This is a genomic window from Hymenobacter chitinivorans DSM 11115 (genome assembly GCF_002797555.1).
Taxonomy (GTDB): Bacteria; Bacteroidota; Bacteroidia; order Cytophagales; family Hymenobacteraceae; genus Hymenobacter; species Hymenobacter chitinivorans.
This window is the reverse complement of the sequence record NZ_PGFA01000001.1, coordinates 56,608-114,278: the sequence shown is the minus strand read 5'-3', so window position 1 is coordinate 114,278 and position 57,671 is coordinate 56,608. Positions and strand designations below refer to the sequence as shown.

Here is a 57,671-nt window from a genome sequence, read left to right as displayed (position 1 = left end):
CGCAGGTCGTATTCTGCCGTCAAAAGGGGGTGTGCTGCCGACTTTAGCGTAGCCCGTAGTCCGGTTCAGGCACCACAAGTGGACAACTTCTCGGCACCAACGGCCCGCAGCAGAAAGCCCCGCCCGCACCCTGTTATATTGTATACAGGTTACATTCTAAAAATGCATCGTATACCAAACGAGCCAGCAAACTGTATACACGTACTTGCTATTACCAAAATTGTATACCTAACTAAAGCGAAAATGGTATACATTTTTTGGCATTTAGTAATTATGCATACCTAGCAGACTAGGCGTATTCCGGCGCCGGGTTGGAGCGGCCGAAGGGCCACCATAAGCCCAGTAAGCTTGCCGCGGCCGTTAACCGTGACAACCCGGTCTGTTGCCGGAACAACTGCCGCGTTATCTAGGGCACCCGCACCCCGATTGGCTCACTGCGGGCCGCTTCCCGGCGCTGGGCGTCGAGTGAAGCCACGTAGTAGAAGTAAGTTCGGCGGGGCTGCACGGTGGCGTCGCGGTAGGTGGCGGGGCTGGCCGCCACGGTAGCCACGGCCTGGGGCTTGGCGCCGGGCTCGTAGCGGTACACCCGGTACTGCGGGGCGGCGGCCTCGGCGGCCCAGCGCAGTTCCACGGTTTTGCCCACGGCTGCCGCCGTCAGTGTGGCTGGCGCGGCAGCAGTTTCGGCGGCCCGCAAGCTCAGCCGCGCCGGGGTGCTGCGGCGGCCCTGCTCATCCAGGCTCACAATTTCGTACTCGTAGCTCTGGCCGGGGCGGGCCGTGGAGTCGCAAAAGCCGGCCTGGGCCAAGGGGCGCCGCTCGGTACGGGAACCGGGCATACGGGGGCCCAGCGGCAGGCGCTGAAACTGCGGCTGGCCCTCCACGCGGCGGCTCACTTCGTAGAAAGCCGCTTCCGGGGCGGCTTGCCAGCGCACCACGGGTCGGCCGTTTTCCCACTGGGCCTCGGCCCCGGCTACCGGCGCCAGGGCGTGAGCCGCAGTAGCCACGGGACGCTTCACGCCGGCCGTCGTTTCCACCGTATCGGAGTAAATGCTGGGGCGGTGGCTGGAATTCTCGGCCTGCACGGCGTAGCGGTAGCGCACGGCGGGCTGCAACGTGCGGCTGCTGTCGACGAAGACCTGCTCGGCGGCTTTTTCCTGGTGGGGCCGCAGGGCTCCGACGAGGGTGAGCTTGGCCGCCGGCCCGGCGGCCCGGTACACATAGTAGCCCTTGGTGAATTTGTCGCCGGGCAGCCAGCGCAGCCGGATGCCGCCGGGCACCGGGGCGGCGCGCACCTCGTGGGGCGGCAGCGGGGGGCGCTGGTCCTCAAACAAAGCAAAAGCCTTGCTGCTGGGCACACCCGGTTCCTGCAAAAGGCCGGTGGGCTGCACGTAGTAGTAGTACTTTTGCATGGGCGCGGCGGTGGCGTCAAAGTAGCCTGCTTCGGTGGGCGTCACTTCGGCCAGGAGCTTGAAATCCTTGTCGAGCAGGGTGCTGCGAAAGATGCGCACCGAGCGGAGCTTGTTAGCGTCGGGCAGGCGCCAGCTCAGCCGGATGCCGGGCTCGGTGGTGGGGCCGGCCTGCTGGGCCTGGGCCCGGAAGTCGCGCAGCACGGCCGCGTCGAGGAAGTTGTAGGCGGCGGCCAGCACGGTATCGGCGGCGGGACCGGGGTTTTCGTACTGGTCGAGGGTGCGCAGGGTGTAGCGGTAGGCGTGCACGGGCTGTACGTTTCGGTCGTAAGCCACCAGGGCCAGGGCCTTCTGGAACGACTCCAGGGTGAGTGGAGCAGCCGCCGTTTTCCACTCCCCACGGGCGTCGTCCTGGCGGCGGAGCTGCACGTACACAGCCCGCTGCGGCCCGTCGAGCTGGCGCCAGCGCGGAATAATCCGGTTGTCTTCGGTTACCGCAGGCAGCTTTTTCAGCTTGCCGCCGGTGGGCTTGCCCGGCCAGCTCACGGCCGCACTCTGGGCCGCCGCACCCACCGGGGCGCCGTTGCGCTGGGCCGTGACGCGGTACACGTACGAAGTGCCACGCTGGGCCGTGCTGTCGAGTAATACCAGGCCCACAGCCTGCTGCACTGGCATCAGCTGGCTGTAGGCGCGCAGGCTGTCGAGGCGGTGGGTTCGTTCCCAGATACGGGCCAGCTTCTGCACCAGCGGGCCTTCCAGGCCGGTCAACGGAATGGTCAGGCGGCGGTTGAAACTCAGCACCCGGGCCTCAAACTCGGCGGCCGTAGCCGGGGCCGAAAGCTGAGCTACCGGCGCAAACGCCGTGCCGCTGGCCACCCGCCGCTCCACCTGAATGCTGGTAGCGGCGGCCCCGGCCCAGGTGCCGGCCGCCTGGGGCTTGGGCGAGTACACGAAGATTCCCCGGCCTCCGCCCACGGCGGGAGCAGTTGGGTTCTGGGCCTGCGCGGCGGACATTACCAACGCCGCCAGCACCGCCAGCGGCCCGTTTTTTATTTGCTTCTGAAACAGATTCATGGCCGGGGTTATTTGAGGTAGACGGAATAGTCGGTGCCGGCATTGCTGACGCCGATTTTGGCGCCGACGGTCAGGTCCACGCTCTTTTCGTGTTTGTCGCAGGTAAACCAAGAGCAGTCGGAGTCGCAGACGCCGTAGCCGCCGTAGGCTGTGGCAGTAAGCTTCACTGAGGCGTCGCCGGCAATGCTCCAGTCGCCGCTGCTCACGTTCACCTTGCCATCGGCGCTGAGGTCGGCATGCACGCCGCCTTCCACGCCGCCGCAAACAATAATTGCAGTACCGCCCACGCCGGCCTTCACGTCGAGGAACACGCTTTGGCCGATGCCAAACTCGGTGCCGTTGCTGAAGTTCATGCCCATGCGCATGTCGCCGCCCATGACCGACTCCAGCTTGCCCGAAATGACAATCAGATCCACATCAAAGCTGGGAATGATGGGCACCGGCATCCCAATTTTACCCTCGAAGTAGAAGCCCTCGACGGTTTTGGGGAAGGAAGGCGGCATGGTGCCCTTGGTCTGGTAGAAGTAGGAAAATTTCTGGAACTGCTCCTGAATTTCGGGCTCCAGGGCGTGGCTGCCCACCATGAGCATGGCCGCACCCTGCAGGGCTGGGTTGCTTTTCTCCATTTCGCCGGCCGACAGCATCATCCAGCCGCTGGGGTCGGCCAGCAGGTTGGCCGAGCCGTGGACCTTGGTGCCCCCACCCATGTCTTTTTCAAACGGGAGGTAGCCTACGAGGCGCTTTTTCGGGATGTCGAAGGTGAGCTGCATGTCGCCGAAGGGCGTGGGCACGTTTTTCACCGTTATCTGCTGGTTTTCCGACATAATATCCCCGTGCACCGACAAGGACAGCACCCCGCTCAGGCCGTTGGCGTTTTTCACGTCGCCGCCGAAAGTGAGCAGGGGCCACTGGCCGCCGCTGGGCCGCATCCAGCCGCGCACGTTGTCGAGGTATCCACCCCCCTGGGCCAGCTCAAACTTCTGCTGGGGCTTGAGGCCAAGGGCCGTGGAATCGGGGGTGTGGTAGAGCTTCACGTTGAACTTGACCACCCCGGGCTCCTCGGCCGTGCCCTCGAAGCTGACGCCGCCCGTGGCCAGGCGCTGGTAGTTCAGCCCGGGCAGCTTCACGACCAAGGGGCCGGTCTGGAACTGCATGTCGGGCATGGTTACCAGGAGCTTAGGCTGCTGGTTTTCGCGCACGATGGTCAGCTTGCCGTCCTGCTCGCCCAGCTGCGGGATGTTGAGGTTGATGGTGCCCCCGAGCTGCAGGTTGTCCTGGCCCACCACCATCGTCACGGGTCGGAAGCTCACGACCTGGTTCAGGGTCAGGGCCGGGCTGTTGTCGATGAGCTGGGCAGCCTGGGTTTGGTTGGCAAAGAAGGTCAGCAGGCGCAAATCCACGCTGCCGGCCGCGTCGGGCAGGCCGCTGAGCGAAGCCACGGCCGCGCCGGTTTGGTCGGGGCGCAGCACGTCGAGGCTCCAGTGCTTCTGGCCCGCGTCGAAGGCCAGCAGGGCCTTGGCTTCCTTAACCACGGCCAGCGTACCGACGCCGCCGAGCTTGAGGCTGCTCAGGTTAAAACTGGCCTGGCTGAGGCTGGCGGGCAGAATGGTCAGCTCTTCGAAGGCCACGTCGTGGGCCGCGTCGGTTATGGCGCCGAGGTGGAGCGTGCCGCTGGCCAAATACAGGCCCTGGTTTTTGCTGAGCGTAAACTTGCTCGATTCCAGGGTCCAGCTTTCCAGGGGTAAGCTCAGTTTGGCCGTGCCCGACACGGGCAGCACTTTGGCGGGCAGGGCACTGATAACGCCCACGTTGACGCTGAGTGGCGTGGCCAGGCCGGCGGGCTGCGGGTGCAGGGTGGTAGCCAGCCGAAGCGTGTCGTGGCCCAGGGCCGAGGCCGCGGTGGCAGCCTCGGCGGGGAAATTGTAGAGCTTGTAGGTCAGGGCTTTGTTGTCGGCGGTAACCGGCTGCCAGCGCGGGGCCGGAGCGGCTTCGGTACCGGCCGGCACCAGGGCCGGGTAGAGCAGCCGGTCGGGGGCCGGGGCCGTGGGATGCGCCAGATAAACTTTGTCGGTAGCGCCGAAGCTGATGCTCTGGTCTTTGAACTGCGTCACGGGCAGATATACCGCCCCACGCACCGCGCCCGGCTGCCCATTGGCCCCGCCTACCACCCGCAGGCCGTCAGACTTCACCAAAAAGCCGGGGAGCTTGCCGTTCACTACTACTTCGGCCTTGGTCAGGCTGCTGGTCACGCTGTTGCCGGCGGCGGGCATCATGTAGGGAATGCCTTTGACGTTTTTCTCGGCGCCGCCTTTCACGGCTACCGTGCCGAAGGGCAGGCGCAGGGCCGTATCGGCCGGGGCCAGGCCGGCGGTGCCGCGCAGCCGCACGAAGGCCCCGGTGATGCTGACCACCCCGGCTTTGTCTTCCAGGGTTTCCACCTCGACCGGCACGCCCAGCAGGCGGCTCAAATCGAGCTTGTTGTACTGACTGATGAGCAAATCGACGCCGTCGGTAGCGGTGTTGAACGTACGTTTCAGCTCGGCGCCCACGTAGCTGCTGCCGGTGCGCGTGGCCCGCAGCGTGAGGGGCTGCTTGGCCGGCACGCCGCCCAGCTCGTAGTTGCCGTTGGCGTCGGAGAAGGTTTCCACCTTCAGGCCCGACCAATCGACGAACACCCGGGCGCCGGCAATGGGCTGCTTGCCCAGGCGCACCTGCCCGCGCACCACCAGGGCGGGTTCGAGGGCCAGGTGGTAGACGCTGTCCTGGCGGGAGAGGTTGTTGACCAGCGTTACTTCCCGGGCCTGGTAGCTGCCATCGAGGGGCGTGAGGCGCAGGGTAAACTTGGTGCCGCTGGAGGCAAAGCGCAGCGTGGCGCTGCCGCCCACGTCGGTGGTCGTTTCGGTAGGCTCACTCAACGCCAGCACTTCCACTTTCACGTTTTTGATGGCCGTGCCCCAACCGGGCAGAACACTGGCCGCCAGCTGATTGACGGTAGCCGAGTTGACGCCGGTGCCCAGAGCACTGTTCACATTGCCGGCGCCACCCTGGAAGTTGCCGCCCACCCCGCCGGCGGCACCGACCGTAGTCGTGGTGGTTGGAGCGGGGCCGCTGTTCTTGCTGCCCGAGCCGCTGGCCGGGGTGTAGGAAGTAGCGCTGGTTCCTGAAACGCCCGTCCCGGCCATGCTGCCGCCCTGCCCGATGGGCTGTACGCCGCCCACGGAAGTTACGGTGCCGCCTTTTTTGTCGGACTCATACACGATGATATGCAGGCGGTGGAGTTTGTGCACGAGGCGCACCCGGCCCACGTCGAACTTGTCGCCGGTGACGTTGATGAGGGTGTCGGTGGTGAAGTAGTTGGGGTCGTAGGGCTCCACGTGCAGCATCTGCTTGCCGGTGGGCGCCGCCACGTCGAAGCTGCGGGGGCCGCCGCTTTCCGCTTTGGGCTTGTTGAGCACCTGCTCCAGCCCCTCGCCTACCCATACCCGGGCCGGCGGCGTGAGCACGGCGCCTTTCGAGGTGGTTACCTGGATGTTCTGGCCTTTCTTTTTGCCTTTGCCGGGCGCTTCGACCCCGCTGATGGTCACTGATTCGAGCACCACGTCGCCCACGATTTCGCCTTTGACCCGGCCCAGGGGCTGCAAGAGCATTTTACCCAAATCGAGCTGCTGCCCGAAGGCCAGGGGCTTGCCGTTGTTGAGCATGGGCGTCACCAGAGTCGCGTAGCCGTCTTTTTGGAGCGTCACCCACCGCTTGCTGGGGCCCGTAATCTTGCCGGCGGCATTCACGTCGGGGTGTACTTTGGTAAAGACGAAGAAGCCGTCCTTTTCGCGGGAGTACCCGTACCGCTCGGCGGTGCCGCCGGTCCAGTCGTCGTTGATGCGCATAAGCAGGGCCGTGACGCCGGGCAGGGCCTTGCTGGCGTTTTCACCGCGGTAGGTGTTGCCCACCACCCGCGGGGCCTGGGGCTCCAGGCTCAGGTTGGCCACGTCCACGGCATGGCTCAGGTTCCACTGCCCGTTGCCCACCAGCCAGGGGTTCTGCAGGTTGTACAGGTCGCGCTGCTTGCCCTCCACTTTCTTGCCGTAGTACGAGCCCGGGGTATGGTCGGGGCTGGGCTCGTTGCCGATGCTCCAGGGCAGGACCGGGCAGGTGTAGGCCACCGCGCGGTTGTCACCCATAGCCTCACTTCGCACGTCGGCGTAGAGGTAGTAGGGCGTGCTGGGGTTGAGGCCCGGCAGCAGCATGTTGAACGTAGCCGTGGCGTATTTCACCCCGTCAATGGTCGTCAGCTGGCTGGCGGCGGCCTTGGACACTACCACGTAACCGGCCAGCGGCGAGGCCATATCGGGGGCGTTGCCTTCGGGCGGGAAGGCCGTAGGTTTCCACTTGCGCAGCACGTACACCGGCACGTTCAGCAGCGGGTCCTGCTTGGCCTGCCCGTTTTCCTGGACTTCGGCCTGGCTGAACTGCCGGGGCTGCAGGCGCACGTTCAAGCTCACGGACCGCACGCCGGCCCGCTGCTGTTGCAGCGTAAAGGCCACGTTGGCGCCCGTGGGGGGCCGGAATATCTGGTCGGGGCTGGTGTAGTACTGGCTGTTGACCAAAATGCGCAGCCCGCGTTGCAGCCGGCCGTGAAACATGGTCGGCACTTCAGTATTATCGGCGGCGAAGGTGGTGTCTGCCGTGGTCCGGTAATTAATCTGGGTCAGGTAGGCCAGCTGCAGGTTGCCGCTGCCGTCGGTGGTGCCGGTGGCCAGCACCTTGTGGTAGTCGGGCATGCGGTGGGCGGCATATTCGTTGCTGGACCGGGAGCCGTCGGAATAAATGGCCTCGTAGTCGATGACCAGCTTGACCGACTTATTGGCAAACAGGTGAGTTTTCTGCGCGGGGTCGTCGGGAAAAAAGCCGACTATCTGGGTGGTAATCTGGGTCGTGTAGAACACGGGCTGGTACGCGGCCGGATTCACGGCCGGCCCGGTGGCCTTCACCGGCGGCGCGGCCACTTTAACGGGGCCTTTGTCGAGGCCGGGCACTTTCACCGGCGGGGTTACTACCACACCCGAGTTAGAGTCGGAATACTTGGTGGCGGCCCCGTACACGAAGGTGCTGACCTCGGAGCGGCCATTGTTGCGGAACACCGCGCGGCCTTGCGGGTCGCGGGCCGTGACGGCAAAGGCGTAGCGCCGGCCCGGAATCAGGGCCGGGTCGGCGGGGCCGTAGAGCAAGGTGGTGGCCGGGCTTACCGTGCGCTCAAACAGGGCTGGTGTGGTGCCGGCCAGAAAGGCGTCGTTGGGGTTGCGCTTGGGGTCCGACATTTCCACGATGCGCAGCTCGTACTCGGTGCTGATGGGGGCGCCGGCCGGCCGGGTCCAGGTAAAGAGGATGTTCTGCGGGCTCTGGGTTTTCACGATTTCCTCGGCGGCGGGCCGCACGATAATTGGCGGTTCCAGGCTGCGCAGCAAAAAGGAGCGGCTGCAACCCAGCGGGTTTTCGGCCGAGCGGGGCTGCAAGGTGGCGTAGTCAAGGGCCCGGACGCAGAGCGTGTAGCTGCCTTCGGGCAGGCCATTGCCGCGCACCATTTGCTGCACCGTCACGCCGCTGTAGGTCAGCTGGTTTTCGTCGAACAATTGCCCCAGCTCGTCCCGGTCCAGCTGGCGGGTTTGCAGCCCCGTCAGCTGAACCGGGCGCGGCGAGCGGGCCTGGGCGCTGGTTTGCACCCGTACCCCATTGTCGCCGGTGAGCGTGCCGGCCAGCTGTAGGCTCACCGGCGTGCGGGTCAGGTTGGTGAGCGTGACGACGAGCCGGTTGGGCTGGTCCACGTAGTCGGATAAGTGGGTCGAGTAGGGCGGCAACACCAGCACGGTCACCCGCACGTCGTTGGCCGACTGGGCCCGGGCCGCGCCGCTCACACCGAGCAGACCGAGGCTGAGCGCCAAGGCAAGTAGCAGCACCGCGGGGCGACGCCGAAGCAAGAAAAATGGTAGCGGAAAGTTCATAGCAGGGGGTTCCGGGGAAAGAAGAGGTCAGTGGAGTTAGGACAAGGGCGAATCAGAGCGAGAAGGTGTAGCCCACTTCCCCCCGCGACTCGGAGTAGCGGCGGAGTTGGGGCGTTTCGGAGTCGGGGTAGTTGCCGGTAAAGGCCACGTCGGTGCGGAAGGTGTGGTGCTTGCCGGCGCGGTACGAGAGGCGCAGCCCGCCGCCGAGCAGCTTGCTTTCCTGCCCTACCCGCAGCCCCCGCAGCCAGGAGCCGCGCAAGCCCACCCGGAAGTCGCCCTTGGGCCCGAAGCTCTGGTCGGCGGTGAGTTGCAGGCCGCGGTTGCCGTCGTTGCCCTGGGCCAGCTCCAGGCGGGTGAAGTTGTAGGTGGCGCCCACCGTGAAGCGGCGTGGCACCCAGGTCAGCTGGTAAGTCAGAAAAGCGTTGAGGGAAGTGAAGTCGCCGAGGCGGCCCAGCCCGCCGGGGCCCTGGTCGCGCAGGGTGGCGCGGTCCACGCTCAGCAGCACAGTGTGGCCCCAGGTTTCGCCGGCGTAGGTGTAGCGCGGGGCCACTGACACGCTCTGCTGGGTTTGGGCCAGCCGAAACGTGTCGGACACCTGCACGGCCCCGGGCTGCTGGTCGGTGCTGAAGTTGGAGTAGCCCACGTCCACGCCCAGCCGTTCGGTGAAGTCGATGGTGGCCGTGGCCGAGGCAATGAAGCGCCGACTGGTCAGCTGCTTTTGCCGGCGCAGGTTGTCCTGCTGCACGCCCAGACTGCCGTTGAAGCGCAGATGCTGCTTAAAGAGCGCGAAGCTGGGCACCAGGGTCAGGTTTTCCACGTCGTCCTGGAAGTAGTAGGCGCCCATGCTCTGGTAGCCCGGGGCCACGCGGCGGTAGCGCACTTTCAGGCCGGTGCTGTTTTTCTGGTAGCCCGCCGCCGCCTGCCAGGCGGTATAGGTTTCCGTCGAGCCGTTCAGGGTAATGAGCTTGCCCAGGGAATTGGAAACGGCGGCTGGCAGGGCATCGACTTGCAATTTGCTGCCCTGGTTGCGGGTGTACACGCTTAGGCCCCCGTCGCCTTCCACCAGCCAGTTTTTGGCGAAGGTCAGCTTGCCGCTCAGGCCCAGTACCACGTTTTCGGCGGGCAGCACGGCGTTGTTCACCGCCCCGGTTTTGGCCGCTTCCTGGCGGGTGGCCCGGCTTACGCTGCTGCTGTCGTCGTGGGCCCGTACAAAGCTCAGGTCCACGAAGCTTTTCTCGGAGCCCACCCCAATGTGACCCGCTACGCCCCGGCGCGAGAAGGAAAACGGCGCCAGCGCCCCGCTCACCGGGTCCACGGTGGTGGCCCGGCTGAGGCGGCCGGTGATGAAGCCGAAGCGGAACTTGCCCGGCGTCAGCTCCAGGCCCGCCCCCAGCACGGTGTGGCCGGCCAGGGTAAAGGGCGAGTAGGTCAGGTTGCGGTAGCCGCCGTGCAAGGTTACCCACTTGTAGGTGGGGCTCAGGCCAAACTGGTTGAAGGGCTGGCGAAACTGCCGGTCCTGCTCACTCAGCGTAAAGCTCAGGGGCACGGCCAGCCCGTAGATATTCAGCGTGGGCGAGCCGCTGAGCACGTAGGAAAACGGTTGGCGGCGGGCCGAAATGCCCCGGGCCTGGTAGAAAATGGTGCGCACGTCTACCGCGCCGGTTACCGTGAAGGGCTTCTGCTGGGGCAGCGCCGCCAGGTCCTGGCCCCGGGCGGCGAGGCTGACCAATAGGCATAGCCCCCCCAAACCCCAACCCGCGGGGTGGCAAAAACGACAGGAATTTTTCATCCGAAAAGGCGACTAGCCGGGCGGCCTAGTATTTAACCAGCGACTTAAAGCTGAACGTGCCGCTGGTCACGTCCTGGTCGGAGCCGTACACGCCGCTGGAAATGCGCACCCGGGCGTTAAAGCTGAAGGTGCCTTTCAGGATCGACTTGGCAGCATCAAACTCAGTTACCACAAACTGCCCCGCCGGCGCCTTGGCCGACCACATGGAGCTGTAGGTCAGCTTCGAGCCGTCCATGAGGGTAAAGCCGCCGTTGGTACCGCCCGCCGAGGTCATGGTGTAGGTGCCCACGCCGGTGAAGTTGGTCATGAGCAGCGTCAGCTGGTAGTTTTTGCCGTCGTTGGCAATGATGACCATATCCTTGGCCGTGGCGGGCAGGTTGTCGGCGGTAGTGGGCCGGTAATGGGCCTGGGCCTGGGCAATGTCGCGGGCCACGTATTCGGTGCCACTGATTTTCCAGTGCACCTCGTTCGTAGCCGCGGTGGCCGCAGGGTCTGGCGTGGGGTCTTCACTGTCTTTGCTGCCGCAGGCGGCTAATCCGACCAGGGAGCTCAGCAGCAGAATGCGGAGCAAGGCAACGGGAGTAAGTAATGTTTTCATGTTTTGCAGAAAGGGTTGGCGTGGTATAATTAGAAGAAGTTGTGGCACTAGAAAGAGCCTCAAAGGACGGGCAGACCGGGCCGGCAGGCATTCACGCAGGTTGCAAAGACGTGCGTGCAGGTCGCAAAAAAGGCCGTTAACGGCTTTTTATAAGGGTTTGCGACGAAATCAAATGGCGGCGGCCGGCCGCACCATGGCCCAGCTCGGTACCAGCAGCCGGTCCAGCGCATTCAGGGCCGGCTGTTCGGCGAAGGCGGCCACTTCGAAGCCCAGGCGCTGGCCCAGGTACACTCCCGCCAAGCCCGTGGCCAGCCCGTAGCACGGCAGGTACCGCCCGCCCACGGCGGCCACCGACGCCCGCAGCAGGTTGCGAGCCTCGCCCCGCCCCTGCCCGGCGGGCCGTACCCCGAGGGCCAGCAGGTAGTGGTGGGCCACGGGCAACGTTTGGTGGCGCCAGGCATCCTGGGTGCGGTGCCAGCGCAACAGCTGCTGCAGCGGCAGGCCGCCCAGCCGGAGCAACAGGGCCAGCTGCCCACCCCGCAGCAGCTGCCCCCAGGATAGCGGGGCGGCCTTGTCGGGCAGCCACAAAGCCACGGCCTGCTCGCCGGGGCTGGTATAGAGGCAGCCTTCGCGCAGACCGTAGCGCACCAGTAGCTGCATCCAGCCCAGCAGGGGCTCAAAAACGTCGGGGCCCCAGAGAGTTTGGTAGGCGGGGTCGGCCGCATAGGCCTCCGTGAGCAGCACGGCGGCCCATTCTTCATCGGGCGGCCCCAGACGGCGGGCGGGCAGAGCCAAGGTTTGCATAGCACGAGCAGTTAAGGTCAATAGGTGCTGCAAAGGAGGCCGAATGCCGCGCCAAAGGCTTTCACGCAGGTCGCAAACTCTTTTTAATGTGCTAATGATTCATGTGCTGATGTGCTAATTGGCTGTCATTGCCACGGCTGCGCCTCGCCATGACACGCCTTTTCATACCCCACATTTCTCCCATTCTCCCCATTCAACCATTAGCACCCGCGCACATTCCAACACATTAGCACATTAACCCCGCTACTTCGCTGGGGGCGTAGCCGAACTGCTTGCTGAAGCTGGTGCTGAAGTGGGCGGGCGAGTTGAAGCCGACCTGGTAAGCAATTTCGGACACGGAGCCGGCGCGGGCGGCCAGCAGCACGTGGGCCCGGCGCAGGCGCAGGTTGCGGATAAAGTCGCTGGGCGCCTGGCCGGTGAGGGCCTTAAGCTTGCGGTGGAGCTGGGCCCGGCTCAGGGCGACTGCCTCACTGAGCATTTCCACGCTGAACTCGCCGTTGTCCAGGTTTTGCTCCACGGCTTCTTCCACTTTGGTCAGGAAGGTCTGGTCCAGGGAGGGCAGGGCGGCCACGGCGGCCGCGTAGGACCGGAACGATTCAGGGGCGCTGGGCTCGGGCTCGGCCAGCTCCTGGCTTACGCGGCGGCGCAGAGCCAGCAGGTTGCGCACCTGAGCCCGCAGCTCCCGCGGGGCAAAGGGCTTGGTCAGGTAGGCATCGGCTCCGGTTTCGAGGCCCTCAATCCGGTCGGTGGCCGTGGCTCGGGCCGTGAGCAGCACCACGGGAATGTGGCTGGTGCTCACGGCGGTTTTGAGTTGGCGGCAGAGCTCAAACCCGTCGAAGCTCGGCGGCATCATTACATCCGATACCACCAGGCTCGGCACCAGCTCGGCGGCCAGCTGCGCGGCTTCCGGCCCCGAGGCTGCCGTGACAATCCGGTAGCCTTCCGTGGCCAGCGCGGCCCGCACAAATTCCCGCACCTCCAGGCTGTCGTCCACCACCAGCACCACTTCGGCCTCTGCGTCAGCCGCCGTTTCCGGCGCCTCAGCCGCTTTTTCCGGCTCCGCCAGCGGTTCCCCGGCGGTACCTGCCCACGCCTTGAGCCCCGCTTCCGGCGCCGGCGCAAGGGGCTGACTGGTCAGCTCGGGCGTGAGCTGCCGGGGCAGACGCACCACGAAGGTGGTACCCGCGCCGGGCGTGCTCAGCACCTGCACCGTGCCGCCGTGCCGTTCGGTCAGCTCTTTGACCAGGGCCAGGCCCACGCCCGAGCCGGTAGAAGCGGCTGCAGTGCCGGGCACCTGGTAAAACCGGTCGAACAGGTGGGGCACGTGCTCGGGCCGAATGCCCACCCCGGTGTCCTGCACGCTCAGAACTACCGCCCCGCCGGGCGCCCCGGCTGAGGCGGGCTCGTCGCGCACGGCCAGGGTTACGTGGCCGCCAACGGGCGTAAAGCGCAGGGCATTGGCCAGCAGGTTGGTTACCACTTCCTCCAGTCGGGCCGCGTCGAATACCAGGGGGACGACGGTGGCGGGCAGGGCCAGGTGCAAGCCCACCTGCCGGGCGGTGGCCAGTTCTTCAAAGGCGGCCAGCCAGGTGCGGGCGGCGGCGGCCACGTCGCCGGGCTGGGGGTGCAGGGCCAGGCCGCCGGCCTCCAGGCGGCTCAAATCCAGGAGCTGGTTGATGAGGTGGAGCAGCTTGCGGGCGTTGCCCAAGATCCGCTGCCCGTGCTGGCGTACGGGCTCCGCGGGGTCCTGGGCCAGCTCCTCGGCCGGGCCCAGAATGAGGGTCAGCGGGGTGCGTAGCTCGTGGCTGATATTGGTAAAAAAGTCGGTTTTGACCCGGTCCATTTCCTGCAGATGGGTCAGGGCCTGGTACTCGAGCTGCTGGCGGGCCCGCTCCCGCTCCCGGCGCTGGGTCTGGCGGCGCACGGCGTAGAAAGAGCCAGCCAGAACCAGCAGATACAGCCCGTACGCCCCCCAGCTGCGCCACCACGGCGCCCCGATGGTGAAGCGCAGCCGGGTCGGCTCCGGATTCCATACTCCGTCGTTGTTGGCCGCCTTGACCTCAAACGTGTAGTGGCCGGGCGGCAGGTTGGTGTAGGTGGCAAAGGTGGTGGCGCCCGGCCGGCTCCAGTGCGCATCGAAGCCCGCCAGCCGGTACTGGTAGCGCACCTTGGCGGGGTTGGTAAGGCTTACGCCCACGAAGTCGAAGGTCAGGTGATTCAGCGCGTAGGGCAGCGTAAAGCCGTTGGCCAGCACGGTGTCCTGCATAAAGACCCGGGTGCCGCTGATGCGGGTGCGGGGCGGCACCCGGTTGGGGCGGGCCCCGGCGGGGTTGTAGCGCATCAGCCCGTTGATGGTGCCGGCCCACACCTGCCCGTCGGGTTCGATGAGCACCGCGCCCTGGTTGGTTTCCTGGCCCAGAAAGCCTTCGGCCAGGCCGTAGTGCGTGGTGCGGCGGGTAGCCGGGTCAAATACTTCCAGGCCTTGCTCGGTACCCAGCCAAATCCGGCCCTGGGCATCGGCTTCCGCGAAATATGGGTTGTTGGAATGCAACCCAACTTCGGGGCCGTAGCTATGCAGGCGCTGCCCGTCGTAGCGCAGCAGCCCGCTGCCAATGCTGCCCAGCCACAGCTGCCCGCGGCCGTCTTCCGTAATATGGCCAATGCTGAGGCGGGCCGGCTGCCCGGGCGCCCGTTGGAACTCATCCGCTCCAGCAGCCCGCGGCTCCACCCGAATCAGGCCCCGGTCGTCGGAGCCCAGCCAGAGCGTGCCCTGCCGGTCCTGGAAGGCGGTCCAAAACTCGTTGGAACCTAAGCCGGAACTCGCGCCGTAGGTGCGCGCCTCCCCCGTACGTGGGTTCAGAATAACGGTGGCCCCGCCCCCGCCCGTCACGGCCCACACCCGCCCGAGGCGGTCCTGAGCAAAGTGCCGCACGTTTTGCCCGACCAGCCCGGCCACGTTGCTCAGTTCCCGCCATTGCCCGGTAGCGGGGTCGTAATACGCGGCGCCGGCCCCGCGGCTGCCCAGCCACACCCGGCCCTGCCGGTCCCGGAACAAGGCCCGGATAAAGTTGGCCTCGGCCCCGCCCGGCCGCTGGTGCCCGGGCCGCAGCCGCTGCCCGGCCGGGGCGGTGGGCCGCAGCTCCCACAGACCGTTGCGGGTAGCCACCCAGTAGAGGCCGGAGCCCATCGGAATAATAGCCTGCACGTCGGTACCGCCGCTCATGCCTTCCTCAGTCCCGTATAAGGTAAACCGCTCGTCGGCAATGTGCTGCAGAATTCCGTCGTCGAGGGCGGCCCAGAGGTTGCCTTCCCGGTCTTCGAGCAGGCTGTTGCCGGTCTGGTCGCTGAGCAAATGGGTTTGGGGAAACGACACGGCCCGGCCGGTGCGGGGCTCGTAGCGCGAAATGCCGGCCGCCGCCAAGGTCCAGATTCGGCCCTGGTGGTCGGCCAATACCCGCAGCACCGGCCCCGGGCAAAGGCCCTGACTGGTGCCGATAGGGCGCAGCTGCCAGCCGGCCGCGGTTTGCGTCAGCTCCCCCAGCCCATTGGCCAGGCCCACCCAGTACGCCTTATCCGACACCCGATAGATAGAATAGAGCCGCTGCCGGGCCAGTACCGCCGGGGCGGGCACCGCGCGCCCGGCCACCGTATCGAGTACGCCCAGCCCGTCGGGGGTAGCCAGCCAGAGCTGCCCGCGGGGGCCGGCCGCTACCTGGCTAATTGTGTCGCAGGGCAAGCCTTGGGCTTTAGTAAAATGCTGTACTGGGCCACCCGAATAGCCCGGCAGGCGGTAAAGCCCGGCCCCGGACGTGACGGCCCACAAGCCGCCCTTGGCGGCGGGCAGCAGCTGATGAATGGGCGCCTTGGCCCGCCATTGCCGGGGCCCAATCAGCCGGACTTTGCCCGCCGAGTCGATTTCCGACAACGCCCCGTAGTAGTGCCCCAGCCGCATGCGGTGGCCCGGGCCGGGCAGCAGGGCCGTTACGTGGTTGTCGGGCAGGCCCTGGTGGGTATCAAGGCTCTGAAAACGGTGGCCGTCGAACCAGCCGACCCCACCCTGGGTGCCGGCCCAGAGCTGGCCCCGGTCGTCCTGCGCCAGGGCGTACACGGTGCTTTGCGGCAGTCCGTCGGCCAGGGTATACACCCGCGTGGCCAGGGTTTGGGCCCGGGCCGCACCGGCGCCGCCCAGCAGCACGAGCAAAGCCAGTAAGCGAAGTAGCACAAGTGGGTGGCAGTGGCGCATACAAGCAGAAAAAGTGGGGCAACGGCCAGCAAAAGCGCCAGCCAGATTTGCCCCGCCAAGTTTACCCCCAAAGCCTATCTACTTCAATCACATGATGATGTGTGTTGCCAAGTTACTTTCGGGGGCTTCCGCAAGCTACGCGCCGCCGAGTCGGGATAAATGAGTAATATTACCTAGTCACTATATCTTCCAATTGGCAGCTTCCTCCGTACATAGCCTAGCGGCCCCCGTGCTTTGCTTGCTTTACTTGCCGCTGTTCTGATGGCTCTTACCCGCACCTATCTGCGCCCCGCCGAGCTGCAGCGCCTGCAGCAGGCCACCTTGCTGGTGTACGCCACCGAGGCCGGGCCCGTGTTTGCGCGACTGGCCCAGGCGGCCGCCACCGCTCTCAGCGCCGAAATTGTTAGTCTCGACGGGTTCGACCAATCCAGCGGCATGGTGAACCTGGGCTACTACCCGGCCCAGCGGTTTTCGGCGGCCGACTTCGAAACCCTGCGCCAGCTGTTGCCCGAGCACCCGCTTTTCGTCAGCCTCATCGTGGAGCGGCGTCCCGAAGCCCTGCGGACCAGCGACTTTCGTCCGAGCCGGCAGTTTCGCAATTCGGCACTCTACCAGGAATTTTACCAGCCCACCGGCCTGCCCCTGCGGGAGCTGATTGTGGGGTTGCCCGTGGTGGAATACGGCTGGATTACCTGCACCCTCAACCGCGCCGGCCGCGACTTCACCGAGGCCGACCGCTACCTGCTAACCCTGCTGGTGCCCCACTTTCAGCAGGCCGTGCGGCAGGCCCATCTTGCCGCCGCCGTGCCGGGGCTGAGCCCCAACAATTTCCTGCTGCACGACCATTTTACGCCCCGCGAAGCCGAGCTGCTGGGCTGCCTGCGCCAGGGCCTGAGCGACAAGGAAATCAGCCAGCGCCTGCGCATCAGCCCGCGCACCGTGCAGAATCATTTGCAGAACATCTATGTTAAGCTGGCAGTGGATAACCGAACGGCAGCCTTGTGCAAGGTGCTGGGCGTGGCCGGCTGAAATGGTCTTTGCAACCCTTCCAAAGCCCGTCTTTTCGGGGTATCTTTGCAGGAAGGAGTATGGAAAATTTCGTCGTTTCGGCCCGTAAATATCGTCCTGCCACGTTCAGAAGCGTGGTGGGCCAGCAGCACGTGACTACCACGCTGCAGAATGCCATTACCAGCAAGCACCTGGCCCAGGCCTTCCTGTTTTGCGGCCCCCGGGGCGTGGGCAAAACCACCTGCGCCCGGATTCTGGCCAAGACCATCAACTGCGAGTTTGTGGAACAGCACGTGCGCCAGGGCCGGCCGGTATCGGAGTTGCTGCGCACCCAGCCCGAGCTGGTGCCGGCCGCCTTGCAGAAGGCTGCCGACCCGGACAACACCCCGTTTGAGCTCGAAGCCTGCGGGCAGTGCCCCTCCTGCCGGGCCTTCCAGGAAAATGCCTCCTTCAACGTGCACGAGCTCGATGCCGCTTCCAACAACTCAGTGGAAGACATCCGCAGCCTGGTGGAGCAGGTGCGCTACGCCCCGCAGCAGGGCCGCTTTAAGGTGTACATCATCGACGAGGTGCACATGCTCTCCAATGCGGCCTTCAACGCCTTTCTGAAGACCCTGGAAGAGCCGCCGTCCTACGCCATTTTCATTTTGGCTACCACCGAGCGGCACAAGATTATCCCCACGATTCTCTCCCGCTGCCAGATTTTCGACTTCAACCGGATTCGGGTCGACGACATTCGCGGGCATTTGCGGCACGTGGCCACGCAGGAGAAAATCCAGGCCGAAGACGACGCCCTGCACCTGCTGGCCCAGAAAGCCGACGGCGGCCTGCGCGACGCGCTGAGCATGTTCGACCAGATGGTGACCTTCTCGGGCCACAATCTGACTTATAAGGATGTGGTCCAGAACCTGCACATCCTCGACTACGAGTACTACTTCCGCCTCATCGATGCCCTGCTGCGGGAAGATTTGTCCCAGACCCTGCTGCTGCTCGACGAGGTAATGCAGAACGGCTTCGATTTGCACAACTTCGTGGTGGGCGCCGCCGAGCATTTGCGCGGCTTGCTCGTGTGCAAAGACCAGGTGACGGTGCAGCTGCTGGAAGTGTCGGAAGGCATTCGGGCCCGCTACGTGCAGCAGGCCCAGGCCGCCCCGCTGGCCTTTTTGCTCTCGGCCCTGAACCTGGTGAGCCAGTGCGACCGGGAATTCAAGCAGGCCAAAAACCAGCGCCTGCACGTGGAGCTCATGCTCATGAAGCTGGCCTACCTGAACGGGGCGGTACAGTTCGCCCGCGAAATGAGCCCTTCGTCCTCCAACGGCGAGGCTAAAAAAAAAACTAGTGTAGCGCCCGTTGCCCCGGCTTCGAACGGCGCGGCCATTCCGGCTCCGGCCGTAAACGGTGCTGGTGCCGCTGCCGCCCCGGCCGTGAATGGCGCCCCACGGGCCGTAGCGGCAGCTATTACCCAAGCTACGCCCCCGCCGCCGGTTTCGGCCGCGGCAGCCCGGCCCGTCGTAACGGCCCCCGCCGACCCGGAGCCCATTGTGCCCATCGAAAGCGGCATCGAGGAGCTGCACGACACCCCCAGCATCGAGGACGACGGGGACGTGGTGGAGCCCGTGCAGCAGTTCCGCGACACGAGTCCGCACGTGGAAATCGGGGCGCCGAGCTTCGAAGGCCACGAGCCCGAGGGGCCGCGCCGCATTGCGCCCATGCTCAAGCCCCTGAGCCCCGCGGCCAAGCTTATTCCCAGCCTCAAAGACCTTAAAGCCCAGGTGGCCCAGCAGGTTTCGGCCAGTCAGGCCGGTCCGGCGGTGGTGGAAGACGAGCCCACGGGTCCCGTCACGGGCCTGCCGCCCATCGATGAGGAAAAGCTGCTTCAGGTCTGGAATGAAATCAAGGAGTCGAGACGGGCGGAGCGGATGACCGAGTACGTGCTGCTCAACCGGCCCATTCTCGTGGATGAGCAGCACGTGGTGCACCTCACCGTGGACAACCCCGTGCAGCTCGACCAGTTCAATGACTTCCGCGCCGAACTGCTCACCGAGCTGCGCCGCCGCACCGGCTACCGCCACCTCAACGTGCAGGTGGTACTGGCCGAAAAAGCGCCCACCGGCCGCATGCTCTACACCTCGGCCGATAAATTCGAGTACCTCTCCGAGAAATTCCCGGTGCTGCTCACCATGAAGCAACGCCTGGGCCTGGATACCGACTAATATCTTACCGCCAGTAGGTAGTAGCGCGAACTTTGTAGTTCGCGTGCCCCGCGCCGTTTCCACGGTTGTCGTTCGGGCACGCGAACCACAAAGTTCGCGCTACTAGCGTTTTACCCCTTCCCAATCCGACCCACTGGCTTCGGCGCCGCCGCGTCGGCCGGGCCCTGCACGCGGCCAGTCTCCGACTTGCCACCAAGCACCCAAAACCAGCCGGCCTTACATACTAATTATTCCGGACTTTGCGCCCAACTTAAAATCCGCTCATAATCAATCCAATAGCGCATTGGGTTTTTAATTGCAATACCGGCCGCCTATCTTTGAAACCTTGTCCTTACGCCTCGCTTTCTGCCCTGGGAATTTCGTGAAAAAACCCTTTCTGCTTCTTTTTCCAGCCATTGCGGCGCTTGGGCTCACCACCCAGTGCCAGACGAGCAAGCCCGCCACCACCGCGGCGGCGACTACCGCTCCGACCCCAACGGCCCCGGCGCAGCAGAAAGAGTACAAGTACGAAACCGTGGCTGGCGACCCGCTCAAGGCCCGCATCTATACCCTCGACAACGGCCTGACCGTGTACCTGTCGGACTACGACGACGCCCCACGCATTCAGACCTACCTGGCCGTGCGCGCCGGCTCCAAGAACGACCCGCACACCGCCACCGGCCTGGCCCACTACCTCGAGCACATGGTGTTCAAGGGCACTTCCCGCCTGGGCACCCAGAACTGGGCCGCCGAAAAGCCGGAATTGGACAAGATTGAGGCCCTCTACGAGGTCTACCGCTCCAAAACCGACCCGGCGGAGCGCAAGAAGCTCTACCACCAGATTGACTCCGTTTCGAGCGTGGCGGCCAAGTACGCCGTGGCCAACGAGTACGACAAGGTGATGGGCGCCATCGGCTCGAAGGGTTCCAATGCCTACACGTCCGTCGAGCAGACGGTGTACCAGGAGGATATTCCCTCCAACCAGATTGAGAAGTGGGCCGCCATCCAGAGTGAGCGGCTGGGCGAAATGGTGCCCCGCCTGTTTCACACCGAGCTGGAGGCTGTGTACGAGGAGAAAAACCGCGGGCTAGATAACGACTTCAGCAAGGAATACGAGGCGCTGAACGCCAGCCTGTACCGCAAGCACGAGTACGGCACCCAAACCACCATTGGGACGATTCAGCACCTGCAAAACCCCTCCATCACCGAAATCAAGAAGTATTTCGGCCAGTACTACGTGCCCAACAACGTAGCCTTGTGCCTCTCGGGCGACCTGGACTACGACCAGACCATCCGCCTCATCGACCAGTACTTCGGCAAGCTCCAAAGCAAGCCGGTACCCACCTTCACCCCTGCTAAGGAAGACGCTATTGCCGCGCCCGTAGTAAAGGAAGTAGTGGGCCCCGACGCGGAAAACGTGATGCTCGGCTTCCGCTTCCCCGGCGCCGCCACCCACGACGCGCTGGTGCTGCGCATGATCGACAAGATCCTGACCAACGGCCAGGCCGGCCTGATTGACCTGAACCTGAACCAGCAGCAGCGGGTACTGCAGGCCGCCTCGTTCACCGATATCAACAACGACTACTCGTCCCACGTCCTCTACGCCACCCCCCGCCAGGGCCAGACCCTGCCCCAGGTGCGCGACCTGCTGCTAAGTCAGCTGGAGCTGGTGAAAAAGGGCAGCTTCCCCGACTGGCTGATTCCGGCCATCATCAACAACGAGAAGCTGCAGCGCACCAAGAGCTACGAGAGCAACGAGGCCCGCGCCGGCGCCTTCGTGGCCGCCTTCGTCTCGCGCCAGAGCTGGCAGGATGTGCTCCAGCAGTACGAGGACTTCGGCAAAATCACGAAAGCGAAAGTACTGCGCGTGGCCAACCAGTACTACGGCCAGAACTACGCGCTGATTTACAAGAAAACCGGCAAGGACACGAGCACGCCCAAAGTGGTAAAGCCCGCCATTACGCCGGTGCCCGTGAATCGCGAAGTGGCCTCCAGCTTCTACAAGGAAGTGGTGAGCAAGCCCAGCCCCGAGCTCCAGCCGGTGTTCGTGGATTACAAAAAGGACATTCAGGAGCTCAAGCTGACTTCGGGCGTGCCGGTGTACTACACCCGCAACACCGAAAACGAGCTGTTCAACCTGTACTACATCCTGGACCTGGGCACCAACAACGACCCCAAGCTGGGCCTGGCCGCCGACTACCTCCAGTACCTGGGTACCGACAAGTTCTCGGCCGCCCAGCTCCAGCAGGAGTTCTACAAGCTGGGCTGCTCCTTCGGGGTATCCAGCGGGCAGGACCGCGTTTACGTCAGCCTCGGCGGCCTCAACAGCAACTTCGAGCCGGCCCTGCAACTCTTCGAAAGCCTGCTGGCCAACCCCAAGCCCGACGCCAAAGCCCTCAAGGACATGGTGGATGGGGTGCTCAAGGCCCGCAAGGATGCCAAGCTCAACAAGCAGGTTATCCTGACCCAGGCCATGCTGAGCTTCGCCAAGTACGGCCCCAAAAACCCCTTCACCAGCCAGCTGAGCGAGAAAGAGCTCAAGGCCCTGAAGCCCGCCGACCTCACCGCCCTGACCAAGAAGCTGACCAGCTACCAGCACCGGGTGTTGTATTATGGGCCGCGCCGCACGGAAGGCCTGCAAACCGTTACAGTAAAGAGTGACGGCACTGATGCTGGGCAGACGGAGAATCAGGCCGGCGTGGTAACCGTCCTGAATGCTTTCCATAAAACACCCGCCAAGCTCACGCCCGTACCGGCCAACAAGGACTTTGCCGAGCAGCCGCTCAAAGACCGCAAGGTGTACTGGGTCGACTACAACATGGTGCAGGCCGAAATCCTGTTCCTGACCCGCGGCGACGTGTACGATAAAGCCCTGGTGCCCACCGTGAGCCTCTACAACGAGTACTTCGGCGGCGGCATGGGCAGCATCGTGTTTCAGGAGCTGCGCGAGTCCAAGGCCTTGGCTTACTCCGCCTCCTCCCGCTACGCCAACGCCGACAAGCTGGGCCGCTCCAACTACAACCTGAGCTACATCGGCACCCAGAGCGACAAGCTCGGCGAGGCCATGGCCGGCATGGAGACCCTGCTCAACGACCTGCCCGTGGCTGAAGCCAACCTGCAAATCGCCAAGCAAAGCATCCGCAACAGCATCGCCACCGAGCGCATCACCAAGTCCGACATCCTCTTCAGCTACGAGCGCGCCAAGCGCCTGGGCCTCGATTACGACCTGCGCCGCGACGTGTACGAGCAAACCCAGAACATGAGCTTCGACGATCTGAAGAAGTTTCAGCAAGCCAAGGTCAAGGGCCAAAGCCAGACCATCCTGGTCATCGGCTCCAAAGACCGCCTCAACTTCAAGGAGCTGGCCAAGTACGGTCAGGTCCAGCAACTCACGCTGAAAGAGATTTTCGGCTATTAACCAAATATGCGCCCCAGCAGAACGTCATATCGAACGCAGTGAGATATCTCGCGTGCAATGGTAATCAGATAGCATTGCAACATCAGCACGCGAGATGTCTCACCCTGTTCGACATGACGGCCAACGTTGCCAAGGAACATAGACGGATTTGTTACCTCTTAAAAACAACTTAAACACCCTAAATAACTGTCAATTCGCAACTGACAACTTTTAACAATGGCAGAGAACAAAATCACCATCAAAGGCGGTAAGCTGAGCGTACCCGACCAACCCGTAATTCCTTTCATTGAGGGCGATGGTACCGGTCCCGACATTTGGGCCGCTTCCGTGCGCGTATTCGACGCCGCAGTAGAAAAGGCCTACGGCGGCTCGCGCAAGCTGATGTGGAAAGAAGTGCTGGCGGGCGAGAAGTCGTTCAAGCAAACCGGCAACTGGCTGCCCAACGAAACCCTGGATGCCTTCCGCGACTACCTCGTGGGCATCAAAGGCCCCCTGACCACCCCCGTCGGCGGTGGTATCCGCTCCCTGAACGTGGCCCTGCGCCAGGAGCTCGACCTCTACGCCTGCCTGCGCCCCGTGCGCTGGTTTGAAGGCGTGCCTTCCCCCGTGAAGCGCCCCGAGCTGACCGACATGGTGATCTTCCGCGAAAACACCGAGGACATCTACGCCGGCATCGAGTACATGAACGGTACGCCCCAGGCCCAGAAAATGCTGGAATTCCTGCAGGACGAGATGGGCGTGAAGAAAATCCGCTTCCCCGAGTCGTCCTCGTTCGGCATCAAGCCCGTGTCCAAGGAAGGCACCGAGCGCCTCGTACGCGCCGCCATCGAGTACGCCATTAGCCACAACAAGCCTTCGGTGACCATCGTGCACAAGGGCAACATCATGAAGTTCACCGAGGGTGCCTTCAAAACCTGGGGCTACGAGCTGGCCGAGCGCGAGTTCGGCGACAAAGTATTCACCTGGGCCCAGTACGACAAAATCGTGGCCAAGCAGGGCCAGGACGTAGCCGATGCCCAGCAGAAGGCTGCCCTGGAAAGCGGCAAGATCCTGATTAAGGACAGCATCGCCGATGCCTTCCTGCAGCAGATCCTGCTCCGCCCCTCCGAGTACTCGGTCGTTGCTACCCTGAACCTGAACGGCGACTATATCTCCGACGCCCTGGCCGCCATCGTGGGGGGTATTGGCATTGCGCCCGGTGCCAACATCAACTACATGACCGGCCACGCCATCTTCGAAGCAACCCACGGCACCGCCCCCAAGTATGCCGGCCTCGATAAGGTAAACCCCGGCTCGGTGATTCTCTCCGGCGCCATGATGCTCGAGCACCTGGGCTGGCAGGAAGCCGCCGACCTAATCTACAAAGGTCTGGAAGCTGCCATTGCCTCGAAGCGCGTAACCTACGACTTCGAACGCCTCATGGAAGGCGCTACTCTGCTGAAATGCTCGGAGTTCGGCGACGAGATTATCGCCCGGATGTAGTAGCTTGGCCGTAGCCAATTAAATAACCCCGCGTTGGCTTAGGCTGGCGCGGGGTTTTTGCTTTAAACTACGATCTGTATGAAACAACCAGTAGCTTTTGCAGACGAATATGGGAATACTTCCTTTGATTTCGGAAGACAGAGCACACATTTCATTGTTGCTAGTATCATCGTGGATAAACATGATCTTGGCTTACTTGAAATTCAAGCAGAAGCAATAAGAAAAAGACACTTTCAAACTGGAGAGATAAAGTCTAAGAATGTTGCTACAAACTATAAACGCCGACTTCTAATCCTTGAAGAGATAGGAAAAATGAATATTCAGATATTCGCTGTCACTGTTGATAAAAGGGCGTTATACAGTGAAGGCTTCAAGCACAAAGCATCATTTCACAAGTTTATAAACGGCCTTGTATATAAAGAGTTATATAGAACATTACCAAATTTGACTTTGGTTGTAGATGAGCACGGGTCAAATGATTACATGAGAGAGTTCAAAGAATATGTTAAAAAGAACCATATAAGAGATTTATTTCATGGATCATATTTTGATCTTGAAAACAGCGAGAAAAATATATTAATACAAATAGCTGACTTCATAGCTGGAACCATAGGCCACCACTATGATGAAAATCAAAGAAAAAAATATAGCGAAAAAGGCTTTGATACAGTGAACTTTCTAAATTTAATACGCCATCAAATAGCAAGTATCAATGAATTTCCACCTAATTATAAAGATGTAAACTATTATCCTATCGAAGACGAGAAGCGTGAATTCGATGAGAATATAGCTAAATTAAGCCTTAGATACGCTATTGACTTTATTGATAATAAAAAAATTAATAACCCAGGCGATATTGAGCAAGTTTCTTTTTTAAAGCTTTTACTCTTTTATCAAAGATCTTATCAGAAGCAAGGCTTCGTACCGACACAAGAACTTATCAATCATCTTAACGCTGGAAGAGAAACAAGATTAACACCGCTCTACTTCAGGACTTCAATTGTTGGTAAACTACGTGACGCAGGAGTATTAATAGCTAGTAGCAGCAGCGGTGACAAGGGTTACAAGCTTCCCACAAGTGTATCAGACATATATCAGTTTATCAACCATAGCAATAGCATAATTATTCCTATGATAAATAGAGTCAGAAAATGTCGAGACCTCATAAAACTATCAACAAGCAACACCCTCGATATTTTAGACAGGTCTGAATATAGCGAACTTCAGAAACTTATTGATAACACAAACTAACGACAAGCCATGTACAAATTACAAACCAACATCGAAAATTTTAAATACAACGTCAGCAGAAATACAACTGGCTATACTGCAACTTGGTTTATCTTGGATGAAGATGAGGAAGCCAGATGCATGACTTATGAAGAGTTAAATATATTTCAGAATTTCACACTTGCTAACCCACTTAACTTCCCTGGAGAAAAAAACTATTCGATTTGCGACGAAAGCGAATGCCCATACATAGGGATATATGGAACAAATAGAACGATGCCTAAATATATAATCATAAGAAAAGAGCCATACATATCAACGAGCGGCATGATAACAGAAGCCATGGATATTGTATTAGTTGACACGAACGGCTATAGAACACACAACTATAATTTACCCTTCGACGTTATTGGGCAATTATATTGATCAATGGTGCGCCTAGTTGCGCCGCAGTCGCTCGGCTATTGCCGAGTGACCACTACGCCCGAGGGGCTCCGCCCCGAGCATCCCGCGCCGTATAGTTCTAGCGGCGCGACCCAATTCGCAGCACAGCTGCTCAAGCGTAGTCGTCACTCGGCATAGCCGAGCGACTGCACCCTCCACAAAAAAGGGCACCCCAACGGGTGCCCTTTTCCTTTTCCACTAACACTCCTTACGCCTCACTCTCCCCACCCCGCTCCGTGCGCACCCGCTTCAGCAGCTGCCGCAGCGTGTAGCTACTGCGGGCCTTCACCTTATCCGAGCGGCCGTAGAGGCTTTTGCCGTCGGCCAGCACCTCCTGCATCAGCGCGTAGAGGTGGTTCAGGGTCGCCATGTTGTCGGCCGTGAGCGTGGGCTGCGTGCTTTGGTGCAAATCCTGCAGGGTCGTGTCCTGGGTCAGGTCGGCGTAGAGGGTGCGCAGGGCCTGGGTGTCCGCGGCCGGGTGGCCCTTGGCTTGCAGCGCCGCCTGGTTGGCATCCAGGTTCTGGAGCAAACTTTTGAGCTTACTCTCCAGGCGCTCCACGTCGCCCGAGCTGCGGGCCTGCCGCACTGCTTTGGTGCCAAACGAACCGGCCGGCACCGTCAGGCCCTGGGCCCGCCGCACCCGGGCGTCGAGGTGGTCGAGCAGCAGGGGCAGCTTCTCCGTCGTGCTCTTAATACGCTGGGTAATCACCTCCCCCTGGGCCCGGGTCGTCGTGGGGCTGACCAGCACTTCGGCCGCGGCTAGGCGGGCGGCGTAGTCGGGCAAAAACTGCGGCCCGTACTCCTGGGGCAGCAAGGCCTTAAACTCGGCCAGGTCCCGCGTGACGTGGCCGTGCAGCAGCCGGGCCAGGGGCAGTAATTCTTCCTGGCGGAAATGGAAATTAGGTACGGGCTTACTCATACAACATAATAAGATTAGAAGGTGTAACTCAACCGTAAGCTAGGATTAATTACCCCGCAGTGTACTCGTAGTCAACGCTTTTCTTTTTTCTACCCTTCGACACCGCACTTCAGGCGTTCGACACCGCACTTCAGGTGTTCGACACCGCACTTCAGGTGTTCGACATCGTACTTCAGGTGTTCGACACCGCACTTCAGGTGTTCGACATCGTACTTTGGGCCTTCGACAACACACTTCAGGTGTTCGAGGCCGTACTTCAGGTGTTAGGAACCCCACTTGAGCCGCTCGGAGCACTTCCCCGGCCTGCGCCCGTCCTCCCGGCTCCGCTGGCCGGCCACCCGCCGCAGATTTTCGACCGGAGCTGCTCCCCCTGCTCCCCATCGCCCCGAATTCTTCCATCCCCTTTCCATTGCCGCTATTCTGCTTAGCTTTAAGCAGTTCCTCCTATCTATTCTTACCCCCCTTCATCCGCATGCAACACCTATTCTCCCGCCTCACGATGCTGGCCCTGCTGGGCCTGGCCGCCACTCCGGCCGCCCGGGCCCAAGCGCCCTGGGCCCCGGCCCCCGTTCTGCCCTGGGATGCCTACTACGGCGCCACCGGCGGCAGCACCGTCGAAACCCTGCAGCTGGCCGGCCCGGCGCTCTGGGCCACGTCCACCTTTAGCGGCTCCCTGGGCGTGGTGCAAAGCACCGTCCACACCTCCACCGACCAGGGCCAGACCTGGCAAACCAAGGTCCTGGCCTCCTACAACGGCCCCGCCGGCACGGTCCTGGAAGACTGCTGGACCCTGGACGGCCAAACGGCCTGGGCCGTAGTCAGCACCCGCAGCGGGGGCGTGCGCGACGGAATGCAGCTATTCAAGTCGACCACGGGCCTAGCCGGTAAGAGCTTCGAGCAGGTTACCAACCCGGTGGCCGGCACCCGCCTCAAGGCTGTGCGCTCCTTCTCCGCTACCCGCGCTGTGGCCCTCACCTACCCCGACGAAGCCACCCCCACTACCTGGCCCTTCCTGCTCACCACCGATGGTGGCCAAACCTGGGCGCCCGTGGCTCAGCCCCTGCCCCGCCTCCCCAACGACCAACTGGGCAGTATCACCGTGCTGGGCTCCCACCTGTGGGTCACCACCCGCAGCGGGCAGGTACTCCACACCCCCGACCAGGGCCAAACCTGGCAGAGCAGTACCACCGGGCTACAGCTTGAACTGCAGGGCACCGCCTTCCACGACGCCCTGCACGGCCTGGCCTATAGCTCCAACCAGCTGCTGCGCACCACCGACGGCGGCCAGACCTGGACCCCGGTGCCCTACGCCAAGCCCCAGCTGCTGACCACCCTGGTGGCCGTGCCCGGCGCCCCCCGCCACTACCTCAGCGCCGGCGCCTCCTACCAATCTACTGCCAACGCCCAGGACGGCACCTCCCTCTCCACCGACGACGGCGCCACCTGGACCACTATCGACGCCAAGGCCCACAGCCTGCTAGCCGCCGGTAGCCCCACCCAGGCCTGGGCCAGCCAGTTTGAGAATGGCGTCCGTTCCAACCCTGCCCTGGTGAAATACGCCGGCGTGGCCCTGCCCACCCAGCGCGCTACGGCCGCCGAAGTGACGCTGTATCCGAACCCGACCACCAACACCGTGACCCTGCCCGCCGCCGGCCGCTACCAGCGCGCCACCGTCGTGGATGCCCTGGGCCGGTCGCGCCAGGTAGTAGCCCTCACGGCCGCCCCCCTGGGCCTGGCCCTGGCCCCGTTCGGCGCGGGCCTCTATACCATCGTGCTGGAAGGCGCCCAAGTCCGGCAGAGCACCGCCGTGGTAGTGCTGCCCTAGCCGCCTCCTCTTCCGCCCAGCCCCTTTCGAAGCCTTTGGGCTACCCCACTTGCCTAGCTGGCGGGGTAGCCCAAAGGCTTCCGCCATTGGGGGCCGCCGCCGCCAGCACGTTGCTAGCCGCACCGCACTCTATGGCCCCGATGTGGATGCCATAAGCAATGGCACCAACCCAATACGTAATAGTATTTATAGTATTTTCAATCAATTAGGTTGTTTATTGGTAGTTATTCCAAAATAAAAGGCCATTATTTGTTAAATTCATAATTACTTCACTTCCTTCTCCCTATGAAAACAACCCGCTTTTCTCTCCTGATGCTCGGCTTAGGTCTCGGAATGACGGCCTTCTCCAGCTGCTCCAAAGAACAAGATGCCGCCGCCCCCGCCAGCACGGCCGCCGTGCAGGCCGCCAAAGTGGAAGAAGCCTACCCCAGCCAGACGGGCCCGGCCCAGGTCAGCAAGCTGGGCGTGTACCAGCAAATCAACGGGGAGAACATCCTCGAAGGCGACATTATCCTGACGGCCAGCCAGGTAAACCCCACCGGCCCGCAGACCGAAAGCGCCGGCCGCAACACCGGCAAGTGGCCCAGCGCCGTGGTCTACTACACCATTGATGCCGCCCTGCCCAGCCAGAACCGCGTAACCGACGCCATTACCCACTGGCAGACCTATACCGCCGTGCGCTTCGTGCCGCGCACCACCCAGGCCAACTACGTGACCTTCCGCGTGGGCTCGGGCTGCTCCTCCAACATCGGCATGATTGGCGGCCGGCAGTACATCAACCTGGCCTCGGGCTGCACAACGGGTAATACCATTCACGAAATCGGCCACGCCCTGGGCCTGTTCCACGAGCAAACCCGCAACGACCGGGACACCTACGTCAACATCCTGACCCAGAACATTCAGTCGGGCTACGAAAATAACTTCGTCAAGTACAGCACCTCCGGCTACAGCGGCACCGACTTCGGCGCCCTCGACTTCGGCTCCATCATGATGTACGGCTCGTTCTCCTTCTCCTCCAACGGCCAGCCCACCATCACCAAGAAAGACGGCTCCACCTTCAACATCCAACGCTCAGCCCTCTCCGCCGGCGACCGGGCCGGCATCGACATTATGTACTAAAGCGGAGTAGCGCGCTGGCCGGTCCAGCGCCGTTACGCCACTAAAAAAGGGCACCCAGCAGTGGGTGCCCTTTTTTAGTGGTGCTCAACCTAAGCAACTACTCCTGCTTGTTTTCCATGTTTTTGAGGCGGTTGTACGTCTGCTTCGACTGCTGGCACTGGCGCTCCACGGCCTGGCGCACCGGGCCGCGCAGGGTATTGTCGCTCAGGGCATCCTCGTAGGCTTTGATGGCCCACTCTTCGCCGTAGATGTTGGAGCCCAGAATGGCTTTTTCGTCGGCGCCGGTCAGGGCCGCTTTGGCATCCATCCAGGCGCGGTAGAACTTGCCTTTCACCGTGGTGCTGTCCTGGCGGCCGCCGCCCTGCTGGCGTAGGTAGCCGTTGAGCTCATTGGCAAACTGCTGGCTCTGGCTGACCAGCTGCTTGTAGTAGCCACTGAGTTGGGGGTCCTGGCTTTCGTCCACGGCGCGCTGGTAGCCCTCTATCCGGTCGTTAACGAAATAGAGCAGTTCGTTGAGCGTGTCGGTTTGGGCATCGGAACCAGCGCTGGCACCGGCTGAGGCTTTGCGGGTCTTGCCCTTGTTGCCGCGCAGCAGGGCCGCGGCACCCACGGCCAGCAGGGCCCCGCCCACTACTTTCTGGGTGGTCGTCATGCGGCCGAGCATGTCGCCCATGCTGCCTTTATTAAGCCACTTGCCGGCCTGGCTCAATAAGGAGTCGTCGGCGTTGGAGGAGCCCAGGGAGGCCGAGTTATACGAGGATGCGCTGCCGCTGCGAGTAGGTTGGTTAGACTGGGTCATGACAAGAGAATAGGTTGGTGAATTCAGCCTAGGCTTACGGCGCGCGTTATCAATGAGTTAGGCCGAGCTTACTACAGCAGCCCCAACCGGTGCCGCCCGCCGGCCCCGGCCGCGTCGTATCTTGCGGCTTCATCAGTAGCTGCTTGTATGCTTTCTTCTTGGTGGCGGACGCCCTTGGGCCGCCTGCGCGTGGTTGGATTTCTGGAAGGCGTATCGTTTCTGGTGCTGCTGGGCATTGCCATGCCGCTCAAGTACCTGGCTGGCCAACCCGAGGCAGTAAAGGCGGTGGGCATGGCCCACGGGGTACTCTTTGTGCTCTACGTGCTGCTGGTGCTGCAGGTGAGCCTGCTGCGGAGCTGGTCGGGGGGCAAGGCCCTGCTGGCCCTGGCCGTGTCGGTAGTGCCGTTTGGTACTTTCTGGGCCGAGAAGAAGCTGTTTCAGGAGTAAGCTGGGCGGGAGTTAAGGCAATTTTGCGGACCTTGGCCGCGGGCAGAAACGGCTGCCCACCGCCCGTTTGTTTTGCTTTCCAACTCCCTCGCCCGATGTCGACCCGCCTGACTGCCCTGACTCTGCCCCTGGCCTCCGTGCGCGTGGGCCGGCCCGCCACCTTTGCCGCCCCCAGCGCTGCAGCAGTTTCCCGGCCCTGGACCTCGGCCATCCGCAAAGCCGAAATTACCGGGCCCGTGTGGCTGGACGGCCTGAACCTGGCCGGCGACCTGCAGGCCGACCAGAAAAACCACGGCGGCCCCGACCAGGCTTTGTGCGTGTATCCCGGGGCGCATTACGCGTATTGGAGTCAGCAGCTGGGCCGCCCCATGCTGCCCGGCAGCTTCGGCGAAAACCTGACCCTGGCCGGCCCCGCCACCGAGCACGACGTCTGCCTGGGCGACATTTTCCGGCTCGGTGAGGCCGTCGTGCAGGTTTCCCAGCCCCGCTCCCCCTGCTACAAGCTGGGCCTGCGCTGGCAAACGCCTATGCTGCCCAAGTGGCTGCAGGACTCGGGCCGCACCGGCTGGTACCTGCGGGTGCTGCAGCCCGGCCACGTGGCCCCCACCGACGCCCTGGAGCTGCTGGAGCGCCCCTACCCCGCCTGGCCCCTGACCCTGGTCAACAGCGTGAAGTACGAGCAGCGCGAAAACCTGGCTTTGGCCGCCGAACTGCTGAATTGCCCGGCGTTGGGCGGGCAGTGGCGGCGCAAAATGCAGGGCCGGGTAGCTGGTACGGCCCCGCTCTACGACGATGCCAGCCGCCTGCAAGGACCCGTCGCCGGCTAAGTCCGGAACTTGGGGCCTAGCTTGGCTGTATCCTTTTAGCAGCAACTACGCGGCGACTCCTGTATATTTGGTAGATGTTCTGCGCCGAGTGGGCCGCGGGCATCCCTCCGGCCTTGAATCGACTTGTCTTCTCTTTTTTGCGTTACCTGTGGCCGGCCCTGGCGCTGCTGAGCGGCTGTGCCCAGCCCAGTAAGCAGCCCGCCTACCGCATCGGGTTTTCGCAGTGCAGCACGGCCGGGCCCTGGCGGCAGGCCATGCTGGCCGGGATGGAGCGGGAGCTGAGCTTCCACCCCGAGGTAGAGCTACGCATGCTCAACGCCCACGACAACAGCCAGGTGCAGCAGCAGCAAATCCGGGAGCTGATGCGTGGGGGTATTGATTTGCTCATCGTGTCACCCTACGAGGCGGGTCCGGTGACGCCGGCCGTGGAGGAAGCCTACCGCCGCGGCATTCCGGTGGTGCTGCTCGACCGGCGCACGGCCTCCCGGCAGTATACGGCCTACGTGGGCGGCGACAACCTGGAGGTGGGCCAGACGGCGGCCCGCTACGCCGCCCGCCTGCTCAATCACCACGGCCGCATCATCGAGGTGCTGGGCACGCCCGGCTCCTCGGCCACTTCCGACCGGCACCAGGGCTTTGCCCAAACCCTGGCGGCCTACCCCGACCTGCAAGTAGTTAGCCAGGTAACCGGCGACTGGACCGAGAAAAAGCTGCCCGCCCTGGCCACGGCCCTGCAGGCCCACCCCGAGGTGTCGCTCATCTTTGCCCACAACGACGGCATGGGCCGCGGGGCCGCCGAAATCTGCCGGCAGCTGGGTTTGGGAAAAAAGGTGAAAATCATTGGCGTGGATGGGCTGGCGGGTAAGAACGAAGGCCTGGACCTGGTGCAGCGGGGCATCGAAACGGCCTCGGTGCTGTACTCGCCCGGCGGTGAGGACGCCATTCGCACGGCCCTGAGCATTCTCAGCAAGCAGCCCTACAAGCACGAAAACACGCTCGGCACTATTGTCATCGACTCGACCAACGTGCGGACGATGCAGCAGCAGACCGACAAGATGATAACTCAGCAGCAGGACATCGAGCGGCAGCAAAGTCTGCTTCAGCGCCTGCAAGCCACCTACGCCAGTCAGCAAACCATTCTGTACGGACTGCTGGCCACGTTGCTGGGCGCCACGGTGCTGGGGATGATAGCCTGGAACTCGGCCCGCAAAAACCGGCTCATCAACCACCAGCTGGCTTTGCAAAACGCCGAAAACGACAAAATTAACCGCCAGCTGGTCAGTCAGAACGAAGAAATCCGCAAGCAGCGCAACCAGCTTGAAGCCCTGGCCGAACAGGCCCGCGCCGATACCGAGGCCAAGCTGCGCTTCTTCACCAACTTTAGTCACGAGCTGCGCACCCCGCTCACCCTCATCCTGGGCCCGGTGGAAGAGCTGCTCACCAGCAGCCCCGATCTGAGTGCGGCCCAGCGCCAGGACCTGGCCCTGGTGCGCCGCAACACCCAACGCCTGCTGCAGCTGGTGAATCAGCTGCTGGACTTCCGTAAAATCGAGGTGGGCAAAATGGCGGTGCGGGCCACGGAAAGCAACCTGGTGGCTTTCGTGCGCGAAATTGTGGACGCCTTCGAGAAGCCGGCCCGCCTGCGCGGCGTGACGCTGCGCTTTTTGGCCGCCGAGCCCGTGCTGCCGGCCTGGTTCGACGGCAACATCCTGGATAAGGTCTTTTTCAACCTGCTCTCCAACGCCCTGAAGTTTACCCCCGACCAGGGCCAGATTACTATCAGTCTGCAGCAAGGCGAAGGCCAGACCCTGCGCGTGAGCATCGCCGACACCGGCCGGGGCATCTCGGACCAGGACCGGGCCCATATCTTCGAGTGGTTTTATCAGGGTGACCAGGGCGCCGTGGCCAAAGGCTCGGGCATGGGCCTGGCGTTGGCTCAGGGCCTGGTGCGCCTGCACCAGGGCCAGCTCACGTTTAGCTCCCAGCCGGGCCAGGGCAGCACCTTCGTCGTGACCCTGCCGCGGGAGCTGCCCGCCGAACTGCGCTCCATCGAGCCGGCCGCGCCCACGCTGCTCACCCTCGACGAGCCCGAAGCCCTGGCCACCGACTTTGGCCCCGACGCCGAGGCCGCCACGGCCGACGCCCACAGCGAGACGCTGGTGCTGGTCATTGAGGACAACCCCGAGGTCAACGACTTCCTGGCCCGCAAGCTGCGCCACGACTTCCGGGTGCAGACGGCCACCGATGGGCACAGCGGCTTCCGCCTGGCCACCGACCTGATTCCGGACCTGATTGTGTGCGACGTCATGATGCCCGGCCTCAGCGGCCTGGAAGTGGTGACCCAGCTGCGCAACGACTGGCGCACCTCGCACATTCCGGTGGTGCTGCTCACGGCCCGCAACGCGCCCGAGCAGCAGGTGGAAGGCGTGCAGGCCGGCGCCGACCTGTACTTGACCAAGCCCTTCAACCCTACTTTCCTGCTGGAAAGCGTGCGGACGCTGCTGGCCAACCGCGCCCGGCAGCGGGAGCATTTCCGCCGCGAGCTGAGCGTAGACTCGGCCACGGTGACGACCACCAACCCCGACCAGAAATTCCTGCAGGACCTGACGGGCATCGTGGAAAGCAACCTGACCAAGACCGACCTCTCCGTGGAAGACATTGCCCGTAGCCTGGGCATCTCGCGCATGCAGCTCTACCGCAAAGTGAAGGCCGTACTCGGCACTGGCGTCACCGACTTCATTCAGAGCCTGCGCCTGACCAAGGCCCGGGAGTTGCTGCTCAACGAAGCGCTAACGATTTCGGAAGTGGCCTACGAGTTGGGCTTTTCCTCGCCCTCTTACTTCTCCACTTCCTTCAAGGCCCGCTACCAGATTTCCCCGTCCGAGTTTCGCAGCCTGCACATTGCCCCGCAGCACTGATATATTCTCAAAAGCCCTGTTATAAAACTGCAACCGGCCCCTTCCAGGGCCGGTTTTTTTTATTTTATATCTATCAGAAATTCAAGCAAATACCACTGTTTTAGCCGGTGAACGAATTTTGAAATAAATCAGCAAGCCCTTGCTGATGCGGGCCTGCAATTTTGTGCAACCCGGTAGCTCGGCCCTGCCCCGCAACTGCAAACGTTTGCACCGCTGCCCCAGGCCCGCCGGCTGGTCCACTCACCCCGAATTCTTCTCAATCCTCCGGACGCCTGCGTCACCCTGCTTTCCCGGCGGGCCCGTCGTCAGTCGTCTTTTCTGCCCCCTCTCCCTTCACTTAACCCACATTACTATGCCGTTTTTACTCCAATTCCCCCACGGCTCCCGCCCGCTCCGGCTGCTGCTAACGCCGGCCCTGGGTAGCATTCTGCTCACGAGCCTGGCGGCCGCCCACCCCCTGACGAGCCCGGCGACTCCCCACGTCTGGGCGGCCATTCCGGCCCGCACCGACGCGGTAAAGGATCTGTACTCGGCCTTCCTGGTAAATGCTCCCGTTTCGGGCCGCGTAGTGGATGCTGACGGCCAAGGTATGCCGGGCGTGACGGTGGTAGTGGCGGGCACCACCCTGGGCGGAGCCACCAACACCAACGGGGAATACCTGATTCCGGACGTACCGGCCGGGGCCCAAACCCTGGTTATTTCGTCGGTGGGTTACATCACTGCACGCATCCCCATTACGGTAGTGGACGGGCAGACGACGACCGTGGGCAGCACCACGCTGAATGAAGACGTGCAGGCCCTGAAAGAAGTCGTAGTTGTAGGCTACGGCACCCAGAGCCGGCAGGAGCTTACCACCGCAGTGTCGTCGGTAAGCGCTAAAGCTCTTGAGCGCCAGCCCGTAGCGGGCTTCGACCAGGCCCTGCAAGGCCAGACTCCCGGCGTGCAGGTGACTTCGCCGAGCGGGGCTCCGGGCGCGGGCATCAACGTGCGGATTCGGGGCAACAACTCGATTAGCATGAGCAACTCCCCGCTCTACGTTATCGACGGGGTGCCAGTGCTGCCGACGTATGACCGGGAGCTGAGCATCGGCAACCAGAAACCCAACCCGCTCAACACGCTCAACCCCAACGACATTGAAAGCATCGACGTGCTGAAGGACGGCGCCGCGGCGGCTATTTACGGCCTGCGCGCTTCCAACGGCGTCGTTGTCATCACCACCAAGCGCGGCAAAATCGGCAAGCCCCAGCTGGGCTTCAGCATGTTTTTCGGGCAGCAGCAGCTGCGCAAGAAGATTGACCTGCTCAACGCCCGCCAATTTGCCGAGTACTACAACGAAGCCCGGGCCAATGCCAGCACTCCGCTCGGGCCGGCTTATACCGACCTCAACAACCTGCCCGCCAACACCGACTGGCAGGACGAGATGTACCGCAAAGCGGCCATTCAGAGCTACCAGCTCAACGTGAGCGGCGGCACCGACAAAACCCGCTACTACGTGTCGGGCGGCTACTTCAAGCAGGACGGCATCATCCGCAATTCGGGCTTCGACCGCTACAACTTCAAGCTCAACCTGGACCAGCAGGCCGGCAACCGCTTCCGCTTTGGCACCAACCTGAACTTTAGCCGCACCAACAACAACGGCAGCGTCCGGAGCGAAATTGCGCTGGGCAGCTCGGGTACCGTGCTCGGCGCCCTGGCCCAGATTCCGACCGTGCCGGTCTACAACCCCGACGGCACCTACGGCCTGAACCCCTTCTCGCTGTCGGACAACCCCATCGGCAACCTGCTCGAAACCCACAACAACGCCATTATCTACCAAGCTATTGGCAACGTGTATGGGGAGGCCGACATCCGCGACAACCTCAAATTCCGGACCTCGCTCGGCCTGGACTTCCGGACCCAGCTCGAAAACCAGTACATCACCCGGGAATATCCCGGCACCTCGCGCTCCACGCCCGAGCAAAACCTGAAGGGCAGCGCCGCCACCGGCACCAACATTCAGAACATCTGGCTGTGGGAAAACACGCTGACCTACGACCCCAAGCTCGGTGACCGGCACCGCCTGACGCTGCTGGCCGGCCAGTCGGTGCAGGAGTCGAACCGCTTTACGTCCGGGGCCTCCTCGCAGGGTTTTGCTTCCAACGCCAGCCCCTACGTATCGGCCGGCGCTACCCGCACCGGCACCAACAGCTACGAGGACGAGTGGGGCCTGATGAGCTACTTCGGCCGGGCTATCTACAACTATGACGAGCGCTACCTGGCGACCGTCAGCCTGCGCGCCGACGCGACCAGCAAGTTCGAGCAGCACTGGGGTTACTTCCCCGCCGTATCGGTGGCCTGGCGCGTGGCCAAGGAGTCGTTCTTCCCGCAGAATGGCACCGTCTCCGACTTCAAAATCCGGGGCAGCTACGGCGTGAACGGCAACCAGGAAATCTATACCTATTCCCGGTTTAGCTCCTACGACACCGGCTCGAACTACGGGGGCGGCAGCGGTACCAACATCGTGGGCGGTATTCGGCCCGGCCGCATCGGCAACCGCGACCTGAAGTGGGAAACCACCAAGCAGGTCAACGTGGGGGTAGACCTGAACCTGCTGCAGGACCGCGCCCAGTTCACCTTCGACGCCTACCGCAAGCGCACCACCGACCTGCTCTACAACGTCCCGATTGCGCCCAGCACCGGCGCGCAGACGCTGGAAGTAACCCAGAACCTGGGCGAAATTGAGAACAAGGGCATCGAGTTGGGCCTGACTACCAACAACGTGCAGGGCAACGAAGGCAGCTTCAGCTGGACTACGAACCTGAACTTTACCCTCAACCGCAACCAGCTGGTAAACCTGGGCCAGCAAACCAACGAGCAGAACGTGCTGGTGGACCGCGAAGTAATCGGCAACAACAACATCCTGCGCAAAGGCCAGCCCCTGGGCTCCTTCTTCGGCTACGTGGCCACCGGCATCTTCCAGTCGGCCGACGAGATTAAGTCGGCTCCCAAGCAGGACAACGCCAAGCCCGGCGACGTGCGCTTTGCCGACGTCAACAACGACGGCGTGATTAACGACAAGGACCGCACCATCATCGGCAACCCCAACCCCAAGTCCATTGCGGGCGTGACCAACACGTTCACCTTCAAGGGCCTGGAGCTGTCGGTGTTCTTCCAGGGCAGCTTCGGCAATGATATTCAGAACCTGAACCGCCAGACGATTGAAAGTGCCGTGGGCCCGGTAAACCAGAGCACGGCCGTGCTCAACCGCTGGACGCCGACGAACACGAACACCAACATTCCGCGGGCTTCCACGGAGGATTTGAACCAGAACAACCGCTTCTCGACCCGCTTCGTGGAAGACGGCTCCTACGTGCGCCTCAAAAACCTGACCCTGGCCTACAACATCCCGACCACGCTGCTGCAGAAAGCCCACTTCAGTGGCCTGCGCCTCTACGTGACCGGCCAGAACCTGCTGACCTGGACCGACTACTCGGGCTACGACCCGGAAGTAAGCGCCGACCCGTTCTCCAGCACCACGTTTGGCCGCGACTTCGGCACCTATCCGCAGGCGCGCACCTACACCATCGGCCTGAACGCCAGCTTCTAACCGCACCTCCCTCTCCCGACGAATCCCATGAAAAAGATATTCATCCCCGTTTTCGCCCTGATGCTGCTGGGTGGCTGCAACGTGCTCGACAAAGAGCCGCTGCCCACGGTGTCGCCCAACACATTCTTCAAAACCGGTGACGACGCCGAAGCCGCCATTACGGCCGCCTACGATGCCCTGCAGGGCACCGGCCTCTGGAGCCAGGATTTGATTGTGGCCGGCGAAATGCCTTCCGACAACTGCACCAGCGCCAACGGCGACGTGGGCTCCATGGAGCGCATTGCCTGGACGCCCACCACCAGCCAGGTGACCAACATTTACCGCGACTCCTACATCGGCATCAACCGCGCCAACGCCGTGATTAAGTACGTGCCGGGCATTTCGATGCCGGCGCAGCGCCGCGATGAAATCCTGGGCGAAGCCTACTTCCTGCGGGGCCTGCACTACTTCAACCTGGTGAAGCTGTACGGGGGCGTACCGCTGCGCCTGGAGCCCACCGAAAGCGGCACGCCCGAGGCGGTGTCGCTGCCCCGGGCCTCGGCCGAAGCCGTGTACGCCCAGGTGGTGTCGGACCTGACCCAGGCCGCCGAAAAGGCCCCGGCCGCCAAAAACTTCCGGGCCAGCCGGGCGGCGGCCAGCGCCATTCTGGCCCGCGTGCAGCTCACCCAGCGCCAGTGGAGCGCGGCCCTGGCCGCCGCCAACGCGGTGCTCAGCAACAAGACGTACTCGCTCAACGGCAGCTTTAAGTCGCTGTTTCCGGCCAACAACACCGGGGAGTCCATCTTCGAAATCCAGAACTCGGGCGCGCTCGACGGCAACAACATCCTGCCCGACTTGCTGCTGCCCAACCCGCCGGCTACCTACTCTTTCCCCAAGTTCAACATTCCAACCCAGGAGCTGGTACAGCTGGGCTTGTCGGATAAGAACGACAAGCGCTGGGCGGCCATTGGGCCCGTGCCCGGCGGCATCGACCACGCCAGCTACGTGGACGGCGGGGCCGGTACCGGCAACGACAACGGCCCCTTCGTGTACAAGTGGCCCGGCAACCCCAACGCTTTCAACAGCCCCGACAACACGTATGTCATTCGCCTGGCCGAGGTATACCTGATTTATGCCGAGGCCGCCAACGAGCTGGGTAACCCCGCCTCCGACGTGCTCGACAAGCTTAACACCGTGCGCCGCCGGGCTGGCCTGGCCGATTTCCCCGCCGCCGGGGCTACCAAGGAAAGCCTGCGGGCCGAAATTGACAAGCAGCGCCGCCTGGAGCTGGCCTTCGAGGGCGAGCGGTGGTACGACCTGCTGCGCTACGCCCGCCACACCCAGGCCGACCCCTCGGCCAAGCACGCCAAGACGGCTTTGGATGTGATTGAGCAAATCCGCGGCAGCCGGGAGGAAAAGTACCTGCTCTTCCCGATTCCGCAGAACGAAATGAACAACAACGCCCAGTCGTCGCAAAACCCTGGGTTCTAAGCGTCGGGGGCGCTGCAACGCCCCCGATTTGTTTTGCGCGGCCGTGGGGAGGCCTGGTCGCGCGAAGCCGGGGCCGGTTTCGGTGTGGGAGAGAAACGAAACCGGCCCGCAGGCTTCACCTGCTGGTACTTCTCCTGGCCTTCGAGTGGCGCCGCTGGGGCGCCGCGCACTACTGCTCTCCGCTCAACTTCCCTTTCTAGCATGTTCCGCACTTTTTCCTTGTCCGCTTCCGCCCTGGCCCTGCTGCTCTCGCTCGGGGGGCTAACCACCAGCTGCCAGCGTACTCCGCAGGCCAGCTCGGCCGCGGCCCGCGGCGCGGCCTTCTGGCTGACCACCACGGATAAAACGGCGCTGTTTCAGAGCCAGGCCGCCCTGCCCTGGACCACGGCCCAGCCCTCGGGCGCCGTTATTGACATCAACGACCAACAGACGTTTCAGCCCATCGACGGGTTTGGCTACTGCCTCACCGGCGGCTCGGCCGAGCTGCTGCACCGCATGGGCGCCCCGGAGCGCAAGGCCCTGCTGCAGGAGCTCTTCGGTACCGACGGCAACAACATCGGCGTGAGCTACCTCCGCCTGAGCATCGGGGCTTCCGACCTCGATGCCCAGGTTTTCAGCTACGACGACCTGCCCGCCGGCCAAACTGACCCGGAGCTGACCAAGTTCAGCCTGGCCCCCGACCAGCCGCACCTGATTCCGGTGCTCAAGGAAATTCTGGCCATCAACCCCAAGATTAAAATCCTCGGTTCGCCCTGGTCGCCGCCCACCTGGATGAAAACCAACGGCAACTCCAAGGGCGGCTCACTCAAGCCCGAGTTCTACGACGCCTACGCCCGCTACTTCGTGAAGTATGTGCAGGGCATGAAGGCCCAGGGCGTGCGAATTGACGCCATTACGGTGCAGAACGAGCCCCTGCACCCGGGCAATAACCCCAGCCTGCTCATGCTGGCCGAGCAGCAGGCCGAGTTCGTGAAAAAGAACCTGGGCCCGGCCTTTCAGCAGGCCAAGATCGACACGAAAATCATCGTCTACGACCACAACTGCGACAAGCCCGAGTATCCGCTCACCATCCTCAACGACCCCGAGGCCAAGAAGTACGTGGATGGCTCGGCCTTCCACATGTACGCCGGGCAGATTGATGCCCTGAGCAAGGTGCACGACGCCCATCCCGACAAGAGCCTGTACTTCACCGAGCAGTGGGTGGGCTCGAAGAGCAAATTCGCCGAAAACCTGCCCTGGCACGTGCGCACCCTCATCATCGGGGCCACCCGCAACTGGGCCCGCACCGTGCTGGAGTGGAACCTGGCCGCCGACCCCCAGCAAAACCCGCACACGCCCGGCGGCTGCACCGAGTGCCGCGGCGCCCTGACTCTGGACGGCAACAACGTGACCCGCGAAGACGCCTACTACATCATTGCCCACGCCAGCAAGTTTGCCCGCCCCGGCTCGGTGCGCATCGGCTCTACCCTGCCCGAAAAGCTGCCCAACGTGGCCTTCAAAGCCCCCAACGGCGACAAGGTGCTGGTGGTGCAAAACGACAGTCCGGCGGCCCAGACCTTCAGCGTGCGGCACCAGGGCAAAGCCTTTGCCGCCACCCTACCCGCCGGCGGCGTGGGCACCTACGTGTGGTAGCCCCGCCTCCTTCCCTTCCCTTCCCTTCCCTTCCTGACCTCACTTAACTCACTCCTATTTCAAAATTCCCATGAAACAACTCTTTACTCTTGCTACTGTGGCTGCTCTGACGGCCGCTTCGCTCTCGGCTCAGGCCCAGATTACCGTGGACGGCACCCTGTCGGCCGCCGAAATCGGGACGGGGGCGGGTAAGTACCAGCTGGTGGGCACCTACACCAATGCCCACTCCGAAGCCGACCGGGGCCTGAAGGCGCTCTACATGGGCACCACGGCCACCACGCTCAACATTATGGTGGTGGCCTCGCCCGAGAAAGGCGACTACAACGCCCTGCTGCTGTACCTGGACGCGCCCAACAAAACCGGCGTGGCGGCCAATACCAAGCTGGCCGGCGGCTCCGACAACTCCTCGCAGTTTCGCAGCCAGCCCACCCTCGACATGCCCGTGGATTACGGCTTCCGCCTGACCGTGTCGCCGTTTTCCGCTACCGGCAGCGGCGACGTCTACCACAGCAAGATTGACTTTACGGCCAACCCGACCAGCGCCGGCAAATACCCCGACGTGTACCTGGGCTCGACCAACAAAACCGGTACGGCCTTCACGATTACGGATGCCAACAGCGGCGTGCTGGGCGGCAAGATTTCCTACAAAACCAGCGCCACCGGCAGCGTAGCCGCCAATACCACCACGGGCTGGGAAATCGAGTACCCGCTGTCGGCCCTGGGCGGAGCCTCTACCAACGACATTTTCCGGGTGATGGTGGCCTACGTGGGCGACAACGCCGAGTTCTATTCCGACGTGCTGCCCCAGATTTCGGGCCGGACCACAGCCCTGGGAGCCAACCCCGACTTTACCGCCATTGCCGGCACCCAGAGCTACTCCTACCGGGTGGGCACGGGCGTGCTGGCTAGCCGCGCGGCTTCGGAGGCTTTGCAGGTGGCTGCCTACCCCAACCCCGTGGCTGCCAACAGCCGCCTGAGCTACACCGTGCCCACCGCTACTGCCGTGGCCGTGAACGTATACAACAGCCTGGGCCAGAAAGTACTTAGCCTGCTGGACGCGGCTCAGCCGGCCGGAACTCATGACCTGGCCCTGGCCCCGCTGCGCCAGCTCCCGGCCGGTGCTTACCTGGTCACGCTGCGCGTGGGCTCCGAACTGAGCACCCGCCGCGTGGTGGTCGAATAACCGCTTGATTCTTACCGGCCAGTGCCCCCGGCGGGTGCTGGCCTTACCTTTTTTACTAGCTGCTATGCGTTTTTCTGCTTCTGCTTCCCGTCGTCTTCGTTTGGCCCTGAGCTGCGTGCTGCTGCCAGTGGCCTTGCTCACCCAGTGCACCTCGGAAAAGGAAGACACGCCAGCTCCCGGCGGCGGGGGCACCACCGGCGGCACGGGGGGCGGGGGCGGCAATCCGCCAACTACCGGCCCCTCCCAGGTGGCCCTGTGGCTGACCACGCCCGACCAGGCTTCGCTGTTTCAGAAAAGTGCGGCGGTGCTCAACTTCCAGGCACCCAGCAGCTCCAATCCGACCATTATCGTCGACACGACCAAGACCTACCAGTCGATTGACGGGTTTGGCTACACGCTCACCGGCGGCAGCGCCATGCTCATCAACCAGCTCAGCGCCCCTACCCGCACGGCGCTGCTGCAGGAGCTTTTCGCCACCGACAACACCAACATCGGCACCAGCTACCTGCGCATCAGCATCGGGGCTTCCGACTTGGATGCCCGCCCCTTTACCTACGACGATTTGCCGGCCGGGCAGACCGACCCCCAGCTCGAAAAGTTCAGCCTCGCCCCCGACAAAACCGACCTGATTCCGGTGCTCAAGAGCATTCTGGCGCTGAACCCCACGCTGAAGATTCTGGGCTCCCCATGGTCGGCGCCGGCCTGGATGAAAACCAACGGCAGCCTGAAGGGCGGCTCTTTGAAACCCGAATACTACGCGGCCTACGCCCAGTACTTCGTGAAGTACCTCAAAGCCATGCAGGCCGAGGGCATCACGCTCGACGCGGTGACGCTGCAAAACGAGCCCCTCAACGAGTACAACAACCCCAGCCTGGTGATGACGGCCGCCCAGCAGGCCGACTTCATCAAAAACCACGTGGGCCCGGCCCTGCGGGCGGCCGGCCTGAATACCAAGATTATCCTCTACGACCACAACCTTGACCGGACCGACTACCCGCTGGCAATCCTAGCCGACCCAGTGGCCAGTCAGTACGTGGATGGCTCGGCCTTTCACCTCTACGCGGGCAGCATCTCGGCCCTGACCGGCGTGCACAACGCCTACCCCACCAAGAACGTGTACTTCACCGAGCAGTGGGTGGGCGGCCCCGGCAACTTCGCCGGCGACTTTGGCTGGCACGTGAATAACCTCATCATCGGGGCCACCCGCAACTGGAGCAAGAACGTGCTGGAGTGGAACCTGGCCGCCGACCAGAACTACGGCCCCCACACCGACGGCGGCTGCTCCACCTGCCTGGGCGCCCTGACCATCAATGGCAACAGCGTGACCCGCAACCCGGCCTACTACACGGTGGCCCACGCCGCCAAATTCGTGCGCCCGGGCTCCGTCCGCATCGATACCAACGTGCCCAGCAGCCTGTCGAACGTGGCCTTCAAGAACCCCGACGGCAAGAAGGTCCTCATCGTGCAAAACGGCAGCAGCCAGTCGCAAAGCTTCGACATTCAGTACCGTGGCAAGGTCGTCACGAGCGTGCTGAGCGCCGGTGCCGTCGGCACCTACGTCTGGTAGGCCCGGCTTTTTTCTAGACCCGCTTTTCCTCCTTTTCCCCTTATCCCGCTCCGCTTTCCGCTCTTCCGCTTTCCGCCCCGCTCACACCTGTTCTCCGCTCTGTCTCTCCGTTTTTTTCCACCACCAAAATTCCCACAGAACATGAACAAGACTACCTTTTTAGCGGGTGCGGCGCGGCAGCTGCGCACGGCGCTGGTGCTGGCCACCGGCTTCCTGGTCCTGGGCCACGAGGCCACGGCCCAGAGCTTTTTGCGGGCCGACGGGCAGCGCATCGTTAATGCCAGCAACCAGGAAGTGATACTGAACGGCATGAACCTGGGCAACTGGGCCGTGCAGGAAGGTTACATGATGAAAGTGGGCTGGCCCGGCCTCGACGGCAAGCAGACCCAGGGCAAGGTCAAAAAGACCCTTTATAACGCGGGCATGAGCGACGCGGCCGTGGAAACCTTCTACCAGAACTACCGCGACAATTTCATCACCAAGCCCGATATCGACTACATCGCCAGCAAGGGCTTCAACTGCGTGCGCCTGCCGCTGCACTACGAGCTGTTTCTGACGCCCGCCCAGCGGGCCGTGCGCAACAGCGTGATGCGCGGCACCGTCTCGTACGACTCCTACGTGAGCCAGCTCACGGGCTGGTACAACAACAATCAGCTCTTCGTAGACCCGGCCAACATGGCGGCGCTGCGCATGATTGACAACACCCTGGCCTGGGCTCAGGCCAACAACATGTACGTGGTGCTCGACATGCACGCCGTGCCGGGTTCCCAGGGCACCGACGCCAACATTGCCGACCAGATTGTGGCCAACGACCTCTGGAACCGGCAGATCAACCAGGACGTGCTGGATCGGCTGTGGCGCTTCGTCTCGAACCGCTACAAGAACGACTCCCGGGTGGCCATGTACGACTTGATCAACGAGCCGAACAACTTCCCCAACAACCCCAAGATTCACGACGTGCTGCAGCGCCTGATTACCTCCATTCGGAGTCAGGGCGACAACCACCTGATTTTGGTCGAGGGCAACGGCTGGGGCAACGACTACAACTACATGGAGCCCTTTACCTTCTCCAACCGCACCAACCTGGTGTATAACTCCCACCGCTACAGCGGCGGCGGGTATGAGATGGACAACGGCGTGAACTCGACCGGCGGCGGGGCCAACGACCTGCGCTTTATCGGTAACCTGCGCAACTTCCGCTCGACCCACAACGTGCCGATTTGGGTGGGTGAAACCGGCGAAAACACCGACACCTGGATGCGCGACGCGGCCAAGAACCTGAACTCGGTGGGCATCGGCTGGTGCCACTGGACCTACAAGCGCTTCGAGGACCGCAGCAACCCGGCCTTTATGCACATCAACCCGCCCTACGTGGTGGACGGCCCGGCGGGCCTGAACCAGGTGCTGACCAACATTCAGTGGGCCAACTGCGTGCCTAACACGACCGTGGCGGCTGTGTCGCCAAACCAGAACGGCATTATTAACTACCCCGGCGGCGGCAACTACAACGGCACCACCGCCACGCCCAGCGGCCCCAGCATCGGGCGCATCTACGAAATCAGCTCCAAGAACGGGGGCAAGGCCATGGAAGTATCGGCCAACTCCCAGGTAAACGGCGGCCGGGTGCAGCAGTGGGGCTGGGTGGCCTCGGCCAGCCAGAAGTGGAAGCTCGTGGATGCCGGCGGCGGCTACGTACGCATCGTGAATTTGAACAGCAACAAGAGCCTCGACATTGCTGGCCCCAGCACTGCCGACGGCGCCGCCGTGCACCAGTGGGACTGGCTGAGCCAGGACAGCCAGTACTGGCAGATTCTGAGCAATGGCGACGGCACCTACCGCATCATCAGCAAGTACAGCGGTAAGGCCCTCGACGTGGAAAACAACTCCACCGCCGACGGCGCCGCTATTCACATGTGGACTTACGGCGGCGGCAACAACCAGCGCTGGTACTTCTCGGACCAGGGGGCGGCCCGCCCGGCCCTGGCGGCCACGGCCGGCTCGGCGGCCGATGCGCGCCTGCAGCTCTACCCCACCACCGTAACTACCACGCTAACTTTTGACTACACCGCCACCCAAGCCCAGCCGTTGCGCGTAGAGCTGGTGGATATGCTGGGCAAAACCGTGCTCCAACGCCCGGCCGCTCCGGCTACTACTGGTCTGAACACTTTTACCCTGAACGTGGCGGCGTTGCCGGCCGGCGTGTATGTGCTGCGCCTCGGCACCACCGAGGGCCAGCTGCAGCGCCGCCTGGTTATCAGCCGCTAGCCTGATTTTTTTACCCGCGGCCCGTCGGCGCCTCTCCGCCGACGGGCCGCTTAGGCGGTCCTCCCCGCGCATCCTTCCCTTATCATGCTCAACAAGTTTCTTTCTTCCCTGCTGCTCTCGACCCTGACCGTGGGTGGGGTGCTGGCGCAGAACGCGGCCAACCCCGCCCGCAACTTTAAAGCCTACTCCGTGGCCGGCAAAAAGGCCCAGGTGTACGCCACCGTAGCCGGTACCGACCAACGCCTGGCCGCCGGCTCCAGCCTGAGTTTTCAGCCCGCGCCCCAACCGCTGGAAACCCAGGTGTGCGTATTCGTGGACCCCACCAAGACGTTTCAGACGATGCTCGGCATCGGGGGAGCCCTGACCGACGCGGCGGCCGAAACCTACGCCAAGCTCAGCAAAGACCAGCAGCAGGAATTCATGCAGGCCTACTACAGCCCCACCAAGGGCATTGGCTACACCCTGGCCCGCACCACCATTGCCAGCTCCGACTTCAGCAGCGCCCCCTACGACTACGTGGCCGACAAGGACGAGAGCCTGAAGACCTTCAGCGTCAAGCACGACGAGCAGTACCGCATTCCGTTTATCAAGCAGGCCATTGCCGCCGCCGGGGGCAAGCTCACGATGTACGTGGCGCCCTGGAGCCCGCCGGCCTGGATGAAGGACAACAGCAACCGCCTCAAGGGCGGCAAGCTGCTGCCCCAGTACCGCCAGACCTGGGCCGACCACTACGTGAAGTTTATCCGGGAGTATGAGCGCCAGGGCATTCCGATTTGGGGCCTGAGCACCCAGAACGAGCCCATGGCCGTGCAGAAGTGGGAATCCTGCCTGTTTACGGCCACCGAGGAGCGCGACTTTATCAAGGAATACTTGGGGCCCACGCTGAAGAAGAGCGGCCTGGGCGACCGGAAGCTCATTGCCTGGGACCACAACCGGGACCAGGTCTACCAGCGCGCCAGCACCATTCTCGACGACCCCAAGGCGGCCCAGTACGTGTGGGGCGTGGGTTACCACTGGTACGAAACCTGGACCGGCAGCAGCATGATGTTCGACAACGTGCGCCGGGTGCACGAAACCTACCCCAATATGAACCTGCTGCTCACCGAGGCCTGCATCGAGAAGTTCGACTTCAGCAAGGTCAACGACTGGGCCCTGGGCGAGAAGTACGGCATGTCGATGATTAACGACTTCAACAACGGCAACGTGGGCTGGACCGACTGGAACGTGCTGCTCGACGAGCAGGGCGGCCCCAACCACGTCAAGAACTTCTGCTACGCCCCGCTTATCGGCGATACGCGCACGGGCAAGCTGGTGTATACCAACATTTACTACTACATCGGGCACTTCTCCAAGTTTATCCGCCCCGGCGCCAAGCGCATCGTCAGCTCCTCCAACCGGGACCACCTGAGCACCACCGCCTTCCTCAACACCGACGGCAAAGTAGCCGTGGTAGTAATGAACGACGGCGACCAAAAGCAGGACTTCCAGCTCTGGATGCAGGGCCAGGCCGCCGCTGTCAGCAGCCTGCCCCACTCCATCATGACGCTCGTTATCAACTAGCGGCTAACCGATGTGGAGCTGCGCTGCCTCTCAAAAAGCTGCCCCTAGCCGCCCCGAAGCCCTGGAAACAGCACCCGAAGCCGCAACTACAGCGTCCGAAGGTCTGCCCACAGCAAGCGAAGCTTCCCGCACACCGCCCGAAGTCTCGCACGTAGCCCCCGAAGCGCCAACTACAACGACCGAAGAGGCATCCCATAGCTAATTTGATGTTTCAGACACGGTAGCTGGGGCCTCGGGGCGGCGGGTGGCTATTGCGGCTACCAGCCCGCCGGTTGCCGGACTCTTTACTTCTCTTCTCAGCCCACTTTCGCTCCGGCCGCCGCCCCGCCGGCCGCTTGCGCGATTTTCCCGGTTTCATCAGGCATGATTACTCTCCCAAAACAGCTGGCTTTCCGTTGGCCACGAGTGCGCCGCCTGCTGCTGGCGGTGGCCCTGCTGGCGCCGGTAGCGGCCCGGGCCCAGCAGCAGCCCCCAGCCGACTACGCTAATCTGAAGCGCTACGCCGCGGCCAACGAGCGGCTGCCCGCCCCGCCGGCCAGTCCGGCCCGGGTGGTCATTATTGGCAACTCCATTACCGAAGGCTGGGTCAAGACTGACTCGGCCTTCTTTGCCGGCAAGCCCTACGGCTACATCGGGCGGGGCATCAGCGGGCAGCACACCGGCCAAACCCTGCTGCGCTTCCGCCAGGACGTCATCGACCTGCGGCCGGCCGTGGTGGTCATCATCGTGGGTACCAACGACGTGGCCGAGAATGGCGGCCCCTACGTGCCCGAGCACACCATGAGCAACATCAAGAGCATGGTGGAGCTGGCCCAGGCCCACCGCATTCGGGTGGTGCTGGCCTCGGTGCTGCCCGCCACCGACTTCTGGTGGCGCAAGGGCCTGAATCCGGCACCCAAAATTGTGGCCCTCAACCGGCAGTTCCGAGCCTACGCCGACCAGCAGCACCTAGTCTACCTCGACTTCCATACCCCGATGGCCGACGAGCAGCAGGGCCTGAAGAAAGTGTACGGCGAGGACGGCGTGCACCCCAACCTGGCCGGCTACCGGGTGATGGAGCCCCTGCTCAACCAGGCCGTGGCCCAGGCTCTCAAGCGCAAATAACCCGTTTACCCCTTCCGCTTTTTCTCTCCCTTTCCTCTTTTTTCCGCATGGCTGTAGTTGCTCCTTCCACCCTGGGTCCGCCCACCACCGACCACGACCAGAACACCCCGAGCTACACCTCGGCCTTGTCGTCGCTGACGGTGCTCTTCTTCATGATGGGCTTTATCACCTGCCTCAACGACATCCTGATTCCCTACCTCAAGTCCATTTTCCAGCTCAACTACACCCAGGCCAACCTGATTAACTTCTGCTTTTTTGGAGCCTACTTCGTGATGGGCATTCCGGCCGGCTGGCTGGTTAAGCGCCTGGGCTACAAGGGCGGTATGCTCACGGGCTTCGTGGTGGCGGCCCTGGGCTGCTTCCTGTTTTACCCGGCCGCGGCCAGCCGCAGCTACGGGCTGTTTCTGGCGGCGCTGTTTGTGCTGGCTACCGGGGTGGTGCTGCTGCAAGTGGCCGGCAACCCTTACGTAGCCATTCTGGGTCCGGCCCGCTCGGCCCCGGCCCGGCTCACGCTCACCCAGGCCTTCAACTCGCTGGGCACCACTGTGGCCCCGCTGCTGGGCACCTGGCTGATTTTGTCCCACCTGCCGGCCCTGGATACGCCCCAGGCCGCGGCGGCCATCGACGTGCGCGCCGTGCAGGTACCATACCTGGGCATCGGGGCCGTGCTGCTGGTCATCAGCGCCCTGCTGGCCCTGCTCAAGCTCCCGACTATTACGCACGCCCCGGCGGCCGGCTCCTCTTCCCAGAGCATCTTGCAGTACCGCCACCTGCTGCTGGGCATGGTGGGCATCTTCGCTTACGTGGGCGGGGAAGTAGCTATTGGCTCCCACATTGTGAGCTATTTGCATTTGCCCGAGGTAATGAATATGGCCCCGGCCGTGGCTGGCAAGCAGGTGTCGTACTACTGGGGCGGGGCCATGGTGGGCCGCTTTATTGGAGCTTACCTGCTCAATAAGTTTAACCCCGGCCGGTTGCTGGCCTTCAACGCTATTGGCGCCGTGCTGCTGCTCATCATCTCGGCCCTGACCCGGGGCGAAGTGGCCATGTGGAGCCTGCTGGCCGTGGGCCTGATGAACTCCATCATGTTTGCCACCATCTTCACCCTGGCCGTGGCCGGGCTGGGCCGGCACACCGAGCAGGCCTCGGGTTTGCTGAACGTGGCCATCGTGGGCGGTGCCATCGTGCCCCTGCTCTTCGCCGTGGTTGCCGATGCCAGCTCCCTGCGCTGGGCCTTCGTGCTGCCTGTGCTCTGCTACGCCTACATTTTCTGGTACGGGCTCAAGGGGCACGTGTTCCGTCTGCCCGCCGTCTAAGGCTGCTTCTTTTAGCCCTCTTATACTTTATCCTTTAGCAAGCTACGCTCATGGGCCGCCAGCGGCAAACTCTCCACCTCACTCTCCGGCAGCGCCAGCAGCTCGACGACTACCTGCGCCAGAACGACTTGCTGCCGGTGCAGCACAATCGGGCTCAGGTGCTGCTGTACTGGGCCGCGGGCCACTCGGCGGCGGCCTGCGCCCAGCGCCTGGGCACCACCGACGACCGGGTGTACGCTATGCGCCGCGCCTACCGCCGCCTGGGCCTCACGGCCTACCTGGCGGCCTCGGTGCAGGGCGGCGCACCCACCAAGCTCACCCCCGCCGCCGAAGCCGCCCTAACTCACCTGGTGGCCGACGAGCCGCAAGCCTCCTGGAGCCTGCGCCAGCTAGCCGAGTTCTTGGTGGGCGCCGGCTACACCCCCTCCATCAGCTACGTCACCGTGAGCAAAGCTCTGAAGCGGATCCGGCAGACCACGCCCGTGACTGGGGCCTGCCACTAACGGCGGCCCGGCTTTTTGCTCCGCGCCGAACCCGCACAAAAAAAGGCACCTTACTAGGTGCCTTTTTTTACTTCTCTTCCAAACCAATTGTATCCCTTCTCCACCATACGTACCCGGGTCGGGCCCTGACAAGTACTCTGGAGTTCAATTGATAGTGGAAAGGTAGTGGGCCGCGCTGGGCGGCGGAAGTTTATTACACCAACCCCGGCTTAGGCGGTATCAACCGGCCGTTGGGGGTAGGCAGCGCGGCTTTAGCGCCCAAACAAAGCGGCCAGCAGGGGCTCGTCCTGGCAGTACACGTCGGCATAAAACTGCAGCCGGCCGTTGTCGGCCTGGCAGGTGTAGTAGCGAATCTGCAGGGGCAGGCCCTGGGCCAGGTCGAAGCGGCACTTCTCGCGCTGGGCAATGCTGCGGCGCACACTGGTCAGGGCCGCCTGCTGGTTTTCGCGCCGCAGCAGGTAGGTAGCCAAGGCCAGCGGCTTCTCGACCCGCACGCAGCCGTGGCTCAGGGCGCGCTGGGGCCGCTGAAACAGGCTGCGCGCCGGCGTGTCGTGCAGAAAGACGCTGTGCTGGTTGGAGAAGTAAAACACGATGTTGCCCAGGGCATTGTGCCGCCCCGCCGTTTGCCGAATGGTGTAGGGAAACGTTTCGGGCGTGACCGTGCGCCAGGGCACGTGCCAGGGGTTCACCAGCCGGCCCCGGGCGTCGTAGAGACGGTAGTGGTTGTCGTAGAGGAAGCTGGGGTCGTCCTGGAGCTGGGGCAGTATTTCGCGCACGGCAATACTATAGGGCACCCGCCAGTCGGGCGCCGTCACGAAAACGATAAGCCGGCTGCTGAGCGTGGGCGTGGGCGTTTCGGGCTTGCCCACCACCACCCGGTGGCTTTGCACTACCCGCCCATTCTTGAGTATTTGCAGCCGAAACGCCGGAATATTGACCAGGGCCACCTCGCCGGTATCGGCCGCCGGGGTTTCCCAACGCAGCCGCTCCAGATTCACGGCCACCCGCCGGAAGTCGGCCTCGTTGCCGGTCAGTCCCAGCGAATCGGTGACGGCCAGCTGCTGGCTCCAGGCCTGCTGCACCTGCCGGTAAGTAAAGCTGCGGGGCTGGCCCTGCAGCAAGGCCGGCGCCAAGGTTGCCGCGGCCAGGGCCTGCTCCAGCGCGGCGGTGGCCTGCCGGGCTGCTTCGCCCCCGAGCGGGACGGGCTGCAGAGTGCGGGCGTCGAGCTGCCCGGCGCGCAGGTGGGCCGCGTAACGCAGCAGGGCATCGGTGAGGCGCAGCTCGAAGGTGGCCAGCTGCCGGCTGCGGGCGTCGGTGGTGGTGGCCGCCGCCAGCGAATCGGGCAGAGCAACCAGCAGGGAGTGGCCGTAGGTGGCCGGGCGCAGGCCAAACTCCCGGGCCCGGCCCAGCAGCTGCACCGCCTCCCGGGCCGGACTACTCCAGCCAGCGGAAGCATCCGTCCAGGCCGGTTCGAAACCCCGCTGCGCGTAGAAGGTCTGGACTACGGCCCCGGCCTGCAGGCCCAGGCGGGCGTAAGTAGCCGGGGCGCCCAGCGCGGCCGTGTCGAGAAGGGCGCGTAGGTAGAGCACCGCCGCCGAGCCGCGGCTCACGGCTGCGTCCGGCTTCTCGCCGCCGGCTACGGCTCCACTTGGAGGCCCTAGCAGCGCGCAGCAAACCAGAACAGCCCCTAAAAAGGCAGGCCGCACACTACTTCTTCGCCCGTGTATCATCGGATTGGCCAGAAGGGTGGAAAAAGCCGGGCAGGTATAGCTTACAGCATAGAAGCGCGGTTAAAAAATCGTCGTCACCAGCCCTCAGCAGACCGGTGGCCTTTTCCTAAGTTACGCAATAATCCCCTGGCAATCAAGCCTTATCCATGCTGCCCAAAACCCGCTGCCCGCAGCACCCGGGCCGTGACCAGCAGTTGGCCGAGGTGGCGCATGGTGTGCTCCGCTGCGTGCACCAGCAGGCCCAGCACCGTGGACGGCAGCTGGGCCCGGCCCACGCCCCGGACTTCGGTTAGGGTAGCTTCCGGCGTGGCCTTTAGCTGAACCAGGGCGGCATCTACTTGCGCGTTGAAGGCCGCTACCAGCTCCCCGACCGTGCCTCCCGCCGCCGGCGCCTGCCCTTCCTGCTGCAGGGCTTGCAACTGCACCGGGCTCAGGGCTTCGCCCCGGGCGTAGGTCAGCAGCCGGTCGAGTACCCCGCGCAGGTGCTGCAGGTGAAAGCCCACCGAGGCCACTCCGCCGGGTTGCTGCCAGAGCTGGTCGGCGGGAAAATCGAGGAGCTGGGCCTGCAGTTCCTCGCGGGCCTGCAGCAGGGCGTGGGCCACGGGCTGCAGCAGGGGCGGCACGCCGGGCAGCGGCCCGCGCAGCCATACTTCCGGAAGGTTGGGAGGGTGCATAAGTAGACTAACCGGCAAAGGATATTCTTGTTAGAACGCCTTTTTGTTTGCTTTTTGCTGATTCGAAATGCTTTTTCTCACCACCGCCCCGGTCGTTTCCGGTCGGTGTTACCCTTTTTCGGCCCATGTTAGAAGTCTCGCAGCGTGGCCACGCTATGCCGTTGTCGCCGTACCGCCGGCTCACGCCCTTCGCCGACGCCGCCAAGCAGCGCGGTGTGCACGTGCACCACCTCAACATCGGCCAGCCCGACATTGAAACCCCGCCCACCATGGTGGCGGCCGTGCAGCAGGCCGACATCCGGGTGCTGGAATACAGCCCCACGGCGGGCTACCTGAGCTACCGCCGCAAGCTGGCCGCCTACTACCAGCGGGTCGGCATTCCGGTCAGCGTCGACGATATTCTGGTGACGACGGGTGGCAGCGAGGCTATTTTCTTTGCCCTGATGTGCTGCCTCAACCCCGGCGACGAGCTCATCATTCCCGAGCCTTTTTACGGGGCCTACACCGCCTTTGCCGTGGCTACCGACGTGCGCATTGTGCCCGTCACGTCTTACCTGGCCGACGGCTTTGCCCTGCCGCCCATCGAGGAGTTTGAGCGCCGCATCACGCCCCGCACCAAGGCCTTGCTGCTGTGCACCCCCAACAACCCCACGGGCTACGTTTACAGCCGGCAGGAGCTCGAGCTGCTCAAGGACCTGTGCGTGCGCCACAACCTGTACCTGCTCTCGGATGAGGCCTACCGGGAGTTCTGCTACGACCGGGAATACGTCAGCGCCCTGCACCTGCAAGGAGCCGACGAGCACCTGGTAGTGCTCGACACGATTTCGAAGCGCTACAGTTCCTGCGGGGCCCGCATCGGGGCTTTTGTTACCAAGAACAAGGCCCTGCAGCTGGCCGCCTTCAAGTTTGCCCAGATGCGGATTAGTCCGCCCGGCTTGGCTCAGGTGCTGGCCGAAGCCGCTTCGGAGCTGCCCGAGAGCTACTTCGACCACACCAAGGCCGAATACCTGGCCCGGCGCGACCTGATGGTGCGCCGCCTGCAAGCCATCCCCGGCGTGCAGTGCCCCGTACCCGGGGGCGCGTTCTACGTCATGGCCCACCTGCCCGTCGACGACTGCGACCGGTTCTGTCAGTGGCTGCTCGAATCGTTTGCTTATGAAAATGAAACGGTGATGTTGTCGCCGGCCAGCGGCTTTTACGCCACCAAGGGCCTGGGCCGGCAGCAAATCCGGATGGCCTACGTGCTCAACTGCGCCGACCTGGACCGGGCCCTGACCTGCCTCGAACAGGCCCTGCTGGTGTATCCCGGCCGGGAAATTGCGGTGCCCGAGCCCGCCCTCGACCACAGCCACTAAGCTGTTTTTCGCCTACTTTCTCCACCGCTTTCCTCCATGCAAGTACAATCCGCCCCCGTTACGGCGCCGCCCGTTGCCAACCGCCATTCCCTGGGCCTACGGCTCTGGCACTGGGGCAGCGCGGCCGTTATTTCCGGCCTGCTCACCACCATTCTGTTCCTGTTCGTGATTCTAAAAATGAAGACCGTGGGGCCGCAGTTTCAGGAGGTGCTGCAAAAAGAGGGCGTCACGATGAGCAAGGAGCAGGTGCGGGGCCTGACGCGCATCATTTCCCACCGCATCTGGGACTGGCACATTTACCTGGGCGTGGCCTTGTCGTTTCTGCTGCTGTTCCGTATCGCGCTGGAATTTGTGCAGCCCCGGGCGCAACGGTTTGCCACCAAGCTCGGCGTGGCCCGGCAGTATGCCCAGCAGGTGGGCGCCGATGTGCGCGACACCCGCCACTCGGTGCTAGTCAAATACTCCTACCTGGCCTTCTACCTCATGCTCACGGTCATGGTCGGCACGGGCCTGGTGCTGATATTCGCCGACGACGTGGAATTTCTGCACAAAATCGAGCACACCGTTAAGGAAGTGCACAACGTGACGATGTACCTGGTCCTGGCCTTTATCGGGTTTCACCTCGGGGGCGTGATGTGGGCCGAACTGACCAAGAACCGGGGCATCGTGTCAGACATGATAAACGGCGGCAAATAGCCCCGTCGGCGGCCGGCCACTCGGCTGGGTTAGCAAAATAAAACCGCTTCTACCCGGGCTAGAAGCGGTTTTGTCGTTTTATAGTGTCAATTTCAGGGCTGATACCCTCCGGCCTGCTTTCTTCCGCTTTCGATTTCTGCTCCATGCTTCCTTTTCTTTCCCGCCTGACTGCCTTTTCCGCCCTGACGCTGAGCCTGCTGGCCGGCCCCGCCCCTACGGCCTGGGCCCAGAGCAAAGCGCCCAGCCGCTTCATGACCGACAGCTTGGACCGCTACATCGAGCGGGGCATGCGGCAGTGGCAGATTCCGGGCTTGTCGGTGGTGGTCATCAAAAACGGCAAGGTGGTCGTCAGCAAGGGCTACGGGGTGCGGGCCGTGGGCAAGTCTGAGCCCGTGGACGCCAACACGCTGTTTATGATTGCCTCCAACACCAAGCTCTTCACCGGTACGGCCCTGGCCAAGCTCGAAGACGACAAGAAACTGTCCCTCAACGACCGGGTCGACAAATACCTGCCCGGCTTCCGGCTCTACGACTCGGTGACGACGCGCCTGGTGACCGTGCGCGACCTGATGGGTCACCACTTCGGCACCAAAACCTTCCAGGGCGACTTCACCTTCTGGGACTCCGACCTGAGCCGCCAGGAAATTGTGCAGCGCATGCGCCTGCTCAAGCCCAGCGGGCAGTTTCGCAAAGACTACGGCTACTGCAACGCCGGTTTCGTGGCCGCGGGCCTGGTCATTCCGGCCGTTACCGGCGGCACTTCCTGGGACGACTACGTGCAGCAGAACTTCTTGCAGCCCCTGGGCATGAGCAATACCTACACCGGCACCGCGGGCTTCGAAAAGCGGGCTAACATTGCCCTGCCCTACTCCAACACCTTCGGCCCGCTCACGCCGATGCCCTTCGACCACATCGACAACATCGGGCCCTGCGGCAGCATGGTCTCCAGCGTGAATGACTTGGCCAAGTGGATGCAGTTCCAGCTCGACAGTGGCCGTTACCAGGGCAAGCAGGTGATGAGCTGGGCGGCCCTGCGCAAAACCCGGGACCCCAACACCCTGCTTTCCACCCGCAAGTCCAGCGCCCTGCCCACCCACTACATGACCTACGGGCTGGGCGTATTCTCGGCCGACTACGCCGGCAGCCAGGTATTCTGGCACACGGGCGGGGCCACGGGCTTCGTCAGCAACGTGTGCTTTGTGCCCGAGGAGCAGCTCGGCATTGCCATCCTGACCAACAACGACAACCAAAGCTTTTTCGAGGCCCTGCGCTACCAGATTCTGGACAGCTACCTGGGCGTGCCTTACACCAACCGTAGCGCCGCCTACCTGCCGGGAGCCCGCACCGGCGACCAGGAAACCTACGCCGCCGTGGCCAAGCTGCAGAAGCGCGTGGCGCAGAAAAAGAAGCTGCCCCTGGCCCTGGATGCCTACACCGGCCAGTTTTCCCACCCGCTGTTTGGGCCCATCAGCATTGCCAAGCAAGGCAAGCAGCTGCTGGTGAGCTTCTCGAACCATCCTAACCTGACGGCCACCCTGGACTACATGGACGGGCAGGAATTCCGGGCTACCTACTCCAACCCCACCTATGGCATCTTCCCGGCCGTATTCAAGGTGGAAGGTCAGCGCGTGGCCAGCGTGGAAATGCGCATTAACCCCTTCATCGAGTACGATTCCTACCTGTTCAGCCGTTTGTAGGAAGCGGCGGCTTTTCCGGCCGCCGGTAGTTCCTCTTTCACCTTCAGTACGCACTATGCGGTGGCGTTTATTTCTAGCGGCCTTGGGCCTGGGCAGTAGCCTGGCGCTGGCCCAGGGCCCGGCTCCCGCGGCGCCGGCCGGCTCCCGCACGAGCCTCACGCTCAAGTTTAACGGGGAGCCCGTGGCCATCGACACGGCCTTTTCGCGCCTCGAAGTCAGCACTGGCGTCAACAAAGTGCTTAGCCTGAACCTGGTGCGCACCGACAGCCCCGACGACCAGGGCCTGACCATTCTCATCGACCAGTTTCCGCTGACGGTGGGTCAGTACCGCTTCAAGGAAATTCTGAGCGGGCACGTGCGCGACGCCTCCTACCGGCAGGGCCGCACCACGGCTTATTCTACCGCCTGCGGCCTCAACGACGGGGTGGTACAGGTGCTGGCCCTCGATGCCCAGCGCCACCTGATTCGGGGTACCTACCGGGCGGTGCTCTGCGAGGCCGAAGCCCGCCCCGGCACCAAGCGCCGCCGCTTCACGGTGGAAGGCACTTTCCAGGGCCGCTATTTTAGTCAGTAGGCCATGCAACCCCGGCGCCGCCGGGCGGGTCATGCTCCCGGGCACCTTGGTGGAGCCTAGCTTTTTGCCGCTTGCCGCGTCCGGGGCAAGCCGTAGGAAAGCATTTTTTGAATTTTAATTCCGAGTTAAATACCAGAGCTATTTAGCCTTGCTATTAAATAGCAAGGTCAAACCGTTATTCATTTTTAGGATCAAGGCTGGAATAGAAAAACGTGGCATGAT

Annotated in this window: 35 protein-coding genes; 25 read left to right on the top strand and 10 right to left on the bottom strand. The window is 63.1% G+C overall.

All coding sequences use genetic code 11. The features are described 5' to 3' along the window. Positions 1 to 406: 406 nt before the first annotated feature. The 6 genes from CLV45_RS00445 to CLV45_RS00420 all read right to left on the bottom strand — a co-directional run bounded on the left by CLV45_RS00445 (position 407) and on the right by CLV45_RS00420 (position 15,888). Positions 407 to 2,479: a fibronectin type III domain-containing protein gene (locus CLV45_RS00445; protein WP_100334436.1), complete on the bottom strand. Its 2,073-nt coding sequence runs from the start codon at positions 2,477 to 2,479 to the stop codon at positions 407 to 409. 8 nt (positions 2,480 to 2,487) lie between these two features. Then, positions 2,488 to 8,451: a hypothetical protein gene (locus tag CLV45_RS00440; RefSeq protein ID WP_170061791.1), complete on the bottom strand. Its 5,964-nt coding sequence runs from the start codon at positions 8,449 to 8,451 to the stop codon at positions 2,488 to 2,490. A gap of 76 nt (positions 8,452 to 8,527) precedes the next feature. Further along, positions 8,528 to 10,204, bottom strand: coding sequence for a hypothetical protein (locus CLV45_RS00435; protein ID WP_100334434.1), 1,677 nt, complete (start codon positions 10,202 to 10,204; stop codon positions 8,528 to 8,530). Between the two features lie 85 nt (positions 10,205 to 10,289). Next, entirely contained in the window at positions 10,290 to 10,862 is a 573-nt protein-coding gene (locus tag CLV45_RS00430; protein WP_157807198.1) for a DUF6252 family protein, read from the bottom strand. 168 nt (positions 10,863 to 11,030) lie between these two features. Then, positions 11,031 to 11,666 (bottom strand): hypothetical protein, encoded by a 636-nt coding sequence (locus CLV45_RS00425; RefSeq protein ID WP_100334432.1) that lies wholly within the window; start codon positions 11,664 to 11,666, stop codon positions 11,031 to 11,033. A 226-nt stretch (positions 11,667 to 11,892) separates the two neighbouring features. Then, positions 11,893 to 15,888, bottom strand: a complete 3,996-nt coding sequence (locus CLV45_RS00420) for a two-component regulator propeller domain-containing protein (RefSeq protein WP_170061790.1) — start codon at positions 15,886 to 15,888, stop codon at positions 11,893 to 11,895. A 282-nt stretch (positions 15,889 to 16,170) separates the two neighbouring features. Here CLV45_RS00420 and CLV45_RS00415 point away from each other — a divergent pair, with 282 nt between their 5' ends. From CLV45_RS00415 to CLV45_RS24745, 6 genes are all read left to right on the top strand, one after another. Continuing rightward, on the top strand, positions 16,171 to 16,938 hold the full coding sequence (locus CLV45_RS00415) for a helix-turn-helix transcriptional regulator (RefSeq protein WP_100334430.1): 768 nt from the start codon (positions 16,171 to 16,173) through the stop codon (positions 16,936 to 16,938). A 59-nt stretch (positions 16,939 to 16,997) separates the two neighbouring features. After that, the gene (gene dnaX, locus CLV45_RS00410; protein ID WP_100334429.1) at positions 16,998 to 19,130 is read left to right on the top strand and encodes a DNA polymerase III subunit gamma/tau; all 2,133 of its coding nucleotides are present in this window, start codon (positions 16,998 to 17,000) and stop codon (positions 19,128 to 19,130) included. A gap of 361 nt (positions 19,131 to 19,491) precedes the next feature. Further along, positions 19,492 to 22,527, top strand: a complete 3,036-nt coding sequence (locus CLV45_RS00405; protein ID WP_245882498.1) for a M16 family metallopeptidase — start codon at positions 19,492 to 19,494, stop codon at positions 22,525 to 22,527. Positions 22,528 to 22,743: 216 nt separating this feature from the next. Next, positions 22,744 to 24,009, top strand: a complete 1,266-nt coding sequence (icd, locus tag CLV45_RS00400) for an NADP-dependent isocitrate dehydrogenase (RefSeq protein ID WP_100334428.1) — start codon at positions 22,744 to 22,746, stop codon at positions 24,007 to 24,009. Positions 24,010 to 24,087: 78 nt separating this feature from the next. Next, positions 24,088 to 25,260 (top strand): DUF3800 domain-containing protein, encoded by a 1,173-nt coding sequence (locus CLV45_RS00395; protein WP_100334427.1) that lies wholly within the window; start codon positions 24,088 to 24,090, stop codon positions 25,258 to 25,260. Positions 25,261 to 25,269: 9 nt separating this feature from the next. After that, entirely contained in the window at positions 25,270 to 25,665 is a 396-nt protein-coding gene (locus tag CLV45_RS24745; protein ID WP_157807196.1) for a hypothetical protein, read from the top strand. 226 nt (positions 25,666 to 25,891) lie between these two features. Here the strand turns inward: CLV45_RS24745 and CLV45_RS00390 are convergent, their stop codons facing one another. Further along, complete coding sequence (locus tag CLV45_RS00390; protein ID WP_100334426.1) at positions 25,892 to 26,602, bottom strand: hypothetical protein; 711 nt, start codon at positions 26,600 to 26,602, stop codon at positions 25,892 to 25,894. Between the two features lie 472 nt (positions 26,603 to 27,074). Between CLV45_RS00390 and CLV45_RS00385 the strand changes: the two genes are divergently transcribed. Beyond that, positions 27,075 to 28,427, top strand: coding sequence for a WD40/YVTN/BNR-like repeat-containing protein (locus tag CLV45_RS00385; protein WP_157807195.1), 1,353 nt, complete (start codon positions 27,075 to 27,077; stop codon positions 28,425 to 28,427). 285 nt (positions 28,428 to 28,712) lie between these two features. After that, entirely contained in the window at positions 28,713 to 29,546 is an 834-nt protein-coding gene (locus tag CLV45_RS00380; RefSeq protein WP_100334424.1) for a M12 family metallopeptidase, read from the top strand. Between the two features lie 97 nt (positions 29,547 to 29,643). On the opposite strand, the gene CLV45_RS00375 is transcribed toward CLV45_RS00380, so the two are convergent. Further along, on the bottom strand, positions 29,644 to 30,345 hold the full coding sequence (locus tag CLV45_RS00375) for a ferritin-like domain-containing protein (RefSeq protein ID WP_100334423.1): 702 nt from the start codon (positions 30,343 to 30,345) through the stop codon (positions 29,644 to 29,646). Positions 30,346 to 30,492: 147 nt separating this feature from the next. Between CLV45_RS00375 and CLV45_RS00370 the strand changes: the two genes are divergently transcribed. The 13 genes from CLV45_RS00370 (at position 30,493) to CLV45_RS00310 (ending at position 50,723) form a co-directional block, all read left to right on the top strand. Then, positions 30,493 to 30,792, top strand: a complete 300-nt coding sequence (locus CLV45_RS00370) for a DUF3817 domain-containing protein (RefSeq protein ID WP_100334422.1) — start codon at positions 30,493 to 30,495, stop codon at positions 30,790 to 30,792. A gap of 95 nt (positions 30,793 to 30,887) precedes the next feature. Continuing rightward, positions 30,888 to 31,619 (top strand): MOSC domain-containing protein, encoded by a 732-nt coding sequence (locus tag CLV45_RS00365; RefSeq protein ID WP_100334421.1) that lies wholly within the window; start codon positions 30,888 to 30,890, stop codon positions 31,617 to 31,619. Between the two features lie 113 nt (positions 31,620 to 31,732). Then, positions 31,733 to 34,537, top strand: coding sequence for a substrate-binding domain-containing protein (locus tag CLV45_RS00360; RefSeq protein ID WP_211289882.1), 2,805 nt, complete (start codon positions 31,733 to 31,735; stop codon positions 34,535 to 34,537). A 352-nt stretch (positions 34,538 to 34,889) separates the two neighbouring features. Continuing rightward, on the top strand, positions 34,890 to 38,123 hold the full coding sequence (locus CLV45_RS00355) for a SusC/RagA family TonB-linked outer membrane protein (RefSeq protein ID WP_157807194.1): 3,234 nt from the start codon (positions 34,890 to 34,892) through the stop codon (positions 38,121 to 38,123). A 27-nt stretch (positions 38,124 to 38,150) separates the two neighbouring features. Continuing rightward, positions 38,151 to 39,593 (top strand): RagB/SusD family nutrient uptake outer membrane protein, encoded by a 1,443-nt coding sequence (locus CLV45_RS00350; protein WP_100334418.1) that lies wholly within the window; start codon positions 38,151 to 38,153, stop codon positions 39,591 to 39,593. A gap of 201 nt (positions 39,594 to 39,794) precedes the next feature. After that, positions 39,795 to 41,225, top strand: a complete 1,431-nt coding sequence (locus CLV45_RS00345; protein ID WP_100334417.1) for a glycoside hydrolase family 30 protein — start codon at positions 39,795 to 39,797, stop codon at positions 41,223 to 41,225. 70 nt (positions 41,226 to 41,295) lie between these two features. Continuing rightward, the gene (locus tag CLV45_RS00340) at positions 41,296 to 42,408 is read left to right on the top strand and encodes a T9SS type A sorting domain-containing protein (RefSeq protein WP_100334416.1); all 1,113 of its coding nucleotides are present in this window, start codon (positions 41,296 to 41,298) and stop codon (positions 42,406 to 42,408) included. 64 nt (positions 42,409 to 42,472) lie between these two features. After that, on the top strand, positions 42,473 to 43,975 hold the full coding sequence (locus tag CLV45_RS00335) for a glycoside hydrolase family 30 protein (RefSeq protein ID WP_100334415.1): 1,503 nt from the start codon (positions 42,473 to 42,475) through the stop codon (positions 43,973 to 43,975). A gap of 141 nt (positions 43,976 to 44,116) precedes the next feature. Further along, positions 44,117 to 46,240, top strand: a complete 2,124-nt coding sequence (locus CLV45_RS00330) for an RICIN domain-containing protein (RefSeq protein WP_100334414.1) — start codon at positions 44,117 to 44,119, stop codon at positions 46,238 to 46,240. 84 nt (positions 46,241 to 46,324) lie between these two features. Further along, the gene (locus CLV45_RS00325) at positions 46,325 to 47,800 is read left to right on the top strand and encodes a glycoside hydrolase family 30 protein (RefSeq protein ID WP_100334413.1); all 1,476 of its coding nucleotides are present in this window, start codon (positions 46,325 to 46,327) and stop codon (positions 47,798 to 47,800) included. A 363-nt stretch (positions 47,801 to 48,163) separates the two neighbouring features. Continuing rightward, positions 48,164 to 48,904 (top strand): GDSL-type esterase/lipase family protein, encoded by a 741-nt coding sequence (locus CLV45_RS00320; protein ID WP_100334412.1) that lies wholly within the window; start codon positions 48,164 to 48,166, stop codon positions 48,902 to 48,904. 47 nt (positions 48,905 to 48,951) lie between these two features. Beyond that, entirely contained in the window at positions 48,952 to 50,220 is a 1,269-nt protein-coding gene (locus tag CLV45_RS00315) for a sugar MFS transporter (RefSeq protein ID WP_100334411.1), read from the top strand. A gap of 50 nt (positions 50,221 to 50,270) precedes the next feature. Further along, a complete protein-coding gene (locus tag CLV45_RS00310; protein WP_100334410.1) occupies positions 50,271 to 50,723 on the top strand; it encodes a helix-turn-helix domain-containing protein in 453 nt (150 codons plus the stop codon). Between the two features lie 251 nt (positions 50,724 to 50,974). Here the strand turns inward: CLV45_RS00310 and CLV45_RS00305 are convergent, their stop codons facing one another. Beyond that, a complete protein-coding gene (locus tag CLV45_RS00305; RefSeq protein WP_157807193.1) occupies positions 50,975 to 52,333 on the bottom strand; it encodes a L,D-transpeptidase scaffold domain-containing protein in 1,359 nt (452 codons plus the stop codon). A 260-nt stretch (positions 52,334 to 52,593) separates the two neighbouring features. Next, positions 52,594 to 53,127: a DinB family protein gene (locus CLV45_RS00295; RefSeq protein ID WP_100334408.1), complete on the bottom strand. Its 534-nt coding sequence runs from the start codon at positions 53,125 to 53,127 to the stop codon at positions 52,594 to 52,596. A gap of 125 nt (positions 53,128 to 53,252) precedes the next feature. Between CLV45_RS00295 and CLV45_RS00290 the strand changes: the two genes are divergently transcribed. From CLV45_RS00290 to CLV45_RS00275, 4 genes are all read left to right on the top strand, one after another. Continuing rightward, positions 53,253 to 54,482: a pyridoxal phosphate-dependent aminotransferase gene (locus tag CLV45_RS00290; protein ID WP_100334407.1), complete on the top strand. Its 1,230-nt coding sequence runs from the start codon at positions 53,253 to 53,255 to the stop codon at positions 54,480 to 54,482. A 36-nt stretch (positions 54,483 to 54,518) separates the two neighbouring features. Further along, positions 54,519 to 55,178 carry a cytochrome b/b6 domain-containing protein gene (locus CLV45_RS00285; RefSeq protein WP_100334406.1) on the top strand — a complete coding sequence of 220 codons (660 nt, stop codon included), beginning with the start codon at positions 54,519 to 54,521 and terminating at the stop codon, positions 55,176 to 55,178. A 143-nt stretch (positions 55,179 to 55,321) separates the two neighbouring features. After that, positions 55,322 to 56,875: a serine hydrolase domain-containing protein gene (locus tag CLV45_RS00280; RefSeq protein WP_100334405.1), complete on the top strand. Its 1,554-nt coding sequence runs from the start codon at positions 55,322 to 55,324 to the stop codon at positions 56,873 to 56,875. A gap of 55 nt (positions 56,876 to 56,930) precedes the next feature. Next, positions 56,931 to 57,449, top strand: coding sequence for a hypothetical protein (locus CLV45_RS00275; protein WP_157807192.1), 519 nt, complete (start codon positions 56,931 to 56,933; stop codon positions 57,447 to 57,449). Positions 57,450 to 57,671 lie beyond the last annotated feature (222 nt).

Bases quoted from the DNA above. Each gene is read 5' to 3' on its own strand.
- CLV45_RS00395 (WP_100334427.1), top strand. From the start codon at position 24,088: ATGAAACAACCAGTAGCTTTTGCAGACGAATATGGGAATACTTCCTTT.
- CLV45_RS00350 (WP_100334418.1), top strand. From the start codon at position 38,151: ATGAAAAAGATATTCATCCCCGTTTTCGCCCTGATGCTGCTGGGTGGC.
- CLV45_RS00425 (WP_100334432.1), bottom strand. From the start codon at position 11,666: ATGCAAACCTTGGCTCTGCCCGCCCGCCGTCTGGGGCCGCCCGATGAA.
- icd (WP_100334428.1), top strand. From the start codon at position 22,744: ATGGCAGAGAACAAAATCACCATCAAAGGCGGTAAGCTGAGCGTACCC.
- dnaX (WP_100334429.1), top strand. From the start codon at position 16,998: ATGGAAAATTTCGTCGTTTCGGCCCGTAAATATCGTCCTGCCACGTTC.
- CLV45_RS00390 (WP_100334426.1), bottom strand. From the start codon at position 26,602: ATGAGTAAGCCCGTACCTAATTTCCATTTCCGCCAGGAAGAATTACTG.
- CLV45_RS00335 (WP_100334415.1), top strand. From the start codon at position 42,473: ATGCGTTTTTCTGCTTCTGCTTCCCGTCGTCTTCGTTTGGCCCTGAGC.
- CLV45_RS00365 (WP_100334421.1), top strand. From the start codon at position 30,888: ATGTCGACCCGCCTGACTGCCCTGACTCTGCCCCTGGCCTCCGTGCGC.
- CLV45_RS00320 (WP_100334412.1), top strand. From the start codon at position 48,164: ATGATTACTCTCCCAAAACAGCTGGCTTTCCGTTGGCCACGAGTGCGC.
- CLV45_RS00290 (WP_100334407.1), top strand. From the start codon at position 53,253: ATGTTAGAAGTCTCGCAGCGTGGCCACGCTATGCCGTTGTCGCCGTAC.
- CLV45_RS00445 (WP_100334436.1), bottom strand. From the start codon at position 2,479: ATGAATCTGTTTCAGAAGCAAATAAAAAACGGGCCGCTGGCGGTGCTG.
- CLV45_RS00325 (WP_100334413.1), top strand. From the start codon at position 46,325: ATGCTCAACAAGTTTCTTTCTTCCCTGCTGCTCTCGACCCTGACCGTG.
- CLV45_RS00430 (WP_157807198.1), bottom strand. From the start codon at position 10,862: ATGAAAACATTACTTACTCCCGTTGCCTTGCTCCGCATTCTGCTGCTG.
- CLV45_RS00280 (WP_100334405.1), top strand. From the start codon at position 55,322: ATGCTTCCTTTTCTTTCCCGCCTGACTGCCTTTTCCGCCCTGACGCTG.
- CLV45_RS00380 (WP_100334424.1), top strand. From the start codon at position 28,713: ATGAAAACAACCCGCTTTTCTCTCCTGATGCTCGGCTTAGGTCTCGGA.
- CLV45_RS00285 (WP_100334406.1), top strand. From the start codon at position 54,519: ATGCAAGTACAATCCGCCCCCGTTACGGCGCCGCCCGTTGCCAACCGC.
- CLV45_RS00355 (WP_157807194.1), top strand. From the start codon at position 34,890: ATGCCGTTTTTACTCCAATTCCCCCACGGCTCCCGCCCGCTCCGGCTG.
- CLV45_RS00415 (WP_100334430.1), top strand. From the start codon at position 16,171: ATGGCTCTTACCCGCACCTATCTGCGCCCCGCCGAGCTGCAGCGCCTG.
- CLV45_RS00295 (WP_100334408.1), bottom strand. From the start codon at position 53,127: ATGCACCCTCCCAACCTTCCGGAAGTATGGCTGCGCGGGCCGCTGCCC.
- CLV45_RS00385 (WP_157807195.1), top strand. From the start codon at position 27,075: ATGCAACACCTATTCTCCCGCCTCACGATGCTGGCCCTGCTGGGCCTG.
- CLV45_RS00340 (WP_100334416.1), top strand. From the start codon at position 41,296: ATGAAACAACTCTTTACTCTTGCTACTGTGGCTGCTCTGACGGCCGCT.
- CLV45_RS00275 (WP_157807192.1), top strand. From the start codon at position 56,931: ATGCGGTGGCGTTTATTTCTAGCGGCCTTGGGCCTGGGCAGTAGCCTG.
- CLV45_RS00315 (WP_100334411.1), top strand. From the start codon at position 48,952: ATGGCTGTAGTTGCTCCTTCCACCCTGGGTCCGCCCACCACCGACCAC.
- CLV45_RS00310 (WP_100334410.1), top strand. From the start codon at position 50,271: ATGGGCCGCCAGCGGCAAACTCTCCACCTCACTCTCCGGCAGCGCCAG.
- CLV45_RS00375 (WP_100334423.1), bottom strand. From the start codon at position 30,345: ATGACCCAGTCTAACCAACCTACTCGCAGCGGCAGCGCATCCTCGTAT.
- CLV45_RS24745 (WP_157807196.1), top strand. From the start codon at position 25,270: ATGTACAAATTACAAACCAACATCGAAAATTTTAAATACAACGTCAGC.
- CLV45_RS00345 (WP_100334417.1), top strand. From the start codon at position 39,795: ATGTTCCGCACTTTTTCCTTGTCCGCTTCCGCCCTGGCCCTGCTGCTC.
- CLV45_RS00330 (WP_100334414.1), top strand. From the start codon at position 44,117: ATGAACAAGACTACCTTTTTAGCGGGTGCGGCGCGGCAGCTGCGCACG.
- CLV45_RS00370 (WP_100334422.1), top strand. From the start codon at position 30,493: ATGCTTTCTTCTTGGTGGCGGACGCCCTTGGGCCGCCTGCGCGTGGTT.